The 57671-nt window shown below is 62.9% G+C and carries 50 protein-coding genes and 1 pseudogene (1 of these 51 running past the window's edge); 26 read left to right on the top strand and 25 right to left on the bottom strand.

What is annotated here, in order from left to right; genetic code table 11:
• The 4 genes in view from ftsH to dacB are tightly spaced (at most 50 nt apart) and all read right to left on the bottom strand, a layout consistent with a single transcriptional unit that may run on beyond the window.
• On the bottom strand, positions 1–481 hold the 5' portion of the coding sequence (gene ftsH / locus HMPREF2526_RS05425; RefSeq protein ID WP_070546268.1) for an ATP-dependent zinc metalloprotease FtsH. It extends 1967 nt beyond the left edge of the window; only the first 481 of its 2448 coding nucleotides appear in the window; it begins with the start codon at positions 479–481; its stop codon lies beyond the left edge, outside the window.
• 50 nt (positions 482–531) lie between these two features.
• Positions 532–1119 (bottom strand): hypoxanthine phosphoribosyltransferase, encoded by a 588-nt coding sequence (hpt, locus tag HMPREF2526_RS05420; protein WP_070546265.1) that lies wholly within the window; start codon positions 1117–1119, stop codon positions 532–534.
• Positions 1103–2062: a tRNA lysidine(34) synthetase TilS gene (gene tilS, locus HMPREF2526_RS05415; protein ID WP_083295524.1), complete on the bottom strand. Its 960-nt coding sequence runs from the start codon at positions 2060–2062 to the stop codon at positions 1103–1105. The genes hpt and tilS overlap by 17 nt, the downstream gene beginning before the upstream one ends.
• Complete coding sequence (gene dacB, locus HMPREF2526_RS05410; RefSeq protein WP_070511124.1) at positions 2052–3338, bottom strand: D-alanyl-D-alanine carboxypeptidase/D-alanyl-D-alanine endopeptidase; 1287 nt, start codon at positions 3336–3338, stop codon at positions 2052–2054. The genes tilS and dacB overlap by 11 nt, the downstream gene beginning before the upstream one ends.
• Positions 3339–3407: 69 nt before the next feature.
• Here dacB and HMPREF2526_RS05405 point away from each other — a divergent pair, with 69 nt between their 5' ends.
• Positions 3408–3881 carry an inorganic diphosphatase gene (locus HMPREF2526_RS05405; RefSeq protein WP_070546309.1) on the top strand — a complete coding sequence of 158 codons (474 nt, stop codon included), beginning with the start codon at positions 3408–3410 and terminating at the stop codon, positions 3879–3881.
• A 484-nt stretch (positions 3882–4365) separates the two neighbouring features.
• A complete protein-coding gene (locus HMPREF2526_RS05400; protein ID WP_232745242.1) occupies positions 4366–4923 on the top strand; it encodes an endonuclease domain-containing protein in 558 nt (185 codons plus the stop codon).
• A 78-nt stretch (positions 4924–5001) separates the two neighbouring features.
• Here HMPREF2526_RS05400 and HMPREF2526_RS05395 read toward each other — a convergent pair whose 3' ends face one another.
• Genes HMPREF2526_RS05395 through HMPREF2526_RS05385 form a run of 3 tightly spaced genes read right to left on the bottom strand, consistent with a single transcriptional unit; the run spans position 5002 to position 8011 of the window.
• A complete protein-coding gene (locus tag HMPREF2526_RS05395) occupies positions 5002–5931 on the bottom strand; it encodes a S41 family peptidase (RefSeq protein ID WP_070546261.1) in 930 nt (309 codons plus the stop codon).
• Complete coding sequence (locus HMPREF2526_RS05390; RefSeq protein WP_070546259.1) at positions 5928–7328, bottom strand: FtsX-like permease family protein; 1401 nt, start codon at positions 7326–7328, stop codon at positions 5928–5930. Before HMPREF2526_RS05390 ends, HMPREF2526_RS05395 begins: the two co-directional genes overlap by 4 nt.
• A complete protein-coding gene (locus HMPREF2526_RS05385; RefSeq protein ID WP_049154705.1) occupies positions 7325–8011 on the bottom strand; it encodes an ABC transporter ATP-binding protein in 687 nt (228 codons plus the stop codon). The genes HMPREF2526_RS05390 and HMPREF2526_RS05385 overlap by 4 nt, the downstream gene beginning before the upstream one ends.
• Before the next feature lie 98 nt (positions 8012–8109).
• Here HMPREF2526_RS05385 and HMPREF2526_RS05380 point away from each other — a divergent pair, with 98 nt between their 5' ends.
• Both HMPREF2526_RS05380 and HMPREF2526_RS05375 read left to right on the top strand, forming a co-directional pair.
• Positions 8110–8814 carry a sensor histidine kinase gene (locus tag HMPREF2526_RS05380; RefSeq protein WP_070516199.1) on the top strand — a complete coding sequence of 235 codons (705 nt, stop codon included), beginning with the start codon at positions 8110–8112 and terminating at the stop codon, positions 8812–8814.
• 3 nt (positions 8815–8817) lie between these two features.
• Positions 8818–9474 carry a LuxR C-terminal-related transcriptional regulator gene (locus HMPREF2526_RS05375; protein ID WP_012715319.1) on the top strand — a complete coding sequence of 219 codons (657 nt, stop codon included), beginning with the start codon at positions 8818–8820 and terminating at the stop codon, positions 9472–9474.
• A 57-nt stretch (positions 9475–9531) separates the two neighbouring features.
• Here HMPREF2526_RS05375 and pabB read toward each other — a convergent pair whose 3' ends face one another.
• Positions 9532–12168 carry an aminodeoxychorismate synthase component I gene (gene pabB / locus HMPREF2526_RS05370; protein WP_070546257.1) on the bottom strand — a complete coding sequence of 879 codons (2637 nt, stop codon included), beginning with the start codon at positions 12166–12168 and terminating at the stop codon, positions 9532–9534.
• 102 nt (positions 12169–12270) lie between these two features.
• On the opposite strand from pabB, the gene HMPREF2526_RS05365 reads away from it, so the two are divergent.
• The 5 genes from HMPREF2526_RS05365 to HMPREF2526_RS05345 are packed head-to-tail and all read left to right on the top strand — an operon-like array spanning position 12271 to position 17724.
• Positions 12271–12573, top strand: coding sequence for a rhodanese-like domain-containing protein (locus tag HMPREF2526_RS05365; RefSeq protein WP_049154702.1), 303 nt, complete (start codon positions 12271–12273; stop codon positions 12571–12573).
• A gap of 27 nt (positions 12574–12600) precedes the next feature.
• Positions 12601–12861 (top strand): toxin HicA, encoded by a 261-nt coding sequence (locus tag HMPREF2526_RS05360; protein ID WP_246819862.1) that lies wholly within the window; start codon positions 12601–12603, stop codon positions 12859–12861.
• Between the two features lie 9 nt (positions 12862–12870).
• Entirely contained in the window at positions 12871–13200 is a 330-nt protein-coding gene (locus tag HMPREF2526_RS05355; protein WP_070546253.1) for a type II toxin-antitoxin system HicB family antitoxin, read from the top strand.
• 60 nt (positions 13201–13260) lie between these two features.
• Entirely contained in the window at positions 13261–13737 is a 477-nt protein-coding gene (locus HMPREF2526_RS05350) for a MarR family winged helix-turn-helix transcriptional regulator (RefSeq protein WP_070546251.1), read from the top strand.
• The gene (locus HMPREF2526_RS05345) at positions 13738–17724 is read left to right on the top strand and encodes a Pls/PosA family non-ribosomal peptide synthetase (RefSeq protein WP_070546249.1); all 3987 of its coding nucleotides are present in this window, start codon (positions 13738–13740) and stop codon (positions 17722–17724) included.
• A gap of 98 nt (positions 17725–17822) precedes the next feature.
• Here the strand turns inward: HMPREF2526_RS05345 and ppk2 are convergent, their stop codons facing one another.
• The 4 genes from ppk2 to HMPREF2526_RS05325 all read right to left on the bottom strand — a co-directional run bounded on the left by ppk2 (position 17823) and on the right by HMPREF2526_RS05325 (position 23820).
• On the bottom strand, positions 17823–18722 hold the full coding sequence (gene ppk2, locus HMPREF2526_RS05340; protein ID WP_049154699.1) for a polyphosphate kinase 2: 900 nt from the start codon (positions 18720–18722) through the stop codon (positions 17823–17825).
• A gap of 524 nt (positions 18723–19246) precedes the next feature.
• Positions 19247–19426 carry a PorH family porin gene (locus HMPREF2526_RS05335; protein ID WP_046647186.1) on the bottom strand — a complete coding sequence of 60 codons (180 nt, stop codon included), beginning with the start codon at positions 19424–19426 and terminating at the stop codon, positions 19247–19249.
• A gap of 494 nt (positions 19427–19920) precedes the next feature.
• Positions 19921–21567 (bottom strand): chaperonin GroEL, encoded by a 1647-nt coding sequence (gene groL, locus HMPREF2526_RS05330; RefSeq protein ID WP_046647185.1) that lies wholly within the window; start codon positions 21565–21567, stop codon positions 19921–19923.
• Positions 21568–21846: 279 nt separating this feature from the next.
• Positions 21847–23820: an OPT family oligopeptide transporter gene (locus HMPREF2526_RS05325; RefSeq protein WP_049154698.1), complete on the bottom strand. Its 1974-nt coding sequence runs from the start codon at positions 23818–23820 to the stop codon at positions 21847–21849.
• Between the two features lie 109 nt (positions 23821–23929).
• Between HMPREF2526_RS05325 and HMPREF2526_RS05320 the strand changes: the two genes are divergently transcribed.
• The 8 genes from HMPREF2526_RS05320 to HMPREF2526_RS05285 all read left to right on the top strand — a co-directional run bounded on the left by HMPREF2526_RS05320 (position 23930) and on the right by HMPREF2526_RS05285 (position 33213).
• Complete coding sequence (locus HMPREF2526_RS05320; protein ID WP_046647184.1) at positions 23930–25297, top strand: dipeptidase; 1368 nt, start codon at positions 23930–23932, stop codon at positions 25295–25297.
• 235 nt (positions 25298–25532) lie between these two features.
• The gene (locus HMPREF2526_RS05315) at positions 25533–28448 is read left to right on the top strand and encodes a Na+/H+ antiporter subunit A (protein WP_070546247.1); all 2916 of its coding nucleotides are present in this window, start codon (positions 25533–25535) and stop codon (positions 28446–28448) included.
• Positions 28448–28948, top strand: a complete 501-nt coding sequence (locus tag HMPREF2526_RS05310) for a Na(+)/H(+) antiporter subunit C (RefSeq protein ID WP_070546244.1) — start codon at positions 28448–28450, stop codon at positions 28946–28948. The genes HMPREF2526_RS05315 and HMPREF2526_RS05310 overlap by 1 nt, the downstream gene beginning before the upstream one ends.
• Positions 28941–30737 (top strand): Na+/H+ antiporter subunit D, encoded by a 1797-nt coding sequence (locus HMPREF2526_RS05305; RefSeq protein WP_070546242.1) that lies wholly within the window; start codon positions 28941–28943, stop codon positions 30735–30737. The genes HMPREF2526_RS05310 and HMPREF2526_RS05305 overlap by 8 nt, the downstream gene beginning before the upstream one ends.
• Positions 30734–31252: a Na+/H+ antiporter subunit E gene (locus HMPREF2526_RS05300; RefSeq protein WP_070546240.1), complete on the top strand. Its 519-nt coding sequence runs from the start codon at positions 30734–30736 to the stop codon at positions 31250–31252. The genes HMPREF2526_RS05305 and HMPREF2526_RS05300 overlap by 4 nt, the downstream gene beginning before the upstream one ends.
• Positions 31252–31524 carry a monovalent cation/H+ antiporter complex subunit F gene (locus HMPREF2526_RS05295; protein WP_046647179.1) on the top strand — a complete coding sequence of 91 codons (273 nt, stop codon included), beginning with the start codon at positions 31252–31254 and terminating at the stop codon, positions 31522–31524. Before HMPREF2526_RS05300 ends, HMPREF2526_RS05295 begins: the two co-directional genes overlap by 1 nt.
• Entirely contained in the window at positions 31521–31901 is a 381-nt protein-coding gene (locus HMPREF2526_RS05290) for a monovalent cation/H(+) antiporter subunit G (RefSeq protein WP_070516178.1), read from the top strand. Before HMPREF2526_RS05295 ends, HMPREF2526_RS05290 begins: the two co-directional genes overlap by 4 nt.
• A gap of 88 nt (positions 31902–31989) precedes the next feature.
• A complete protein-coding gene (locus HMPREF2526_RS05285) occupies positions 31990–33213 on the top strand; it encodes a glycosyltransferase 87 family protein (RefSeq protein ID WP_070511152.1) in 1224 nt (407 codons plus the stop codon).
• A gap of 72 nt (positions 33214–33285) precedes the next feature.
• Here HMPREF2526_RS05285 and HMPREF2526_RS05280 read toward each other — a convergent pair whose 3' ends face one another.
• From HMPREF2526_RS05280 to HMPREF2526_RS05270, 3 genes are read right to left on the bottom strand one after another with little or no spacing between them, the layout of a single operon-like run.
• Positions 33286–34422 (bottom strand): glutamate--cysteine ligase, encoded by a 1137-nt coding sequence (locus tag HMPREF2526_RS05280; RefSeq protein WP_070546239.1) that lies wholly within the window; start codon positions 34420–34422, stop codon positions 33286–33288.
• A gap of 48 nt (positions 34423–34470) precedes the next feature.
• A complete protein-coding gene (locus tag HMPREF2526_RS05275) occupies positions 34471–35241 on the bottom strand; it encodes a LytR C-terminal domain-containing protein (RefSeq protein ID WP_118779488.1) in 771 nt (256 codons plus the stop codon).
• A 26-nt stretch (positions 35242–35267) separates the two neighbouring features.
• A complete protein-coding gene (locus tag HMPREF2526_RS05270) occupies positions 35268–35522 on the bottom strand; it encodes a DUF3263 domain-containing protein (protein WP_070511158.1) in 255 nt (84 codons plus the stop codon).
• A 16-nt stretch (positions 35523–35538) separates the two neighbouring features.
• Between HMPREF2526_RS05270 and HMPREF2526_RS05265 the strand changes: the two genes are divergently transcribed.
• The 4 genes from HMPREF2526_RS05265 to HMPREF2526_RS05250 are packed head-to-tail and all read left to right on the top strand — an operon-like array spanning position 35539 to position 39436.
• Positions 35539–36153: a peptide deformylase gene (locus tag HMPREF2526_RS05265; RefSeq protein WP_070516170.1), complete on the top strand. Its 615-nt coding sequence runs from the start codon at positions 35539–35541 to the stop codon at positions 36151–36153.
• Positions 36153–37151 carry an N-acetylglutamate synthase, CG3035 family gene (locus HMPREF2526_RS05260; protein ID WP_070546236.1) on the top strand — a complete coding sequence of 333 codons (999 nt, stop codon included), beginning with the start codon at positions 36153–36155 and terminating at the stop codon, positions 37149–37151. The genes HMPREF2526_RS05265 and HMPREF2526_RS05260 overlap by 1 nt, the downstream gene beginning before the upstream one ends.
• Positions 37152–37156: 5 nt before the next feature.
• On the top strand, positions 37157–37966 hold the full coding sequence (locus tag HMPREF2526_RS05255; RefSeq protein WP_070511166.1) for an exodeoxyribonuclease III: 810 nt from the start codon (positions 37157–37159) through the stop codon (positions 37964–37966).
• Positions 37967–37972: 6 nt separating this feature from the next.
• Positions 37973–39436 (top strand): phospholipase D-like domain-containing protein, encoded by a 1464-nt coding sequence (locus HMPREF2526_RS05250; RefSeq protein WP_049154686.1) that lies wholly within the window; start codon positions 37973–37975, stop codon positions 39434–39436.
• Between the two features lie 47 nt (positions 39437–39483).
• On the opposite strand, the gene HMPREF2526_RS05245 is transcribed toward HMPREF2526_RS05250, so the two are convergent.
• The 6 genes from HMPREF2526_RS05245 to HMPREF2526_RS05220 are packed head-to-tail and all read right to left on the bottom strand — an operon-like array spanning position 39484 to position 44752.
• Entirely contained in the window at positions 39484–39948 is a 465-nt protein-coding gene (locus tag HMPREF2526_RS05245; RefSeq protein ID WP_070511170.1) for a hypothetical protein, read from the bottom strand.
• Complete coding sequence (locus HMPREF2526_RS05240) at positions 39948–41315, bottom strand: AAA family ATPase (RefSeq protein WP_168163150.1); 1368 nt, start codon at positions 41313–41315, stop codon at positions 39948–39950. Before HMPREF2526_RS05240 ends, HMPREF2526_RS05245 begins: the two co-directional genes overlap by 1 nt.
• A gap of 34 nt (positions 41316–41349) precedes the next feature.
• A complete protein-coding gene (locus tag HMPREF2526_RS05235; RefSeq protein WP_070511172.1) occupies positions 41350–42525 on the bottom strand; it encodes a multidrug effflux MFS transporter in 1176 nt (391 codons plus the stop codon).
• Entirely contained in the window at positions 42522–43286 is a 765-nt protein-coding gene (locus HMPREF2526_RS05230) for an ABC transporter permease (RefSeq protein WP_070511174.1), read from the bottom strand. The genes HMPREF2526_RS05235 and HMPREF2526_RS05230 overlap by 4 nt, the downstream gene beginning before the upstream one ends.
• Entirely contained in the window at positions 43286–44224 is a 939-nt protein-coding gene (locus HMPREF2526_RS05225; RefSeq protein ID WP_070511176.1) for an ABC transporter ATP-binding protein, read from the bottom strand. Before HMPREF2526_RS05225 ends, HMPREF2526_RS05230 begins: the two co-directional genes overlap by 1 nt.
• 39 nt (positions 44225–44263) lie before the next feature.
• The gene (locus HMPREF2526_RS05220) at positions 44264–44752 is read right to left on the bottom strand and encodes an NUDIX domain-containing protein (protein WP_070511178.1); all 489 of its coding nucleotides are present in this window, start codon (positions 44750–44752) and stop codon (positions 44264–44266) included.
• 84 nt (positions 44753–44836) lie between these two features.
• On the opposite strand from HMPREF2526_RS05220, the gene HMPREF2526_RS05215 reads away from it, so the two are divergent.
• From HMPREF2526_RS05215 to HMPREF2526_RS05205, 3 genes are read left to right on the top strand one after another with little or no spacing between them, the layout of a single operon-like run.
• Positions 44837–46273: a hypothetical protein gene (locus tag HMPREF2526_RS05215; protein ID WP_070546233.1), complete on the top strand. Its 1437-nt coding sequence runs from the start codon at positions 44837–44839 to the stop codon at positions 46271–46273.
• Positions 46273–47364, top strand: coding sequence for a glutamate ABC transporter substrate-binding protein (locus HMPREF2526_RS05210; RefSeq protein WP_070546231.1), 1092 nt, complete (start codon positions 46273–46275; stop codon positions 47362–47364). The genes HMPREF2526_RS05215 and HMPREF2526_RS05210 overlap by 1 nt, the downstream gene beginning before the upstream one ends.
• Entirely contained in the window at positions 47364–49997 is a 2634-nt protein-coding gene (locus HMPREF2526_RS05205; protein ID WP_070546229.1) for a serine/threonine protein kinase, read from the top strand. Before HMPREF2526_RS05210 ends, HMPREF2526_RS05205 begins: the two co-directional genes overlap by 1 nt.
• 40 nt (positions 49998–50037) lie before the next feature.
• Here HMPREF2526_RS05205 and HMPREF2526_RS05200 read toward each other — a convergent pair whose 3' ends face one another.
• Both HMPREF2526_RS05200 and pta read right to left on the bottom strand, forming a co-directional pair.
• Complete coding sequence (locus HMPREF2526_RS05200; protein WP_070546227.1) at positions 50038–51258, bottom strand: acetate kinase; 1221 nt, start codon at positions 51256–51258, stop codon at positions 50038–50040.
• Positions 51259–52623: a phosphate acetyltransferase gene (gene pta / locus HMPREF2526_RS05195; RefSeq protein WP_070546225.1), complete on the bottom strand. Its 1365-nt coding sequence runs from the start codon at positions 52621–52623 to the stop codon at positions 51259–51261. It lies immediately after the preceding gene.
• A 353-nt stretch (positions 52624–52976) separates the two neighbouring features.
• Between pta and HMPREF2526_RS05190 the strand changes: the two genes are divergently transcribed.
• Together HMPREF2526_RS05190 and HMPREF2526_RS05185 are read left to right on the top strand one after the other, a co-directional pair.
• Positions 52977–55091, top strand: a complete 2115-nt coding sequence (locus HMPREF2526_RS05190) for a glucose PTS transporter subunit IIA (protein ID WP_070546223.1) — start codon at positions 52977–52979, stop codon at positions 55089–55091.
• 115 nt (positions 55092–55206) lie between these two features.
• Complete coding sequence (locus tag HMPREF2526_RS05185; protein ID WP_070511192.1) at positions 55207–56034, top strand: PRD domain-containing protein; 828 nt, start codon at positions 55207–55209, stop codon at positions 56032–56034.
• 47 nt (positions 56035–56081) lie between these two features.
• On the opposite strand, the gene HMPREF2526_RS05180 is transcribed toward HMPREF2526_RS05185, so the two are convergent.
• Positions 56082–56942 (bottom strand): class F sortase, encoded by an 861-nt coding sequence (locus tag HMPREF2526_RS05180; protein WP_070546221.1) that lies wholly within the window; start codon positions 56940–56942, stop codon positions 56082–56084.
• A 208-nt stretch (positions 56943–57150) separates the two neighbouring features.
• Positions 57151–57671, bottom strand: a pseudogene (locus HMPREF2526_RS13365) (hypothetical protein); the annotation flags it as partial.

The raw sequence follows: 57671 nt of genomic DNA, 5'->3' as shown, positions 1-57671 counted from the left end.
TGTCCTTGGTCAGCTCCTTCGCCTTGGAACCACCAATGCCGAACATGCCGCCCGCGCCCTGCTGCATGCGGGTCATCATCCAGAACAGCAGCGCGAAGAGAATCAGCATCGGCAGCAGGAAGCTGATCATGGAGCCAATGAAGGAATCCTGTGTGACCTTGGTCTGGTACTTATCCGCACCAGAATCCTTCACCGCGTTGAAGACCTGCTCGGAGGCGCGTGCCGGGTACTTGGCAATGACCTCCTCGATGCCCTCCTGCTCTTCGACCGTTACTGGTTCCTTGAGCTTGAGGCGCAGCTGCTGCTCGCGGTCATCGATCTGCGCTTCCTCAACGTTCTGATCCGCCAGCTGCTGCATGGCCACCGAGGTGTCAACCTGCTTGAAGCTGCGGGCATCGTTGCTAAAGAACGTAAAGGCGTACAGCAGAATGAGAACCAGGCCCGCGATCGAGCCATAGCGAATGATGTTCTTGTTTTTCATTAATTACCTTGCAAATTCGAGGCCTCATGCAAAAAGAGGGCAAGAAAAGACTAGTCGTTGCTGTATACCGCAGGATCCAGTGTGCCCACATACGGCAGGTCACGGTAGCGCTCCGCAAAATCCAGGCCATAGCCCACGACGAACTCGTTGGGGATATCAAAGCCGACGTCGAAGAGATCCAGCTCCGCCTTGACCACCTCAGGCTTGCGCAGCAGCGTCACCACTTCCAGGGAACGCGGCTGGCGGCCCTGCAGGTTGCGGATGAGCCAGGACAAGGTCAGGCCGGAATCAATGATGTCTTCCACGATGACCACATCGCGGCCCTCAATATCGCGGTCCAGGTCCTTCAGAATCCGCACCACGCCCGAGGAGGAAGCTGAGTTGCCGTAGGAGGAGACCGCCATGAACTCCAGCTGGGACGGAATGGTGAGTTTGCGGGCAAAGTCCGTTAGGAAGAAGACCGCACCCTTAAGCACGCAGACCAGGATGAGGTCATCATCGGTGTTGCTGTATTTCTCGGACACGCGATCCGCCATCTCTTGGATGCGCGCCTGAAGATCGTCTTCGGCGACGAGAACGTTTTTGATGTCCTCTCCATAAGGATGGGCGGGGACGGCTGAATCATAGGTGTCGTGCACGTGAGCGCTCCTTTGCTGACCGAGGCAATAGTGACAGTTTGCCACCAACGCGTGCGACTTCCAACCTTGTACCTTTCTTTTCGCTGCGGACGGCGACAGGGCCTTGGCCATGCCACTGTGTGCACAGGGCATCGATGCCGCGCACCGCCTCGCGCGTCACCTCTACCCCTTCTTCGCGCAGCCACGCGGCGATCGCCCGGCGGCGCTTCGGTTCCGGGAGGGCTGCCAGCTCGGCGCAGTCGGAGGTGGGGGGTGGGCTCAGGAGGGCGTCGTCAAGCGCGGCGTCGTGGGCTGCCTGGGCTAGGGCCGGGACTGGGTCTCCGCCCACGATCTCCTGCAGGCGCGGGAGAATCTCGCGGCGCAGCGCCACGCGCCGGAAAGACGCATCCTGGTTCTGGGGGTCCTGCCAGACCTCCAGCCCCAGCTCCGCGCAGGCGGCCTCGGTCTGGGCGCGGCGCACGCTCAGCAGGGGGCGCACAACGCGCACGCCCTCCACCTCGGAACGCTCGCGCATGCCCGCGACCTTCCCCCGCAGAGCGCCTAGCAGCAGGGTTTCGGCCTGGTCATCGGCGGTATGCGCCACCGCCACCTCTTCCCAGGGCGCGAAGGCACGATACCGGGCGGCGCGGGCTTCGGCCTCCACGGAGCCTTGCTTGCCGACGTCCACCCGCAACACCTCCGCCCCCGCTCCCAAGGCGTGGGCCTGCTCGGCAGCCCGGCGCGCCTGCGCGGCCGAGCCTTCCTGTAAGCCGTGGTCGACGCAGAGCGCTGTCACCTCGTGTCCTTCGGCCACGAGAGCGGCGGTCAGCGCCAAGGAATCGGCCCCGCCGGACAAGCCCACGGCGATGGCGCGTGGCTGCTCACCGACCACGGCGCGGGCGGCGACGCGGCACGCCAAAAAGTTGGGGCTTCTGCGCGGCCAAAAAGGTTTCTTAGAAGTCATGGAGGGCAGCGGCGAGAGCATCTTGGGCTTGGCGGGCGGAGGTGACTTCGCCGTCGTTGACTAAGAAGGCGAAGGCGTACACGCGACCCGACTGGCCCTGGGCGGTGCCGGTCAGCGCGGAGGTTCCCGTGAGGGTGCCGGTTTTGGCGCGAACGTACCCGCGGGCCGGCGAATCGGGGTAGCGCTGGTAGAGCGTGCCCTCACCGCCGGCGAGGGGCAGGTAGCCCAACAGCGGGCGCAGCTCCTCGGTGGCTACGGCCTGGTCCATGATGTGGGCGAGTACGTCGGCGGGGATGCGGTTATCGCGGGACAGGCCGGAACCGTCTTTGAGGGTGATGTCGCTGATGTCGATGCCGTGGCCTTTAAGCACGTCGAGCATGGTTTTCGTGGCGCCCTCGAAACTTGCTTCCGCGCCCTGGCTGACGGCCAGCTCGCGGGCGATGGCCTCCGCCATGACGTTATCGGAATCCTTCACCGCTTCCTGGGCGCGCAAAGCCAACGGCTCAGATTCTGTAGCTGCGATGACCTCGGTGTTCTCGGGCGCTGAGCTCGTGTCCGCCTTGTCGGTTCCCAGGCGGGAGGCCAACGCGCGGGCGACGTCGAGGGCCGGCTCGTGGGAGCGCGGAACGTCGCCGGTCTTCTCCCCAATGCGCCCACCGTAGAGCATGGCCGGCTGGATGGGGGCGACGAAACCGCCGTCAATATTGTCATCATCCCAGCCCGGTGCCTGGTCGGGCCCGGCCCAGATGGACGTGTCGATGGAGACCCGCGTGACGGTATCCATCTTCTGCTGAATCTGTTCCGCCAGCTCATCGAGGCGCTCGTCCGTCAGCCAGACATCGCCGGCGGCCTTGATAACGATCTCGCCCTCGTGCTCACCTGCGACCACTTCGGTGGTCAGGCGCTCTTCTTCGTCGAGCTTGAGCGTAGCCGCGGCGAGGGTGAGGACCTTGGTGGCGGAGGCCGGGGTCAGCGGCTTTGCGGGCTCGCGCTCCCACAGCACGTCCTGGGTGGTGGTGTCGATGATCTGCCCGCCGAAAGTGGCTAGAGCCTTGTCCTTGCCTAGCTCATCCAACCTGGCTTTGAGCGCGGCGGCGTCGATATCACCGGGCTCGACGGGCTGGACCAGTGTTGTGGGTTCTTCCTGTTTATAGGGCTGGCCGTGGTCCAGGTGATCGTAGGTGCGCTGGATTTCTACGCCCAAGGCGGCCGTCGCCGCCACGGCTCCCGCCGTGACGAGGGCCGCAGTACTCCACCAGACATGCTTCGCTTTCATCGCCCTTTAGACTAGCGCGGTAGACTAAGCGGAGCACATGCCAACCTATTAGTTATGGAGGATTCAGCCGTGAGCGTTGAAGTAACCATCGAGATCCCTAAGGGCTCCCGCAACAAGTACGAGATCGACCACGAGACCGGCAAGGTCCACCTCGACCGCTACCTGTTCACCCCGATGGCCTACCCGGCTGACTACGGCTTCATCGACCACACCCTGGGTGAGGACGGCGACCCGCTGGACGCACTGGTCATCCTCCCGGAGCCGGTCTTCCCCGGCGTTGTCGTGGAGGCTCGTGTCCTCGGCGTGTTCAAGATGACCGACGAGGCCGGTGGCGACGACAAGCTGCTCGCCGTCATCGATGACCCACGCTGGGAGCGCTACCAGGACATCGACGATGTGGAGCAGCACATCAAGGATGAGATCGAGCACTTCTTCACCCGCTACAAGGACCTGGAGCCGAACAAGGAAGTTACTGGCTCCGGCTGGGGCGACAAGGCTGAGGCAGAGAAGATCCTCGAAGAGGCTAAGGCTCGCTTCAAGTAAGCCGCCACGGTCCGCACGTTGAGGGACGTTTCGATCAAATAGGGGCCCAAAACCAAGGGTTTGAGAGGCCTTAGTTGATCGAAACGTCCTTTTTCTTTGTCACCGCGACAACTCCTCATTCGTGACGTACGATTCGATCAAATAGGGGGCCGAAAACAGCGGTTTCTGGGGGCTTAATTGTTAGAACCGTACTCATCGGGGGCACATGGAGATTTTCGAGGGACGCGCGGGGACTCGCCGCGCTGCTAACGGCCGAGCAATCAAGATTTGTCGCGGTCTGTACTTATCTGCGGTGCCAACGCCGCGCGAGCTCGCTGAAGTCGTCTCACGGCGTTGGCCGGACTCAGCCTTGGACGGCTATTCCGCAGCTCAGCAATATCTTGGCCAAGAGCTGACCTACCCACTTTATTTTCTGCGCGCAGGAACGATGGCATCGAGCACGTATTTTCGCAGCCGGCGGGCACGGCCTAAGGCGCTGGGCAGCATGAACGGGGTGAACGTCTGCAGCCCGCTGCAATGTATTGAGGCGATGGCGCAGGAGGATGCCGTGGCCTTCATCGAGGCCTTCTTCGCCGGGCCGCACGGGCGCTCGCGCATCGAGACCGAACAGCTGGACTTTCGCCGCCTGCCCAAGCACACGCGTGAGGTGTTGGAAAAGGCCATCGTCGGGGCGGATAGCAAGCCGGAGCGCGACCTCACCCGGGGCCTTGAGCCCCACGCCAAAGTCCGCAACAACGTGCGGATTGGGCCCTACCGCTGGGACTTGGTGCTCGAGGAGCACAAGGTGGCCATCGAGGTGGACGGCTACGCCTATCACAAAGGCGAGAACCGACAACGTTTCGAAATCGACCGCCAAAAGCTGAACGACGCCGTCCAGCGCGGCTATCGGCCCCTCCACTTCACCGCCGCCACGATTGAGCACCACCTTGACGTCGCTGTTCACCAGGTCCTCGCAGTTATCAAAGGGCGGGGCGAGTTCGTCGCCCCGCCCTGGAAGTGGCACCACTACTGGCGGTGGGAGCGCGAGCGTTGGGCAGGCTAGCGTTGCGGCTGAACAGCAGCAACGTGCCGACAACGAACCGGGCTGGCTAACGCTGCGGCTTACTAACACTGCAGCTAACTAACTGCAGCGGGAAGCAAGCCATCCGTCGAGCTCGGATTCGGGTGCATCGGGAGCGATGGGATCCTCGGCGAACTCCTCGCCCGTGCGCGCCTTGTCCTTGGCCGTGGTGAGCATGAGCGAGCGGCCGTCCGGATAGTCCAGGACCACGTTGGCGGAGGCGTAGCCGGCGGTCGGCTTGCCAAAGGTCCGTGTGTTGTCCAGCCCGCGGAAGGCCAGGAGGGTGGCTTCGGCGGAGGAGGCGGTCTCGTCGTCGGTGAGCACGGCGACGGGAATGTTCAGCTTGCCGCCCGACGTGGTGGTGGGCGTGCCACCGCCGGTAACGGAATTACCGTCGATGACCACGTCAGAAGTAGTCATTCGGCTGACGAAGGAGAGGGCGGTGCCATCCGGCAGAAGGGGGCTTAAGCCCGCGTACATCGGGCCCATGTCCCCGCCGTCATTGCCGCGCAGATCCACCACGGCAGCACAGGCCTCCGGGTGAGAGGTCAGACCGTGGGCCAAAGTGTCGGCGTAGGCTTGGCCGTCATCGTGGCGGCCGATGGAGGGCACGGTAGCGCGCAAGACGCCATCGTTGAAGTCAACCGAAGGCTCAGCGCTTTCGGCGGCCTTTTCCTTTTCGGTGCTAAAGACTTTGGAGTGCTTGCCACCGGCAGCGTTGATGGCGGCATCGAGGAGCTCAGCGTTCGTGGGGTCCGCTTTGAAGGCCTCGCGGGCGCGCTGGAATTCTTCGCTCTCGCCATAGATTCCGGAGATCGCGGCAGTATCCACCATCGCAGTGTTGATGCGCTTCTCGCTGGCATTGAAGAGGAAGTAGGGCTTGCCCAGCAGCGCCCCGCCATAGGAGGGGCCGAAGAAATACACGGCCGCGGCCACAGCAACAAGAGCAACGAGAAAGAGTCCGCCGAAGATTTTCAGTACCGTTTTCATTCTTTTCGACCTCCAGTCCGCAGCACGTAGCCGCGCAGGGGTTCAACAAGGACAATGGCAAGCAGCGTGACCAGCCAGCCTATGGCCAAGAAACCGAAGGCCATGAGCAGACGGCCAAGAACGTCGACATCGCTTTGCTCGACACTGGAGAAGAACATCAGTGAGGCGATCCCACCGCCGAAAAGGAAGCCGAAGAAGCTCAATCCCACCACAGGCCCCATGATGGTCAGGGCACCGGAGCGGAACTGGAAACCGCGCGGCACACCCATGAGATCCAGAGAGCGGATGAGTTCCTTGTCTTCGAAGATGCCGGAGACCTGCCCCAGGATGATGGACATGGTGGTCAGCGTGAAGCCGAAGATGAGGGTTAATAAGACGCCTGTGGAGATGTCCTTGAACACCACGTTCATCCCCGGGTCCTCATTGAGAACCATGGCCAAGGCATCAGAGCCTAGGGGCGCGGCAACGAGGAATCCGGCTAGGTAGCCGAAGAAGCCGATGGCAGCACTCCGCTTCCATGCCGGGCGCGCATTGCCCGCTACTCGCTGGCAGGCCACGAAGTGCGCGTTTCCAGGGAAGAGGGACATGATGTACGCGCCGAGCTGCAGGATGAAGGGAGAAATGAGGTTGATGCTCATCACCATGCCGAACATGACCACGATGACCATGGCGGTCGGCGGGCCCGCCTTGCCGGAAAGCAGCACACCACCGATACCCGCGATGATGAGGAAGGCGATGACGCGCCACCAGCGGTAGGCCGCGGGCATCTGGCGCTTGGCGACGCCCAGCGGGCTCACGCGCACGCGCTGCATGCCGACGAGTGCGGCGCCGATGGCCAGCAGGAAGAGCACGCCGGCCACAGCGAGGTAGCCCCACCACGGGAGGAGAATCTCGGATACAGCAATAGAACGCATCTGGAAATCCACCTGCGTAAAGACCGGCGCGATGAGCAGGCTGATAAGCCCACCGAGCACGATGCCGAGGATGGCTTGCAGACCGGTCTCCACGATGGCCATGCGCTCCACCTGGCGGGAGCTCAATCCCAGAAGGCGCAGGGTCGCCAGGCGCTGCTCCCGGCCGGAGGCACCGAGGACGGCGGCTTGGGCTGTGAGGTTAAACAACGCCGGAAGAATGAAGGCGCAGGCCAGCAGAGCCAGGGCAAACCACGGGTAGAGGAAGGCCTCCATCTCGTCGCCGAAAGCCTCCTGCAGAGCGGGTGCAGCCTCCTCAACGTGCTGGGCACGCTCCCAGAACATCCAGGTACCGCCCGCAACCAGGAAGGCGATGGCGGAACCAATGGTCAGGCTCACAATAGCCAGCAAGGAAACAATTCCCGTGCCCGAGCGCGCGCGAATCGATTCGCGCTGCAGGTCAAAGACTAAAGTCGTGGTGTTCATCGGATCACCTCGAGGCGGCGGTCGTCGTGGATGATGCCATCGCGAATCTCCACGCGGCGCTGCATCCAGTCGGCCACCTTCGGGTCGTGCGTGACCATGACCAGGCTGGCGCCCGACTGTCGCACGATGGTGGTCAGCATCTGCATGACCTCGTGGCCCGTGGACTGATCCAGCGCACCGGTCGGCTCATCGGCGAAGACCACGCCCGGGGAAGCCACCAGCGCACGCGCAATGGTCACGCGCTGCGCCTGACCACCAGAAACCTGCGCCGGGCGGCGCTCCGCCAAACCACCCAAGCCCAGCTGGTCCAGCAGCTGCATCGCGCGCTTGCGCGCAGCACCGCGCGAGACCCCGTTGAGCATCGCGGGCAGCGCCACGTTGTCCACGTTGCTCAGCTCCGGAAGCAACTGGCCATCTTGGAAGACGAAGCCGAAGTTGCGCAGGCGGAGGCGGGAGCGGGGGCCGTCGCCAAGCGCGGAGAGCTCGTCATCCCCGTAGCGCACGCTGCCGTGCGTGGGGGTCAGCACGCCGGACATGCAGTGCAACAGCGTGGACTTGCCGGAACCAGACGGCCCCATGACCGCCACGAGCTCGCCCGGTTCAATGTCGAGGGAGATTCCGGCGAGCACCGGGCCGCCGCCGAAATCCTTGGTGATGTCTGTCAGGGAAAGTGTCTGTGCCATGTCTCTCATTTCACCGTCTCGGGCCCTCATAAAGAACAGTCCTAGCGTTGCTCTTTAAGGTAGTGCCAGCACTACCCCTGTAGTCGGTAGCGCCCGTTATGCTGAAAGCCGTGTTCCGAAGAAAACCCCAGCCCACCAACCATGAGCAACAGCAGGCGCAGAAGATTGCACAGCTCACGGCCTCGCGCCGCGCCATCGCGGACGCCTATGAGGTGGAGCGCGCCCGCATCGAGCGCGACTTGCACGACGGCGCGCAGCAATACCTCGTGGCCGCGAGCATGAAGTTGGGGGAGGCTCTTCTCGACGCCCCCTCTGAAATTGCCGAGCTTCTCACCGCTGCCAAGCAGGACGTGGACCGCGGCCTGCACTCCCTGCGCGCCACGGTGCACGGCATCCACCCACAGGTGCTGCAGGATCACGGTTTGGTCGCCGCGCTTGCCGACGTCTCCTCCTCCCACGGCCCCCACGTCAGCGTCTTCGCCCCGCATCCTTTGCCCAAGCTTTCCGCCTCCGTGCTGGCCTGCGGCTACTTCTTCGGCACGGAGGCTTTGACCAACGCGGCCAAGCACGCGCCCGGCGCGCCGGTGTCTGTTTTAGTGATCGCGGATGATTCGCTGCGCATCACCGTGGTGGATGAGGGCCCGGGTGGCGCGCAGGTTGTACAAGGTCACGGCTTGGCGGGGATGGCCGAGCGCCTCGCCGCCTTTGGCGGGGAGATGACGCTGAGCTCTCCCCCGGGCGGGCCCACGAGGCTGGCATGCTCGATTCCACTTCTTCTCGATCGCGGACAGTCAGGAGTTTAAGAAATGAGTTTGAGAATCGTGGTGGCGGATGACTCCGCCATTCTGCGCGAGGGCCTCGCCGGCCTTCTGGAGCGCCGCGGGCATTCAATTGTGGGCCAGGCGGATTCTGCTCCAGCTTTGGAGGCCGTGGTGGATAAGCTGCGCGATGAGCTTCCGGACATCGTCATCACGGACGTGCGCATGCCGCCAGGTATGGGCGATGACGGCTTGAAAGCCGCCGTAAACTTGAGAAATGCATACCCGGGTCTGCCCGTCATGGTGCTCTCCCAGTATGTGGCCCCCGCATATGCGGTGGAACTCTTCGACTCCCCCGATGCCGGCACCGGCTACCTGTTGAAGGACCGCGTCTCCGAGGTACGGGACTTCCTCTCGAGCCTGGACGTGGTGGCCCAGGGCGGCACCGTCATCGACCCCACCGTGGCGCAGGCTCTCATGAGCTCTGGGCGCAGCGGCCTGGGCGAGCTCACCCCGCGCGAGCGCGAGGTCCTCGAGTTGATGTCCCGCGGAAAGTCCAACAAGGACATCGCCGCCGAGCTCGTTTTGTCTTCCGCCGCGGTGGCCAAGCACGTTTCCAACATCTTCACCAAGCTGCGCTTGGACCCCAGCGAAGACAACCGCCGCGTGAAAGCCATTCTGGAGTACCTCTCAGCGCACCGCTAAAGCCCAAGGCAAGCATCAAATGCTGTTGTGAGGCAGCGAAACAGAGCAGACTGCTGTTCATTTGACGCGCGCAATCGTAGCGCGCATGCCGTCTAGCACGCTTCGCCAGTGCTCGAGGCGTGAGTCTTCGGGTGCCGGCCGTGGCTTTCCGTCGAGTTCCACCACCGGGGTAATCCCGTGCAAGGCGTTGAGGGTCCACAACTCCAGCCCCGCAAGATCGGACAGTCCGAGCGTTCTCTTTTCGACGCTCACTTCCTTTCTCACCGCGGCAACCAGCAGAGACTCAGTGACTGACCGCAACCGAGGTGCGTCCATCGTGAGCATCGTGTCTCCATCCCAAGCGATGAGCGCGGCCGTGGTGGTTTCGCAGACGACGCCCTCGTCGGAGATGAGCAAGGTATCGTCCGGCTCACGAAGCTCTGAGAACAGCGCCAGATTCGGCCCCTTGACATGCGGATTTTCCACTGTTGCCGTAGCGCTGTGCAAACGGGTGGTTTTCCGCTGAGTAGGAAGAGGGCGCAACCGAAGTGCGAAACCGCTGGGGCCAGCCTCCAGGCGCGGGAACCACCGGCCTCGGTTGGGCAGGTGTTCCTGGACTGCGTGGAGGAAGGATCGAGGGGAGTCCATCCCCAAGGCCTCTGCACCCGCGGTAAAGCGCTCGCAGTGTAGCTCAAAGCCGCGCACCTGGCCCTCTTCAAGGCGGAAGGAGTCGATGAGCAAGGGCTCGGGAATCGATGGGACGGGAAGAAGGCCACCGGCTTCGAAGCGGTAGCAGTGCTCCCCGGGGAAGGCCTGCCCGCAAAGTTTGAGGAGCGGGGCGGACTTATCCACGATCTCCTGCCACTCGGCATCCGGGTCCGAAAGAGCCAGCACCGCTCCACCAACGCCATAATGCAGTCTCCCGGAATGCAGGACGATGCTGCGGATAGTCATAGCGAAATCAGCGCTGCCATCGCAACCGAGATAGCCGATCGCACCGGAGTACACCCCACGCGGCGCGGCCTCGAGCTCACGGATGATCTCCATGGTGCGGACTTTCGGCGCACCGGTCATAGAGCCACCGGGAAAGGTGGAGCGGAGGACGTCGATAAGCGAGGCATCCGGGCACAACCGAGCAGAAACGGTGGAGACCAACTGGTGCACGGTGGCAAAGCTGCGAACCGCGAAGAGTTCTTCGGCATGCACGGTGCCTGGAATCCCCACACGGGTGAGATCGTTGCGCACTAGGTCAACGATCATGAGGTTTTCCGCGTGATCCTTCGGGTTACTGGCCAGGTCCGCCCGCAGCTGTTCATCGGCGGTGGGGTTGTGGCCACGTGGGCGGGTGCCTTTGATCGGCTCCGAGCAGACGACGCCGCCAGACACTTTAAGGAAGCGTTCCGGGGAGGCGCTAGCCACTGCGAGCTCAGGGAGCACCAACAACGAACGCATCGGCGCGGGCACCTGCTGCCGAAGGCGCTGGTAGAGGGCCAGCGGATCGAGTTCGGCTGCCGCCTCGAGGCTGGTAGTGAGGCAGACTTCGTAGGTCTCACCCGCACTGATGAGCTCTTGAGCGCGGCGGATCTTTTCCTTATAACTGGAGGCGGTATCACGACAGTTCAGCGGGCCAATCGTGCTGGCATCGAGGCGCCGTTGTTGAACAGGTCTGTCGGCGAGTCCTTCAATGAGCCGCCAGGTCTGTGCCAGCCAGGAGGCCGAGGATTTCTCGCAAATCAGTTGCACTCGTTGCCCTTGGATGGCCACCACGCCTGGCGCGCGGAAGAGACCATGAGGGTGGCGTGTGGACAAGCCGCCGAGGGCCTCGTAACCCAGATAGCCGAACACACCTGGAACGCCGAGGCACCCCGCGGGGCGGGAAAAGCGAGGGGGCTCCGCTAGTGCTTCCATTCCCACCATTTCTCCCAACGGTGCAATGATCGAAGTGCCCTCGAACTCTAGCAGCGCCCCTTTGCCGCCTAGGACATCGAAGACGTCGAGGGGGTCGATGGCGAGTAGGCGCTCCTCCACGTGCAGTGGTGGCAGGGGCGCAACTGAGGGGGTGTCGATTTTGACGTCAGGAGATGCCACCTCGTTTGCTTCGGGACAAGCGATAGCCAGGAAGTTCTCGAAGAGCCGGAGACCGTGTTCGCTACAAATCGACTCCGGGTGGTACTGCACGCCCCACCAGCGGCGTTCTTCGCTGCGGCCAGCCATGATGAGGCCATCTGTCGTATGCGCGAGTTCCTTCATACCGGAAGGCAGCTTATCTACCACCAATGAGTGATAGCGCACCACATCGTGACAGGTGGGAATCCCGACATAGAGCGGATCCTCGGAGCAATGTATGGTGCTCACCCGCCCGTGCACAGGCTCTGGGGCCGGAGCGATCCGTGCGCCGAGGTGCTGGGCCATCGCCTGGAAGCCCAGACACACCCCCAGCACCGGCACCGCAGCACGTTTCAACACCTCAGCACAAAAGCCAATGTCCGCTGCACGCTCAGGGGTTCCCGGCCCCGGTGAGAGAACCACCGCGTGGTAGCCAGTCAGCGGCACGGGCTCGGTGTTAGGGGTGACCGTCACCTCAGCACCTAATCGCACCAGGTAGTCCACGATGTTGAAGGTGAAGGAGTCAAAATTATCCACCACGAGCACTCGAGAACCAAAGAAGCGACCCGTGGGGTCTCCGGGGATAAGCGCGACAGCGCTGGAGTTCATCACCTGAATAAGTGTGGCATAAGGGCGCGCCGGGGACGAAAGTGCTGCTCACGCTACGGTGCCCCACCAGCCTCACAACCGCGCCCGCGTAAGCTGGTGCGCATGCAGAACGTACAACCCACCGAAGTACCCGAGAACGCCCAGCTCATCGACGTCCGCGAGGACCACGAGTGGAACACCGAACACGCCCAGGGCGCCACGCACATCCCGATGGGCGAACTAGTTGATCGCATCGACGAGATTGACCCGGACCGCGATATCTACGTCATCTGCCACCTAGGCGGGCGCAGCATGCAGGTCTGCCAGTACCTCGAGCAGGCAAAGGGCTGGGACGTCATCAACGTCGAGGGCGGCACGGATGGTTGGAAAGCACAAGGCTGCCCTATGGTTTACCCAAACCACTAGTGGTACCATTTGCGGTACCATCCAGGTGTGGTTTCAAAGATAGAAAAGATCCTCATCAAGATGCGGACTTCTCGGAATAATGTTCGCTTCTCCGAGCTGCAACTTGTGTGCGATTTCTACTTCGAACGCCAAGAAAGCGCCGGAAAGAAACGGCGCGGAACATCGCACATTGTCTATAAAACCCCATGGCAGGGAGACCCCCGGGTCAATATCCAAGAGGGGCGCAACGGGAAAGCAAAACCCTTCCAGATTCGCCAAGTTTTAGACGCCATCGACCGCCTCAATTAGGAGCAGACCATGAACCTCGCAGACAAATACACCTACCAAACCGCGTGGTCCGAAGAGGATGGAGAGTTCGTTGCCACCGTCCTAGAGTTCCCCTCCTTGTCATGGCTCGACTCCACTGCAGCCACCGCTGAGTCCGAGTTGCGCAGCGTCGTCGAAGAAACCCTAGAAGATATGCAACGCAACAATGAACACATCCCGGAACCATTCGGACAGCGAAGCTACTCGGGGAAGTTCAACCTCCGCATACCTCAGTCACTTCACCGAGACCTGGCCATCGAAGCAGAACGGGAAGGCGTTTCTCTCAACACACTTATTGTGCAGAAGCTAGCCTCAGCCTGAAACTAATGGGCCATAACCCATGATTTAAGTTTGCTACGGTAGGCGCGTAGTATCGTCGGCATGCCTACCTTTAACTCCGTATCGATTCCCACCTCGCTCCTAGAGTCCCCCTCCTTCCAGCTGGAGCGCCTCCGCCGCCGCACCCGCGAGGGCGTCGAGGCCGCACTACAAACGCAGAAGACCACCCTGCGCGAGTACTGGGTTCTCACCTGCCTGGTTGCGGAAGCCGCGTCCTCCCAGTCCGCACTATCGGAAACCTTGGCCATTGACGCTTCCGACATGGTGCGCCTGCTGGATTCACTGGAGTCTCGCAATTGGGTTAAGCGTGAGCGTGACTCCAAGGACCGCCGCCGCCAAATCATTGCCTCCACCAAGAAAGGCGTGAAGGCGCACAAAGAGCTCACCGTTTTGGTAGCGAAGGCCGAGGACGAAGCCCTCGACGCGTCCACCAACAAGCAGCTCAAGCACCTGCGCAAACTGGCCACCGCCATCATCGCGGCGGACACACCTGCCGATACAGAAAGCAGTGATGCTTAAATGACGGAACCCGATAATCTTCCCAGTACAGGGGGCCGCCACGCCCTACACACAGACGAGCCCGAGATCCCAGTAATGCCCGAGGTCCCCGAGCACTATCTCCTTGGTGATGAGGCCGCACCGGCGCGCACCCTCTGGGACATCGTTAAGACCACAGCCGAGCACTTCCCCGAGGCCGCGGCCCTCGACGACGGTGAGATCCTCACCTACGCCGAGCTGCTTGCCGACGTCTCCGCATGGGCCACCGAACTCTACGCCAGCGGTGTGCGTCGCGGCGACCGCATCGGCATCCGCATGACCTCGGGCAAGCGCGAGCTCTACCTGGCTATCCTGGCCACGCTCGCCGCCGGCGCGGCCTACGTGCCCGTCGATGCCGACGACCCCGATGAGCGCGCCGAGATGGTCTTCGGCGAGGCCGATATCGATGGTGTGTTCACCGACGAAGGTTTCCGCATGTTGCGGGAGGGCGGGGCGCGGATGGCGCGCCCCGCGTTCGACGAAAAGGATGGCGGTGGAGATGGCGTCCCCTTCGAGGAACCGCGACCCGAAGACACCGCGTGGATCATCTTCACCTCCGGCTCAACGGGTAAGCCCAAGGGCGTGGCCGTAAGCCACCGCTCCGCGGCCGCCTTCGTTGATGCCGAGGCTGCCCTCTTTTTGGTGGATAGCCCGCACGGTCCGCTCGGTCCGGAGGACCGCGTCCTGGCTGGCCTCTCCGTAGCCTTCGATGCCTCCTGCGAGGAAATGTGGCTGGCCTGGGGCCACGGCGCCTGCTTGGTCCCGGCCCCGCGCTCCCTGGTGCGCTCCGGCATGGACTTAGGTCCCTGGCTGATCCGCCGCGACATCACGGTGGTCTCCACTGTGCCGACCTTGGCCGGCCTCTGGCCCGCCGAGGCCCTGGACAACATCCGCCTCCTCATCGTCGGCGGCGAAGCCTGCTCCCAGGAGCTCACGGACCGCCTGGCCACCGAGGACCGCGAGATGTGGAATACCTACGGCCCCACCGAAGCCACGGTCGTGGCCTGCGCGCAGCGCATGCTGCCGGGCAAGCCCGTGTCGATTGGGCTGCCGCTGAAGGGCTGGGACCTGGTGGTCGTCGACAAGCACGGCGTCCCCGTAAACATCGGTGAGGTAGGCGAACTCGTCATCGGTGGTGTGGGCCTGGCTGCTTACCTGGACCCAGTGAAGGATGCGGAGAAGTACGCGCCGCTGGAGTCCCTGGGCTGGGAGCGCGCCTACCGCACCGGTGACCACGTGCGCCTGGAAGAGGACGGCCTGTATTTTGTGGGCCGCGTCGATGACCAGGTCAAGATTGGTGGCCGCCGCATCGAGCTCGGTGAGGTGGAGGCCAACGTCGCCGCTTTGCCGAACGTGTACAACTCCGCCGTGGCCGTACAGAAGACACCGGGCGGCGAATCCGTACTCGTCGGCTACGTCTCCCTGGATGACCCGGATGCCGGGTTCGACCACGAAGCGGCACACGCCCGCCTAGCGGAGACCATGCCGGCAGCGCTCGTCCCGCGCATCTGCGTCATGGATGAGCTGCCGATTCGAACCTCCGGCAAGGTGGATAAGAAAGCCCTGCCGTGGCCGCTGCCGGGAGTGGGCGTGGAGGCAGACGACCTCAACCCCACCGAGCAGTGGCTGGCGGAGCTGTGGGTGGACACCCTGGGTGTTTCCGTCGAGGACGTCAACGCAGACTTCTTCTCCCTCGGCGGCACCTCGCTGGCCGCGGCGACCTTGGTCGGCCGCATCCGCGAGCGCTTCCCCACCGTGGCCGTACGCGATCTCTACGACCACCCGCGCCTAGGCTCCCTGGCGGAGCAGCTTGCCGGTGCCGAGTCCGTGGAGGACGCCGGGCCCGCACGCGAGGTAAAACCCGTCGGCGCTGGTACACGCGTGGCCCAGACGCTCATCCAAATCCCCGTTATGACGCTGGCTGCCACGACGTGGCTGGCCTGGCTGCTACTGGGCTCCAACCTGGCGAACCTGCTGGGCGTGGAGTGGGCCATGACCACCCCGTGGTGGCTGGTCATCCTTCTCCTCATCATCTTTGTCACCCCCATCGGCCGTATCCCCATCGGTGGTTTCGGCGCGCGACTGATCACCGCCGGCATTAAGCCCGGCGAGTACCCGCGCGGGGGCTCCACGCACCTGCGTATTTGGGCAGCGGAGCGCTGGGCGGATGCTTCTGGTTCGCGCTCGATCGCGGGCGCTACGTGGGTCAACAACTATGCCCGCGCGCTGGGAGTGAAGATGGGCCGCGGAGTGGACCTGCACTCGCTGCCGCCTGTGACGGGTCTGCTGACCTTGGGAAAGCACGCCGCGATTGAGCCCGAGGTCGATCTCTCCGGCTACTGGCTCGACGGCGATATCCTGCACGTCGGCGCCATTGAGGTCAAGGAAGGTGCCCGCGTGGGCGCGCGCTCGACGCTGCTTCCGGGCACCGTCGTGGGCAAAGATGCCCACGTCGAGGCTGGCTCCACCGTCACTGGGCGCAAGAAGATCAAGGACGGCCAGCGCTGGTCCGGCTCGCCTGCCAAGAAGGTGGGCCGCTCCAAGCACCGCTTCCCGTCGCATGCCCCGAAGCGCCGCCCGTGGTGGGTAGCCATCTACGGCGCTACCTCTATCTTGCTGGCCTTCCAGCCCATCGTGGCGCTGGCCGTGGGCGCTGCGGTGGTCGTGGGACTCATTGCGGTGACCGACGGTTCCCCTTACGTCGGCTCTATCTTCTTCGCTCCGCTCGGTGCCCTGGCGGCGTTTGCCACCTTCATGCTGCAAACCTGGCTGGGCGTGCGCATCCTCTCGCTGGGTATCAAGCCCGGTGTGGCACCGGTGCGCTCCGCCAAGGGCTGGCGCCTGTGGGCCATCGAGCGCCTCATGGACGAGGCCCGCACGCAGCTCTTCCCCATCTACGCCTCGCAGCTCACCCCGGCGTGGCTGCGTTCGCTGGGTGCAACGATTGGCAAGGACGTGGAGATTTCCACGGCCGTCATGGTGCCCAAGCTCACCGAGGTCAAGGACGGCGCCTTCTTGGCGGATGACACCATGATCGGCGGCTATGAGCTCGGCGGCGGCTGGATGCTCACGGGTGAGACCAAGGTGGGCAAGCGTTCCTTCGTGGGCAACTCCGGAATCACCGGTCCGGGCCGCAAGCTGTCGAAGAACTCGCTGGTGGCTGTGCTGTCCTCGACGCCAAAGAAGACCAAGTCCGGTGCCAACTGGTGGGGTTCCCCGCCGGAGCGCATGCGCCGCGTGGAGGCCCACGTGGACGGTGTGGAGGGCGAGTCTCTCACCTATAACCCGGGCTTTGGGGTCAAGGCCGCGCGTGGCGCGATTGAGACCATGCGCCTACTGGCGCCGATGACCTCGGCCATGCTGCTGGCGGGCACGTTGGCAACGCTTTACGCGCTTGCCGACGCCCTCGGCATCGCCGCCGCCTGGGCCCTCGGCGGTGTCATCCTCATGGTGGCCGGTGCTATCGCGATGGCGATCACCGTGGCGGTCAAGTGGATCTGCGTGGGCACGCAGACCGCCGGCGACCACCCGCTGTGGTCCGCCTTCGTGTGGCTCAACGAGCTGCAGGACACCTTCGTAGAGGCGGTCGCCGCCCCGTGGTTCTTCACCCACACCTATGGCATGGGTGAGATCAACCAGGGCCTGCGCGCGCTGGGCGTGACGATTGGCCGCGGCGCGTGGATCGATTCTTATTGGTTCCCGGAAACGGACCTGTGCTTCGTGGGCGAAGGCGCGTCCGTCGGCCCCGGCACCGTGGTGCAAACGCACCTCTTCCAGGACCGCGTCATGAGCCTAGATACCGTCACCATCAAGGCCGGCGCCACCCTGGGCTCGCATTCGGTGGCGCTGCCTGCCTCGGTCATCGGCAGCGTGGCCACCGTCGGCCCCGGCTCGCTGGTCATGCGCGGCGACCAAGTCCCGAGCAACTCCGAGTGGCAGGGCAACCCGATTGAGCCCTGGAAACACTAGGTAGGCAAAGAAAGGAGGCGGCAGGATTTCCTGCCGCCTCTTCTCTTTATGCCTGGCGCAAATTCGCGAGCCGCTAATGAGCGGTCAATGTGACGTGACTAGTCACCGATCTGGTCGCGACCACGCTTGACGATCTTGTCGTCCACCTGGTCAACGAGCTCGTGGTCCTTGTTGGTGTACTCAAACTTGGAGAGCACGTAGCGCATCGCGTTAATGCGGGCGCGCTTCTTGTCGTTGGACTTGATGGTGATCCACGGAGACTCTTCAGTGTCGGTGTAACGGAACTGCTCCTCCTTGGCGCGGGTGTAATCATCCCACTTATCCAGAGAGGCCAAGTCCATGGGCGAAAGCTTCCACTGACGGACCGGGTCGATCTGGCGGATGGCGAAGCGGGTGCGCTGCTCCTTACGGGTCACGGAGAACCACAGCTTTGTCAGCGAAATGCCGGAGCCGAGAATCATGTTCTCCAGCATCGGAACCTCGCGCAGGAACTCTGCGTGCTGGGATTCCGTACAGAAGCCCATGACGCGCTCCACGCCGGAACGGTTGTACCAGGAGCGGTCAAAGAAGACGATTTCACCGCCGCACGGGAAGTGCTGAATATAGCGCTGGAAGTACCACGACGTGGATTCGCGCGGGGACGGCTTCTCCAGCGCTACGGTGCGGGCACCACGCGGGTTGAGGTGCTCGTTGAAACGCTTGATAGTGCCGCCCTTACCTGCAGCATCGCGGCCCTCAAAGAGGATAATGTGGCGCTGGCCGGTTTCCTTGGTCCAGTTCTGCCACTTCAACAGCTCGATCTGCAGGGAGCGCTTGATGGACTCGTACTCATCGCGCGTCATGCGCTCTTCGTATGGGTAGTTCTCGCGCCAAGTCTCAACCGGCGAGCCATCCGGCATGATGAGCGAGGGATCGTCTTCATCGGAGTCATCGACGACGTAGCCGTCGGTCTGCGCAAGGTCGATCTCGGGGAGTTCGTCGTCTTTAATGTCAGCCATGCCAATAATTCTATCTATGAAACAGGCATCCGGCGCGATAAAACTGGTTGCCGCCGCCCAATTTACCCCCGTAGTGGCAAACGGGCGGCAGCAGCCGCCCAGAATGTACGTTTCTCACAAATAGTGCCCCCAAAACTCGAAGATCTGGGGCCTTAATTGATCGATCCGTACCCGCCCTGCTTACGCGACGGTACGTTTTCGCATTCAAGGCTCGGAAAGCGCATGATCCTAAGAGCATGTTTGCGAAAACGTACCGCGTCGCTGCACTAGCCGGTCAGGGTTATAGAAATGAGAAACCCCGCTGCCCAAAGTGGGTCAGCGGGGTTAACGCTTAGTTCTGCGTGAACAGCGTGCTGCTTAGAGCAGGCCGATCAGCTTCTTGGCGCCGGAAGCAGCGTCGCCCAGAGCGTAGAGAAGCGGCAGGATGAGGCCGAAGATGCCGGTGGAAGACAGGGTTTCCATTTTAAAATCTCCTTGGGATTGAAAGTGTGTGTATTAAGTGCGCCCTTCAGAAGGGCACAAGATTACTTCGTGGAGGACAGGGCGTCCAGCTTGGAGGTGTCCGGGGTTACCTCAACGGAGTCAGCGGTAGCAGCACCAGCGATGATGTCGAAAGCCTTAGCGAAGCCCTGGAAGAGGTTCTTGATGCCGGAAGCGAAGTCAGCGAAGTTGCCCAGCTGATCAGCAACGAAAGAAAGATCCATTATGGTCTCCTTTTGTGAAGTCCGGACTCAGAAGTGCCCGGAGGGGTTTGCGGTTTTGCAGACACCCTCAGCGGGCGTCACAAGAAACTATTTTGGCACACCTCCCCAACTTTGCAAGCGTTTAGGCGAGTTAATTTTTCGAATGAAGAGTATTGCGGTTCAAGCATGCAACGAGCGTTATTTATTCACTCGACCTTAACCTAACCAGCAACAACGCCCCTAACTGCGGAAATAAACAGCATCAGGCGCGAGGCTCCAAGAAATTTTCCACAGAACGTAACGCTAGCCCCTCCACTAGCGATTCATAGGCCTGACAAACAAAGTAAAAGCGAGAAATATTTTCCGCAAGAACATGCTCGCCTACCCCCATCCGGGGTAGTGCAAGGACACAAAAAGGTCTCAGAACAGAGAACGCTCCCCACGGTTGACCGTGGGGAGCGTTCGTTTTGCTACTGGCTGCGGCCGCGAGACGCCTCAGTCCGGGGAGCTAAGCATTAGAAGCCCATGCCGCCCATTGCGTCGGGGTCCGGCATGCCAGCGCCTGCACCGGCCGGCTCCGGCTTATCAGCCACAACTGCCTCGGTGGTCAGGAACAGGGCCGCGATGGACGCAGCGTTCTGCAGTGCGGAACGGGTGACCTTGACCGGGTCATTGATGCCAGCGGCCATGAGGTCCACGTACTCGCCAGTAGCAGCGTTAAGGCCCTGACCAGCCGGCAGGGACGCAACCTTGTCCGCAACAACGCCCGGCTCCAGGCCAGCGTTCTGAGCAATCTGCTTCAGCGGAGCAGACAGTGCCTCACGGACGATCTTGACGCCGGTTGCCTCGTCACCGGTGAGGTCAGAGAGGGAATCCAGGACATCAGCTGCCTGCAGCAGGGCCACGCCACCGCCGGCGACGATGCCCTCTTCGACGGCTGCCTTAGCGTTGCGCACGGCGTCCTCGATGCGGTGCTTGCGCTCCTTGAGCTCAACCTCCGTAGCGGCACCGACCTTGAGGACTGCCACGCCGCCGGCCAGCTTGGCCAAGCGCTCCTGCAGCTTCTCGCGGTCGTAGTCGGAATCGGAATTCTCGATCTCGGCGCGGATCTGCTTGATGCGGCCGTCGATCTGCTCCTGGGAGCCAGCGCCCTGAACGATGGTGGTCTCGTCCTTGGTCACGACAACCTTGCGTGCCTGGCCGAGGTACTCGATCTCAGCGGTCTCCAGGGACAGGCCGACCTCCTCGGAGATGACCTGGCCGCCGGTGAGGATAGCCATGTCCTGCAGGGTGGCCTTGCGGCGGTCGCCGAAGCCCGGAGCCTTCACGGCAACGGACTTGAAGGTGCCGCGGATCTTGTTGACCACGAGGGTGGACAGGGCCTCGCCCTCAACATCCTCAGCGATAATCAGCAGCGGCTTGCCGGTCTGCATGACCTTCTCCAGCAGCGGAACGAGGTCCTTGATGTTGGAGACCTTGGAGGAAACCAGCAGGATGTACGGATCCTCGAGGACAGCCTCCTGGCGCTCCATGTCGGTAGCGAAGTAGCCAGAGATGTAGCCCTTATCGAAGCGCATGCCTTCGGTGACCTCAAGGTCGACGCCGAAGGTGTTGGACTCCTCAACGGTAATAACGGAGTCCTTGTTTACGGAGCCGTTGCCCACGGTGTACATAGCCTCGGCGATCTTCTCGCCGATTGCCGGGTCAGCAGCGGAGATACCAGCGGTGGTGGCGATCTCTTCCTGGGTCTCTACTTCCTTCGCGGAGGAGAGCAGGGAGTCAACAACCTTCTTGGTAGCGGCCTCGATGCCGCGCTTAATGCCCATCGGGTTAGAACCAGCGGCTACGTTGCGCAGACCCTCACGCACGAGAGCCTGTGCCAGAACGGTAGCGGTGGTGGTGCCGTCACCGGCAACGTCATCAGTCTTCTTAGCTACTTCCTTGACCAGCTCTGCACCGATCTTCTCGTACGGGTCCTCGAGCTCGATCTCGCGCGCGATGGAGACACCGTCGTTGGTAATGGTCGGGGCGCCCCAGGACTTCTCCAGGACGACGTTGCGGCCCTTGGGGCCGAGGGTGACCTTGACGGCGTCGGCAAGCGTGTTGAGACCACGCTCGAGGCCGCGACGTGCCTCTTCATCGAAGGCAATGATCTTTGCCATGTGTTTGTGCTCCTTAAGCTTTGTTGAGGACGACACTCACGTCTGGATCTATGACGGACGCCCGCGACGGCACGGCTGGCGAGTGTTCTCCAGCCCCAACCACATAGATGATTTTGATTCATTTCTGGCACTTGCCATGTGGAAGTGCTAGCGACCATTCTGGCACTCAGACCTACCGACTGCAAGATTCAACACGAACGGGCGGTGCGAAAGCACCGCCCATCAAAGTAAACTGCCCGCTAGATCGAACCGCCCGTCACAACGAAGTCCCTGTCGCTCTTAGGACGCAGCCTTCTTCGCCGTCCACTTATACGCCGCGGCAATGCCGGCAACGAAGAGGATGACGCCCACGAACTTGGCTGCCGTGCCGCCCTCGAAGATCTCCAGCGGGGAATCGCCGCCCGACGCCGCGATGATGCCCGCATTGACCACGCCGAAGAGCGACTCACCCACGATGAGGCCGGTGGCCAACAGCGTGCCCATGCGCTTGGCAAAGTCCGGCTTGGACTGGCGGGCCGCCCACCGGTTGTAGAAGTAGCCCAAGAACGCACCGATCGGCACCACAATGGTGATGGCTGCCGGCAGGTACATGCCCATGCCCACGGCCAGCGGGGACAGGGAGTACTTGTCGGTGAAGTGGCGCAGGCACTCGTCCACGATGATGATGACGGCACCAATCGCCGCGCCCAGACCGATGAGATCCCACGGCAGCGAGTTATCAAAAATGCCAGATGCCACCGAGGACATCAGAGCAGCCTGCGGGGCAGCCAGCGCGTCCTCACCGGCGCCCTCCATGCCCTGGAAGCCGAAGCCGGTGAGCATGACCTGCAGAATCGGCGGAATCACCAGGGAGCCGAAGAGGACACCGATAATGAGCGCTACCTGCTGCTTCCACGGCGTCGCACCGACCAGCTGACCGGTCTTGAGGTCCTGCAGGTTGTCATTGGAAATAGTCGCGATACCGAAAACAATGGCCGCAGTAAACAGCGTGTAGGCCACCAGCGACAGCGGCTCCGCGTCCGTCCCGCGGGTCACGGCGGCAATAATCAGCGCGGCAGCGATGACCGCGATGATGCCGATGGAGGAAATCGGCGAGTTGGAGGCACCGATGAGGCCAGCCATGTAGCCACACACCGACGCGATGATCAGGCCCACGAGCAAGGTGAAGAGTACGGAGACCGTGATGAGGACGGCCATGTGGTCGTGAATATCGGTGCCGCGCACGAAGTTCCACAGCAGCAGACCAATCGGAATCATCAGGACCAGGATGGTGCCAATGACATAGGGCGCCGGAATATCGCGCTCCTCCACCGCTACCTGCTGCCCGCCCTTGCGGTCACGGGAGGAGGCGAAGGACTCAGCCATGCCCTTGGCAATCGGGCCGGTGATCTTGATCAGCGTCCAGATCGCGGCGATAGCCATGGTGCCCACGCCGATGAAACGAATCCGGCCGGAGAAGACGGAATCAACAGTGTCCATGAGCGTGGCCGGATCACCCAGCCCCTCACCACCGGTGAGGATGGGCAGCAGGATGAGGTAGGAGATGACCACGCCGACGAGCATCGCAATACCCACGGCCAAGCCCACGAGGTGGCCCACGCCGACCAGCGCCAGCGAGAGGGAGCTACCCAGCGTCGTCGCGCCCGGGCCCAGCTTGAAGTAGGTGGCCACCTCGGAGGCGGCTGCCTTCATAGCCGCCAGCAGTGCCATGACGGCAGAAAGGATGCCGCCAAAAAGGATGACGTGCAGGCCCTTCGTGTTCTCTTCGTGGGCGGCCTCGCCCTCCTCACCGGTGCTATCGCCCACCTTGAGGACCTCCGCCGCGGCCACGCCTTCCGGATAGGGCAGGTCCGAGCCCGTCACCAGCGCACGGCGCAACGGAATGGAGTACATCACGCCGAGCACACCGCCGATGGCGCAGACCGCGGCGGTATCGATAAAGGAAAAGCCCTGCCAGTAGCCCACCATGACCAAGCCCGGGAGCACGAAGATGATCGCGGACAACGTGCCGGCCGCAGAGGCGATGGTCTGCACGATGTTGTTTTCCTTGATGTTGTGCCCGGCAAAACGGCGCAGCACCGCCATGGAGATCACGGCGGCGGGAATGGACGTAGCGAACGTCAGGCCCACCTTGAGGCCCAGATACACGTTGGCGGCGGTAAAGATAAGAGTGATGAGCCCACCAATGATGATGCCGCGCAGCGTGAGCTCGCGGAGCGTGGACTGGGAACCTTCGGCGGTGGTAGACGCCATGTCAGGTCCTTTCTAAAAAGAACTTATAAACAATATGGACTAGAACCGTGCATATGTTACTACCTAGCGGCCGGTAGGCCGAGTTGAGGATCCGAGTAGGTTGGAGTGCATGACCAAGATTTCTGAGTTTGTGAACAATGACCGCGACACTATTTTCAACCAGCTCAAGGAGCTCGTCTCCTTCAATTCCGTCCACAATGAGCCGGGTCTAGAGGACCAGACCGCGAAGGCGGCGGAGTGGGTCCACGCCGCGCTTGTCGACGCCAACTTCACCCCCGAGGCCATCACTACCGCTGACGGTTCCACGGCGATCGTCGCCAAGCGCCCCGGCAAGGAGGGCGCGAAGACGGTGCTGCTGTACTCGCACTACGACGTGGTTCCTGCCGGAAACCCCGACGCGTGGGAGTCGGATCCCTTCACCCTGACTGAGCGCGATGGCCGCTGGTACGGCCGCGGTGCGGCTGACTGCAAGGGCAACGTCGCCATGCACCTGGCAGCCCTGCGCGCGCTCGACGCCAACGGTGGAACCGACCTCAACCTCACCGTGCTTATTGAGGGCTCCGAGGAACGCGGCGGCGAGGGCCTGTCCGCACTCATCGAGGAGCGCCCTGAGCTCTTCGCGGCCGACGCGATTCTCATCGCCGATGCCGGCAACGCCAAGGTAGGTGTCCCGACGCTGACGACCTCCCTGCGCGGCGGCTCGCAGATCAACGTCAAGGTCTCCACCCTCCACTCGGCCGTGCACTCCGGCCAGTTCGGCGGCGCGGCTCCCGACGCCGTCAAGGCGCTCATGCGCACGCTAGATTCCCTGACGGATGAGTATGGCCGCACGACTATCGACGGCGTCGATTGCGAGGGCACCTGGCCGCTGGCTGAGGGGCAGGACACCGCCTACAGCGAGGAGAACTTCCGCGCTGATGCCCAGATGCTCGAGGGCACCGAGGTCATGGGCGCGCAGGACCCGGCCGGTGCCACCGCTATCGCGGATATGATTTGGGCCCGCCCGGCAGTGACCATCACCGGCTTTACTTCCACCCCGGTGGCCGAGGCCGTCAACGCTGTGCCCGCCACCGCAGAAGCCAACATCAACCTGCGCACGCCCGCCACCATGGATCCCCGCGCCACCGCGGAGGCCGTGGCCGAGCACCTGAAGAAGCACGTCCCGTGGGGCGCACACATCGAGGTCACCATCTTGGAGGCCAACCTGGGATTCGAGACCGACCCGGCAAAGCCCGCGGTGGCTCTGCTCGGCGAGTGCCTCGGCGAGGCATTCGGTGGGGAGACCATCACCCAGGGCATGGGCGGATCCATCCCGCTGACCGTGGAGTTGCAGGAGAAGCACCCAAACGCGGAGATCGCACTCTTCGGCGTCGAGGAGCCGCAGTGCACTATCCACTCTGCTAACGAGTCGGTCGACCCGACCGAGATTGAAAAGATCGCCATCGCCGAGGCGCTCTTCCTCCAGCGCTTCGCCTAAGCGCACCACAGCGCCGCCCCCGTGGCCCGGGCATCCCGGGCGGGCGGCGCAGTACCCCTCCAACCTGGGCCGCTGACGACGTGGAAGAACGCCAACAGGAGACGCATATATGACTGTATGAAATGAAAAAGTGAAAATTGGGATTTCAGACTGTATCGTGAGCACTAGTAGACGCCCGCCAGTGCGGTGGGTTTAGCCCAGTCCCCCGACAAGGAAAGGACGCCACCGCAACCTCGTGCTCACTCTCTTTTGCGCCTTGGTTCTAACCACCATCGCCGCTCCCTTCCTGATTTTCTATCTCGGCCGCCGTGCCTTCGGCCTCTTGGCAATAGTGCCCGCGGTTGGGTTCTTCTGGGTGCTCCAACGGCTGACCGATGGCACGCTGCGCGACGGCAACCAGCTGGCCTATGACCTCAACTGGATGCCAGCAGCGCACCTCAATGTCAGCTTCCGCATGGATGCGCTTTCCGCGTTATTCAGCCTCATCATCTTGGGCGTAGGCGCGCTGGTCCTGCTCTATTGCTGGGGCTATTTCGACCACTCCCGGCGGCGCCTCGCCCTCTTCAGCAGCCAAATGGTGGGCTTTGCCACGGCCATGTATGGCCTGGTGATTTCCGATAATTTCCTGCTGCTCTACGTCTTCTGGGAAATCACCTCCCTGCTGTCTTTCCTCTTGGTGAGCTATTACGGCGAGCGAGCCTCGTCGCGTCGATCAGCGCAGCAGGCGCTCATGGTCACCGTCCTGGGCGGTCTCGCCATGCTGGTGGGTATTACCCTCCTCGGCCGCCAGACCGGCGCGTGGTCCTTCAGCGGTATCGCCGCCACCGAGGACCTCGCCAACACGCCCTACCTCACCGTGGCTATCGTGCTGATTCTCTGTGGTGCGCTCTCCAAGTCCGCCATCGCCCCAGCCCACTTCTGGCTGCCCGGCGCCATGGCCGCACCGACCCCGGTCTCGGCCTACCTGCACTCCGCGGCCATGGTGAAGGCCGGCATCTACCTCGTCGCGCGCCTTGCCCCCTCGGTGCATGACATTCCGACCTGGCACCTCGTGGTCATCCCCCTGGGTGCTTTCACCATGCTGCTCGGCGGCTGGATGGCGCTGAAGCAGCGTGACTTGAAGCTGGTTCTGGCGTATGGCACCGTCTCGCAGCTGGGCTTTATCACCACCATTATCGCCATCGGCTCCCGTGAGGCCATGCAGGCGGGACTGGCGCTGACCTTCGCGCACTCCCTCTTCAAGGCCGCGCTCTTCATGATCGTCGGCGCTATCGACCATTCGACGGGAACCAGGGACATCGACAAGCTTGCGGGCCTGGGCAAGAAGAACCCCGCGCTGTACGTCCTGGCCATCCTCCCCGCGATGTCCATGGCCGGTATCCCGCCCCTGCTGGGCTTCGTGTCCAAGGAAGCCACGCTCGAGGCCATCATGGGCGAGGAGCTTCTGGTCGGCATGCCGCGCAACATGCTGCTTGTCACCGTCGTCGTCGGTTCCGCGCTGACGATGGCCTACGCGCTGCGCTTCTTGTGGGGAGCCTTCTCCTCCAAGGGCCAGGACGAGCCCTCTGAGGCGGTAGCAAACATGCACCACATTGGCCCCTTCCTGTGGATCCCGCCGACGGTACTGACCTTGCTCACCATCTTCTTCGGTCTGCTGCCGCTGCCGCTCTCCCACGGCATCACGCAGCACTTAGACAACACCTTTGGGGCGCAGGACGCCTCCGAGCTCGCCCTGTGGCATGGCTGGACCATCCCGCTGCTGCTCTCCGTGATCATTATCGCTGCGGGTTCCCTTCTCCATTGGCAGCGCCAGGCGCTCACCAAGGCCCAATTCACCTACCCCGCATTGGGCTCTGCCGACGATGCTTACGACGCCATTATCAACGCCCTGCGCCAGCTCTCCCTGCGCATTACCGCCTCCACGCAGCGCGGCTCGCTGCAGTACAACCTCACGGTCATCTTCGCCACGCTCATGGTGCTGCCCATCGTCATGCTCATCCGCGGCGATCTCACCAACGTGCGCATGATCGTGGCCGAAAACCCCTGGCAGGCCATCGCCGCGGTGATCATCATCATCGCCGCCGTGGCCGCCACGGTGCTGGATAACCGCCTCTCCGGGGTCATCCTGGTGGGCGTGACCGGCTACGCCTTGTCCTTCATCTTTGCGCTGCAGGGCGCTCCGGACTTGGCGCTGACGCAGCTCCTCGTGGAAACCATCATCATGGTGCTCTTCATGCTGGTGCTGCGCCGTATGCCGGCTAATACCGAGTGGAAGCAAGATCCCAAGACCGGCCGCCTGCGCGCCTGGCTCGCGGTAGGCGTAGGCCTCGCCGTCACCGTGGTGGGTATGTTTGCCATCAACGCTCGGCGCGAGGAGCCCATCTCGCAGTACATGCCGGAATTGGCCAAGGAGATCGGCCACGGCGCCAACACGGTCAACGTCCTGCTCGTGGACCTGCGTGCGTGGGATACCTTCGGCGAGATCACGGTGCTCGTCATTGCCGCAACAGGTATTGCCTCGCTGATTTTCCGCACGCAGAGCTTCACCCGTGCCTCCCGCCGCCCGACCTTGAAGGTCACCGGCCGCCGCTGGCTGGCCGCGGGCGTGGAATCCGAAAAGGCGCTCAACCGCTCGCTCATGGTGGACGTGAGCACCCGCATCCTCTTCCCCTCGATGATGGTGCTGTCCCTGTACTTCTTCTTCGGTGGCCACAACGCCCCTGGCGGCGGTTTTGCCGGTGGCCTCGTCGCCGCTCTCGCGCTGATCCTGCGCTACCTGGCTGGCGGCCGCGAGGAGCTCGAAGAGGCGCTGCCTCTCGACGGCGGCCGCACCATGGCGGTAGGCCTGCTGCTCTCCCTCAGCGCCGTTATTACCCCGATGCTCTTGGGCTACCCGCCGCTGACCTCTGGGTACACGAAGGTAGGTATACCGCTCATCGGTGATGTGTCGCTGCCGTCCGCGCTGATTTTCGACGCCGGCGTCTACCTCATCGTCATTGGCCTCACGCTCTACGTGCTGTCCTCCTTGGGCGCGAAGCTCGATGAGGAAGAAGAGATGCGTAAGCAACGCGCCCGCGATCGCGCACGCTCCCTGGCGCGCCGCACACAAGCAAAAGAAACCGCTGCCACGGCAGAGAAAGGACACGCCTAATGGATGCCAATCTCGTGCTCCTGCTCGCTGCGGGCGTGCTCTGCGGCACCGGAGTCTACCTGTTGCTCGACCGCGCGATGACCAAAATGCTGCTCGGCATCTTGCTGCTGGGCAACGGCGCGAACCTCTTCATGCTCATGGCTGGCGGCCAAGCCGGCTCGCCGCCTATCGACGGCCGGAACTCCCTCCCCTACGGCGATCAGATCGCCGATCCGCTGGCCCAGGCGATGATCCTCACGGCCATCGTCATTTCGATGGCGCTGACCGGCTTCATCCTCACCTTGGCTTACCGCCAATACCGCTACCGCTCCGCGGACGTGATTGAGGACGACACCGAGGACGCCGCTATCGCGGCGATTGCCTCGCGCCCGGGCAATGCTTCAGCCGCACCTGACCACGACGCGTCTAATGACCCGACCACCGGCCGCACCACCAAGGAAGGCGATAAGTTTGGCCCCGAGTTCTTCGAGGCTCCCGTGAAGGAGGCGACCGATGAGTGAGACCATCTCGCCCCTCGTGGATCTGTTGCTGCCGTATATCAGCTACCTGATCCCCCTGCCGATCATCATCCCGGCCTTGGCTGCTGCGCTGGCGATGCTCTTTGCGCGCAATACCAATGCGCAGCGCCGCATCGCTTTCTTCTCGCTGCTCACGCTCGCCGTGGTGAATGCCGCTCTGATTGCCATCGCGGATACCACCGGCATTCAAACCCTGCAGGTGGGCGGCTGGGACGCGCCGGTGGGCATCACGTTGGTGGCGGACCGTTTGTCCACGGTCATGCTCTTTACCTCCTCCATCGTCCTCTTCTCCGTCATGTGGTACGCGATCGCACAGGGCGTGCGCGACGGCACGAAGGACGAGCCGGTGGCGGCTTTCCTGCCCACCTACATGCTGCTGACCATGGGCGTGAACGTGTCCTTCCTGGCCGGTGACTTGTTCAACCTCTACGTGGGCTTCGAGATCTTCCTCGTAGCTTCCTACGTTTTGCTCACCCTCGGCGCCTCACCGGCGCGCGTGCGGGCCGGCGTGGGCTACGTCATGGTCTCCATGGCGTCCTCGCTCATCTTCGTGCTGGCTTTGGCCTATGTCTACGCCACGGTGGGCACGATGAACATGGCCCAGATTGGCATCCGGATGGAGGATATCCCCGCGGGTACCCGCACCGCGGTGTTCTCCGTGCTGCTCATCGCCTTCGGAATTAAGGCGGCCGTCTTCCCGCTGGATGCCTGGCTACCGGACTCCTACCCCACCGCCCCCTCGCTGGTCACCGCCGTCTTCGCGGGCCTGCTCACCAAGGTTGGTGTCTACGCCATCATCCGCGCGCGCACCTCGATCTTTACTGATGGCGGGCTGGACGTCCTTCTCATGTGGGTCGCACTGGCCACGATGCTCGTGGGTATTTTGGGCGCTATCGCCCAATCGGATATCAAGCGATTGCTGTCCTTCACACTGGTCAGCCACATCGGCTATATGATCTTCGGCGTTGCCCTCGGAACCGCGCAGGGCCTGTCCGGCGCCATCTTCTACGCGGTGCACCACATTCTGGTGCAGACCGCACTGTTCCTGGTGGTGGGCCTCATCGAGCGCCAAGCCGGCACCTCCTCGCTGCGGCGCTTGGGCTCCCTGATCTACACCGCGCCGCTCATCGCCATCTTGTACTTCATCCCGGCCATGAACCTGGGCGGTATCCCGCCCTTCTCCGGCTTCCTGGGCAAGATCATGCTGCTCCAAGCCGGCGCGAATGAAGGTTCCTGGCTGTCCTGGGTCCTCATCGGCGGCGCGGTGGTCACCTCCCTGCTGACCCTCTACGTCATGATCCTCGTGTGGGCCAAGGGTTTCCTGCGCGACCGCGGCGATGCGCCCGAGGGCAACCTCGCCATGGTGCGGCCTTCCCCACTGGGAGAAGTCACCGAGTACGTCGAATTGGAGGAGCGCGATGACGTCGGCCGCGTGCCCTTCGGCATGCTGGCGTCGACCTCCCTGCTCGTCATCGCCTCGGTATCGATGTCCTTCCTGGCGGGCCCCATCTCTGGTGTCACCACCCGCGCGGCCACCTCGGCGCAGGATGATTCCATCTACCGCTATGCCGTCCTGGGTGACTCCGCCGAGGACCCGACGCGTCACTTAGACCCCGCTGAGCGCTACGAGGAGGGCGCGGATTCGCGAAAGAACCGCAGCGAGCCCCTCCCGGATCCGGAACCGGTGGCGCCGACCACGAGGACGTCGCCAAGCACGACGGCTACACTCCCCACGACCGTGGACGATGATGAAAAGGAGGTGACGCGATGAGATTCTCCGGTATTAAGCACCGCTTCCGGCCATGGTTCATGGTGTGGATCGTCGTCATGTGGTGCATGCTCATGGGCGAAGTTACCGTAGCGAACCTGGTGGGTGGCCTGCTCGTCAGCCTCGTCATCGTCTTTGCGCTGCCGCTGCCGGCCATGCCCGTGGCGGGGATTTCGGTGAGCTGGGGCAAACTGCTCGTCTTCATGGCGCAGTGGTTTATAGAGCTCATGGAGGCCTCCATCATGGTCGGCTGGCTGGCGGTGCGCCCGCAGCCGGTGCCGAAGACGGCGATTGTGAAGCTGCCGATGCGAGTGGAGAACGAGTTCATTCTCTCGCTGGCGGTCAGCCTGTATAACCTGCAGCCCGGCGGCACGGTCTCCGATATCGACATTGCCAACCGCATGTTGACCATCCACCTGCTGAACGCCGATTCCGAAGAGGACCTGGAACGCGAAATCGCGGCCGTACGCAAGCTCGAGGCCGATATGATTGCCATCTTTGAAAGGAGCCACCCCTGATGGATACGGACCTGTATAACATCCTGCTCACCGTGGCCGCCGGCTTCCTCGTGGTGGCATTCCTCATCACCACGTGGCGCATCGTCATCGGCCCGAACTCGCTCGACCGGCTCATCGCTATGGACGGACTCGTGGCCATGTTCCAATGCGCCCTGGCCACCTATATCTGCTGGACGCTGGACACGACGGTCTCCAACGCGATGATCGTCGTGGCGCTCCTCGGCTTCATCTCCACGGTCTCTGTCACCCGATTTAGGAAGAGGGATTCATGAGTTACGCACTGATTGCCGATATCCTCTCCATCATCCTCATCCTCGTCGGCTCCATCCTCATCTTGGCGGCCGCGATTGGCGTGGCGCGCTTTAAGGACACGATGGCGCGTGTGCATGCCATCGCCAAACCACAGACCACAGGGCTCATCTTCACCATCGTGGGCGCGATCATCAAGGTGACGGGCTCCGAGGACTTCAGCGTGGCCGAGAGGGGCGACCTGGGAATCCTCGTCTTGCTCGTCCTCTTCGCCATGATCACCAGCCCGGTGACCGCGCAGAGAACCACGCGTATCGCCCGCCGCGAGGGCCTGTACGGTCCCCCGGAATCGATGACACGCAACGAGAGCCCGGCCGCGCGTTCGATGCGCCGAAAGTAAGGACACGGTGCCTTTCTGCCGGGAAATGCGGGGACAATAATATAGGCTGCAAAAGGCACTAATAGGTGGTCAGACGAGGAGAGTCGACGTGAAGAAGCTGCAAGGCGTACCAACGATGTGTGCTGTCCTCGCACTGGGCATCGCGGTGATGGTGTACAAGATCATCCAGTTCGATGGCCACAAGGCCTTCACCTTCATCCTCCCCTTTGACCTCGCCATCTATCGCATGGCTGGCGAGGATCTCAACGCCGGTGGCCTGCTGTACGACGCCCCCTATATCTTTGAATTCCCTTTCACTTACCCACCCTTTGCGGGCCTGTTGTTCAAGGTCTTGCCGTTCTTCAGCAAGGACGCGCTGACCATTATCTGGCCTTCGCTCATGTTCTTGGCTGTGCTGGCCATCATCGTCATGATCTTCCGCGAGCGGGGCGTGAAGATGACCCCGGCGGCCGTCCTCATCGCGGTGCTGCTTACCGCGCTGACCCCGGCGAATGAGACCATGCACGGGTCGCTGTACTACGGGCAGGTCAACGTCTTCCTCATGTTGCTCGTGGCCTTTGACTTCCTGCCTATCAAGCGCCGCCTGCCGGGCGTGGGCATTGGCCTGGCGGCCGGAATCAAGCTGACCCCGGCGTACATGGGCCTAGCTCTGCTCTTTGAGAAGCGCTGGTGGGCTGCCGCGGGCGCGGTGATCACCTTCCTCGTCACGGTGGTGCTCGGATTCCTCTTCGTTCCTGATGCGATGGTGTTCTGGACCGATGCCATGTTCAACTCATCGCGTGTGGGCGAGCATGCAAACCCCGGGGCGAAGTCGCTGCGCTCGCTCATGTTCCGCGAGCTCGGCATCGACGGCGGCATCTGGTGGATCCTGGCGGTCATCGTGGTCTTCGCGCTGACCTGCCTGGCGCTGCGCACCGCCTACCTGCGCGGCAACCGCTCGGCGGCCTTCGCTCTGACGGGCCTGAGCACCTGCTTGGTCTCCCCCTTCTCGTGGTACCACCACTTCGTGTGGACCATCCCCTTCATCGTCATGGTCTTCGTCTCGGTTAACCAGGCGGTGAGCTCGCGTGTGTCCGGCAAGGGCGGTGAGCAGCTCGCGGGGCTTGCCTCCGTGGCGGCCTTGTTCGTGCTCTCGCTGCCCTTCATGTCAGTGCCCGTGTGGTTCACCATGTCCTCAGCCAACCTCGATGCGATCGAATCCTTCCAGCCGTGGGCAACCTCGCTGTGGACACTGTCCTGCCTAGCTTTCATCGTGGTCTACGCCGTGTGGGGCTTCATCGCGCCGCGCAAGCGCGCAGCGGAAAAGAGCTAAGGGTCGGTTCGATCAATTAAGGCCCTGAAAACCACCAATTTTCTGGCCTTAATTGATCGTTCGGCACTTACTCTAAAGCGGCAAGAGCCGCTCCATCTCATCCGCAGTGGCCTCAACCACCTTCTGCCAGCTGCCGGTCTCCTGGTACAAACGGCGCTGGCGCTCATAGCCCGCCCCGCCATCGATGATCTCCTGCACCAGCTGCAGCTCCCGGGCGCAGCCCAGCTCTTCCGAGAGCGGAGCCAGCTCCACCAAGAGATCCGCCAGCTCATCCTTGATCCAGCGTTCATCGGTCTCGCGCGAGGTGATGACCAGCGCGTCCATGCCATAGCGCGCGCCGCGCCACTTGTTCTCCGCCACGTGCCACGGCTGCAGCGTGGGCAGCGTTTCGCCGGCGTCGATCATGCGGTCATAGTGCACCACGAGGCAGTGTGTCAGCGCCACGATGGCGGAGAGCTCGCGGAGGTTGGAGGCGGCGTCGGAAATCCGCACCTCCACCGTGCCCCACTTGGAGGCCGGGCGGACGTCGAAGTGCATCGAGCCAGTGTGGTTGATGACTCCCGAAATAGCCTGGTCCCGCATATAGGACTTCCACTGCTCCCAGTTCTCAAACTGGTAGGGCATGCCCGCGGTGGGCAGCTGCTGGTAGAGCATCGTGCGGTTGGAGGCATAGCCGGTATCGAGCCCCTCCCACCCCGGCGAGCAGGCGGAAATTGCCAGCAGGTGGGGGTACTTGGTCATCAGCGCATTAATGATGGGCCACACGCGGTCCTCGTGGCTGATGCCGACGTGCACGTGCGTGCCCCACAACAGCATCTGCTGCCCCCAATACTGGGTGCGGTTGATAATTTCGGAGTAGCTCTCCTTGTTGGAGACGGGGTTCTTCCGAAAGTCCGTGAAGGGGTGCCCGCCCGAGGCCCACAGGCGCACACCCAAGGAGTCGGCCGCCTCACGCACGGCGCTGAGCGACGCCCGCAGGTCCCCCATCGCCTCCGGCACCGTCCGGCACACCCCGGTTACCAGCTCCACCGTGTTTTGGAGGAATTCCTTTTCCAGGTGGATGTCGGGATGAGCAGCGCGCACGCGGTCGATGAGTTCAGCGCCGCGTGGCACGAGATCCCAGGTCGCTGGATCAACGAGGGCAACTTCCCACTCAACACCCAGCGTGGGCTCGGGCGAGCGGGCGAAGTTCTCTTCCGGAATATTCACCCATTCATCCTATCCGTCGGGCGGATGAATTTAATAAGATTTTATTCCCTAGGCTTGGGGAACCGCGAGGACAACCACGACGGCATCGCCCTTGGTGTAGTCCCCGGTCAGCTCGGCCGGGTACGGGGCAATCGCTTCCGCCGGTACGTTGGCACCGTAGTACTGGGCGGCAACTTCCTTGGCGAGGCTCTCGGCGGCCGCATCCCCCTCCGGGAAGTAGACGGTGGTCTTCGGAGCCACGAGGACGTCGCCGCTGATATTGCCCACCTCGGCGATGTGGAAGTGCTGGGACTTCAGGCGCTCGGCCTCATCGGCAGCGAAGTTGGCGCGACCGGAGTTGTTGTAGACGTTGACGGGGATCTCCGCCTGGGCTCGGTCGGGGCTACCTGCGGCAGCGCCTTCCTCAGCGTTGTCGTCGCGGGCAGCGTCACGCTCGGCTTCAGCATCGCCGTCTGCGCCAGCCTCGGCGTCAGCACCGGCAGCATCCGACTCCTCGCGGTTCTTGTCCGCCTCTCCTTCCGCGCCACCGGCGGCAGCACCGTCACCCTCGGCGCCGCCAGTCGCGGGGCCGGATACGACAGCATCGTTGCCTGCCGGCGCGTTCTGCGCGGTGTCCTCCGAATCATCAGAGGTCATGGCATAAAGCGCCCACATGCCGAGCATGACGGCAACGGCGATGAGCACCATGGCGAGCCCGCGCAGGGGGAGCTTGCTCGCAGGAGCGGCAGCGGCGGCCGGGGCGGCAGCCGCGTCAGAATCGGCGGCGTGGCGCGCGTGGTCAGCGGACGAGGCAGAGTTTTCCGGATTCACATTAGTCACATTGGCAACTTTAGTATCTGATTCGCTCAGTCTGGGGCATTATCGCGTGCGGCGCGCCGGACGTCGTCGCGGACGTCGCGAAGCCGGCGCAGGCGGGTGACCAACAGCGGGTAGGAGGCGTGCGCCGCGGGGTCATCCAGGAGCACGTTGAGGCGCTGGTGATAGCGCACCGGAGTGATGTCCAGCTGCGTGCGGATGGCCTCCTCCTTGGCGCCGATATCGCGCGGGGCGTGGGACTCGAACTCCAAAATCGCGGCGTCTAGGTCTGACAGGGAGTGCATGCTTAGACTGTATGCCATGACTATTCGTCCCATCGTTATCCACGGCGACCCGGTCCTCCACAATCCCACCGAGCCGGTCACCGAAGCCATCGACTCTCCTGAGCTACAGGAGCTCATCGCGGACATGCACGAAACCATGGACGCCGCGCACGGAGTTGGCCTGGCCGCTAACCAGATCGGCGTGAACAAGCGCCTCTTTGTCTACCACTGCCCCGACACCGACGGCCCCAATGGCACCGAGCTTCCCGACGGCGGCATGCGCCGCGGCTGCGTCATCAACCCGGTGCTGGAAACCTCCGAGATCCCGGAGACCATGCCGGCTGACGACGGCTCCGAGGACGAAGGCTGCCTCTCCGTCCCCGGCGAGGGTTTCCCCACCGGCCGCGCCGACTGGGCCCGCGTGACCGGCAAGAACGAGAAGGGCGAGGACATCTCCATCGAGGGCTACGGCTTCTTCGCGCGCATGCTGCAGCACGAAACCGGCCACCTCGACGGCTTTGTCTACACCGACGTGCTCACCGGCCGCTACAAGCGCCAGGCCAAGAAGGTCATCAAGCGCAACGGGTGGACCGAAGCCGGGCTTACCTGGCTGCCGGGCGAGGACGAGGACCCCTTCGGGCACGACGACTAATGTCCCGCATCTTCCGCTCCGATGACGTCTCCGTGGGCGAGCGCGTCGTGGCCCGGCGCGATTTCGACGGCGTGTACAGCGATGTCATCGGCCATGTGCTCAGCCTGGATCCGCTGCTCATCCGGCCACAAGAGGTCGGCGGCTACCCGTCTTCGCTCGACGCGGTGGAGATTCCGCCGGAGCAGCTCAAGATTATTAAGCGCCTCTCGCCGCGCACGGTCCGCAACTCCGATATCCGGGCCGTCGAGGTGGCCACCGCGGCGGCCTTTCCCGGCAAGGAGCACACGTGGACCTCGGATGGCCAGTGGCTCATGCGCGCTGGCGACGGCGTGACCGGCCGCTCCAATTCGGCGATCCCGCTGGGACCTTCCGCGGGTTTCCTCCCGGTGCCGATGGAGGAGATCGAAGCGTTTTATGCCCGCCACGATCTGCCCGTGTGCCTGGCCATTCCGGAGCGCATCGGTGCCTCCGCGGAGAAGCTGCTGGCGGCCGAACCCGAAGCCTGGCAGCTCGAACCGGAGATCCTCGTGATGGTGCGCGATTTGGCAGATCTCCCTGCCCCGGGGGACGTCAGCTTCCGTATCGACAAGCAGCCCGATTCCGAGTGGCTCGACCTCTACCACTTCCGCGGTCAGGCCCTGCCGCCGTTGGCCCTGGAGTACCTGCGCAGCCGCATCGACGGGACGATGGGCTTTGGGCGCCTGCTCGCCCCGACGGGTGAGACCATCGCGATTACGCGGGGCACGCTGACCGAATCCGGTGACGGCACCGTGTGGCTGGGCTATTCCGCCGTGGAGGTCGCCGAAGGTTGGCGCCGCAAGGGACTGGGAACCGCGCTGGGCGCGCACATGCTGGCCTGGGGCAAAGCCCAGGGTGCTGAGAAGGCCTATCTGCAGGTCGTGGCAGGTAACACGGCCGGGATTCGGCTCTATGAGAAGCTCGGCTTCCTCGAGCAGCACCGCCACCGTTACGCCCGTCGCCTGCCTCAAGTACCCTAAACCACATGCGCATCGCTACCTGGAACATCAACTCCGTCCGCACCCGCGCCCAGCGCGCGGTGGACTTGCTGGCCAAACACGACATCGACGTGCTCTGCCTGCAAGAAACCAAGGTGGCGGATGCGAAGTTCCCCCGCGAGCCTTTCGAGGAGGCCGGCTACCACGTCACCTGCCACGGCCTGAACCAGTGGAATGGCGTGGCCATCCTCTCCAAGGAAGAACCGGAGGAGGTCCAGACCTTCTTCCCCGCTCAGCCGGGTTTCCACAAGGACCCCGCCAAGGAGCAAAAGCGCGAGGCCCGGGCGGTCTCAGCCCGCATCCGCGGGATTGAGATCTGGTCCCTCTATGTTCCCAACGGGCGCGAGATTACGGACCGGCACTTCGATTACAAGCTGGACTTTCTCTACTCCTTGGCGCGCTATGTGGAAACCCGCGCGCAATCGAAACTACTGCTCACGGGCGATTTCAACATTGCTCCACGGGATGAGGACGTCTGGGACATCTCTCTTTTCCGCGGCAAGACGCACGTTACCGAGCCCGAGCGCGCGGCTTTCCAGATGCTTCAGGAGGCCGGGCTGCAGGAGGTTACGCGCCGTTTCACCGAAGAGGAGCGCTGGACTTACTTTGATTACAAGTCCCTGCGCTTCCAGAAGAACGAGGGCATGCGCATCGACTTCCAGCTAGCCAGCGAGCCACTAGCGCGCCTCGTCCAGGGCGCCCAGGTGGACATGGTGGAGCGCGCCGGTGACAAGACTTCCGACCACGTGCCGCTGATCGCAGATTTCGATGTCCCCGATTTCGCGTCGGTGCGCTAGCCTGCCATGAACGTGAACGTCGATCTCTCCGTCTGGCAGCTCGTGCTGCTGGTTATTGACTACGGCATCAAGATCATCGCCATCGGCGTGGTCCCCGAGGGCCGCCGCCCCTCCAGCTCTACCGCCTGGCTGCTGGCCATTCTGGTGCTGCCGATCGTGGGGCTGCCGCTGTTCTTGCTCATGGGCTCGCCCTACATCAACCGCCGCCGTCACCGCATCCAACAAGAGGCCAACGCGCTTCTCAACGACGTCACCGCCTCCACCCCCAACCATCCCTCCGGCCGGCTTTCCCCGGAGGTGGAATCCCTCATCCAGCTCAACCGCAACCTCACCGGGCACCCGGCCCTCATCGGGCACAACAAGGGCCTCCACGCCTCCTATGAGGAGGCCATCTTGGCCATGGCGCGGGCCGTGGACCGGGCTGAGAAATACGTGCTCATTGAGATCTACATCCAGTCTTGGGATGAGGTGACCGATGTTTTCTTCCAGTCCTTGGCGCGCGCCCGCGAACGCGGCGTGGAGGTTAAACTGCTGCTGGACCAGATCGGCAGCCTGAAATACAAGGGCTACTTCACGCTGGGCAAGCGCCTCACCGAGATTGACGTCGACTGGCGGCTCATGCTTCCGCTGCAGCTGCATAAGGGACGTTTCCGCCGCCCGGATTTGCGCAACCACCGCAAGATCGTGGTCATTGACGGCCACACGGGCTTCTTGGGCTCGATGAACATGATCAAGCGTGAATACAAGACCAAGGACCGCGCATGGATCGACTACATGGTCGAAATGACCGGACCGGTGGTCACTTCGCTCGCCGCGGTGTTCGCGGTGGATTGGTATCTGGAATCAGAGGAGCAGCTGTCCTTGGACATGCAGCCCTATGACGACGCCATGACGGCGGACTCCAACCACCTCCAGCTGGTCCCCTCCGGCCCCGGCTACACCACGGAACCCAACCTGCGCATGTTCAACTCGGTGGTGCACCACGCAAAGGAAAAGCTCATCCTCTGCTCGCCCTACTTCATCCCGGATGAGTCCCTCTTGGAGGCGGTGACCACCGCCTGCTACCGTGACGTCGAAGTGGAGCTCCTAGTGTCCGCGAAGGCGGACCAGTTCATGGTCCACCACGCGCAGTCCTCCTACTACCAGGCGCTCCTGGAGGCCGGCGTACGGATCTTCCAATTCCCCGAGCCCTTCGTGCTGCACTCCAAGTTCATCCTGGCGGACCCGGGCCTGCCGGAGCGCGAACCGCTGTGCATGTTCGGGTCTTCCAACATGGATATGCGCTCCTTCGGCCTCAACTATGAATCGACCATGCTGGTGGCCAAGGGCGACCTCATCGAGGATTTCACCCAGCTGGCCACCAATTACAAGAAGGTCTGCCACGAGCTCACCCTCGAAGAGTGGAACGAGCGCGGCGTGCTGCGCCGCTACGTGGACAACGTCATGCGCCTGACTTCAGCGCTGCAGTAGGAGCACGCCCGCGAGCTCGATTTGCCTCGCCCTTGATTGGGCATGACCTATCCAGAATATGCACCCAGCGCCGCATCGTATGTCCACACTTCTGCGGTAATTCCGGTGGCGCGCTTATACAGCTCGCGCTCAGTCAGAATACAAAGGTCGCCGCCACCAACCTGCTGAGTCATCATATCCACCATTGATAGACCCGCACGGTGCCTTGAGACGAGCTCGGTGATGAACTCCTTGTTCCACTGAAAGTCATGCAGGATCCATGGGGCTTGTTGATGGGCGGTCAGCTCTAGCATCTGGGAAAATTTTTCCGCAATATTGCGCCTCACGTCGCCCTGCGGAAGCTGCGCAATGTGATTTCCGGTTTCAATCACCGCGGTAATCGGCAGGATGAACTTCGCGTTCTCACTTTGGCGTTCCGCAAAATCGATTTTGGCTTGTTCTTTAGCTTGGCATTTGTGAGGGATCGCAAGCAGGTTATCCAACACAGAGGTATCGATGAAGTAAACGCGCATCAGCCGATCCCAAAAAGCCGATTCATGTTCTCGAAACTAGTCTGCGTTTCGGTGTCATCGACTAATTCACCAGCGGTGACCGCAGCACCCAAGCTGTGCTTGGAAATGGATTCCACGAAATCCGGTAACTCCACCAAAGGCGAGAGCTCGCTTTGCCCGGTTCTGCTATCCCGGTAGCACACTGCTACCTGACCGTTTTTCTCCCCAGAAATCTGGTCCAAGATGGCAGGACTGTGGGTCGTGACAAGAACCTGCGAGTCATGTTTGCGTGCGGATTCGCTAAGCATCTGCATAACTCTTTGCGCCTGCGAAGGGTGGAGCCCGTTTTCCATTTCTTCGACGACAATTTGAGCTACTGGGTTCTCTACGTCATCACCAAGTTCAAGTGGCTGTTCGATATCCAAGTCCTTGGGCGCAGTTTTAAGCGCCGTTGCAATTGCGAGGAATCGGAGGAGACCATCGCTCATTTCACGAGCAGGCGTTCTTTCTTGCTTTCCATCTTCGAAGTGTTCCACGAGGGTCAGCATGACTTCGTCCAACGGGGAGTCAATAAAGTCCAGTGTGGAATCCACTCCAGTCACGTGAGCGGCCAGCTGCCCTAGCTCTTGGAAAGTCTTGGGGGAATCCTTGTGCAACTGCCACAGCACCGCCGAGAGGTTCTCACCGCTACGCTTCAGCTGCGTGCTCTTCCTTGGAACGTAATCCCGCATAAGGCTGGGGACTGGATCGAGGTGAAACACTGATCGAAGCGCCATGGACACAATCGACGCCCCTTTCAACACTGAATTCTCTGCACGGTTCTTTCCCGCAAGCACCGCTTTAATCTGTCCCAAGATAAGGCGAGAGTCACGCAAGAGTGTGGTGGGGTTTGCCCCACGCTTTCCGCTAAAAATTAACGTGTAGATCCCAGCTCGGTTGTCTGCTGCCGGCTGGGTCTTAAACAACTCTGCATCGCTAGTGCGGGTGCCGCTCTTTACGGAATATCCGGTACCCACGAGGCTTTCTTTGACAACACGCAACTCCGGATATACCTGAACCTCGACGTCATAGCGGTACGTATCTGTCCCAGATTCAACGGTACAGCCCAGTTCAAAGCTCTCGGTGCCATGCGGGGCGCAACCACGAGAGCCACCTCGGATCGGGCCGGTTTGGGTCATGCGCCCATCAAGTGCGTCTCCTAGTTCTGCCCCCGATGCCAAGCGGGACAAAACCTCCAGCCCATCCAAAGCATTCGACTTTCCAGAACTGTTTAGGCCAGTCAGAAAAGTGACTGGATGCAGAGTCAATACAGCATCTTGGAAGGACTTGAACTTGCTCAGGCGAAGCTCAGCGAGACGTGGGGTAGCCATGCGGCCAATAATACGCATGAACGCTCTCTGCGTTGTGCACATCTGTTGAACTTCACGCAGCTCCACGAGCCAGACGCGTGGACACCACGAGGCCGCACAGCGAGATGAAGCTGCAGCACACCATGCCGATGGCCATGGTCAGCGCGGCGTTCGAGCCCCAGCCCATGAGCGGGCTGATGGCACTGGCTAGCATGGACTGCCCAAAGCCCATGATCGCGGACACGCTGCCCGCCCGCGGGCGCATCAAACCCGTGGCCAAGGCGGTGGCGTTGCCCATAATGAAGCCGGTCGGTGCCACGCAAGCAAAAAGCACAATGAGGCAGACCCACACCGGGGCGCCGAGCAGTACCGCCAGCAGGAGGAGCACCCCGCAGACAAAGACACCGGTCACGCCGATGCGCAACATGACCGCCGGGGAGACCGAATCCATCGCCCGCGAATTCACCAGCGTGGCCGCAAAGAGGCCCACGGAGTTGATGCCGAAGATCAGCGAATAGCCCAGCGGTGAAAAGCCCCACTGTTCTTGCACCACGAAGGCCGAGGCGGAGATGTAACAAAACATCGAGCAGAAGCCGAAGGCCATGGTCACCAGGTAGCCCCAGACCCGGGCGTTAGTCAGCACCGCCCAGTAATTGCCCGCCACCGTGCGCAGCAACCCATCGCGAGAGCGGCCGCCCGCAGTTTCCGGGACGATAGCGATGGCCAGGACCAACTGCACCGCATGCAGCCCGGCAAGCACCCAAAAAATGCCGCGCCAGCCCAGCGGCTCCGCCAGGATGCCGCCCAGTACCGGGGCTACCGCAGGAGCGATACCTTGGAGCGCCATGAGCAGTGAATAGGCTTTCGCCGCCGCGGCACCATGCACGAGGTCCGGGACCACCGCGCGGGAGAGCACCACGCACGCACCGCCGCCGAGGCCCTGCAGCACGCGGGCCACGACGAGCACCGAGGCCGTCGGGGCCATCGCCGCTAACACGGAAGCCAGCAGAGCGAGAAAGGCGCCGGCGACAAGGAGGCGCTTGCGCCCGATGGCATCAGACAGCGGGCCCATGACGAGTTGGCCCATGCCCATGCCGACGAAGAAGCCCGAAATGGTCAGCTGCACCATGGCCCGGGTGGTGCCCAGATCGGCGACGATCTCCGGCATCACCGGCAGGTACATATCAGTAGCGAAGGGCGCTGTTGCGGACAACAGCGCCAACGTCGCCAGAAGCGGAAAAGGGATCACGCGTCGCGCTGCTCCAGCACGATAACGCCCAGGATCCACAGCACACCAGCCCAGCCGAAGAAGACGAGGGCCTCAAAGCCAATCGAGCTCCACGGGGCGTTCTCATCCACGTAGTCCAACGCCCAGTTCTGGAAAGCAGTAAACGGCATGAAGTGGATGATCTTATCTCCCACTACCGGGAGCAAACGCACCAAGTTTTCCAGGCCCATGTACAAGATGAGGGAAATCGCCACCGTGCCGGCGGTCTGCCGTAGCAGCAGACCCAGCCCCTGCACGAAGAGCACCGCGCCAAAGGCCGCGATGGGGAAGGCCCACAGCATGTGCTTGCCGTCGTCGCTGGAGAAAGGCTGGAAGGCCTCCGCCGCGGATTCGTTTGCCGTGAGATCCGCCAACACGAAGATGTACACCAATCCCAAGAAGGCGATGACAGCCGCAATCACGCCGTACACCACCAGTTTGGCGCAGGCCACGCTCCAGCGATTCGGGTTGGCCAAGAAGGTGAGGGATTGCGTCTTGTAGCGGTACTCCGTGGTCACCATCATCGCGCCCTGGATCATCATGATCGGCACGCCCATGAGCAGGAGGACGGAGGCCAGGCTCATCGGCTGCAGCGGGCTAATGCCGAGCACCGCCTCCCCCGCGTTGAGCGAGTTCAGCAGCGTCCAGCCGGTCACGATGAGGAAGATGAGCGCGGTGGTCCACCAGAAGGACTTCGTCGTGCGCAGCTTCGTCCACTCCGCGTGAACAGTGTTGAAAAACATTAGAACTGGGCCCCTTTCTGCGGTGCCTCCGCTTGGTACTGCACCGCGCGATCCGTCATGGCCACATAAGCCTCCTCCAGTGAGGCGCGGTGGAGGGTCAATTCCGTCAGCGGCACTCCCGTGGAATAGGCCAGCTTGCCCACGTAGTCTGTGGTCTGGTGAGGGATCACCAGCGTCGGGCGCTGCTCTTCATCGACCGACTCGCGGAAGGTCACTCCAGCCTCCTTGAGCGCCGAGCCGAACTCGCGCAGGTGCTCCGAACGCACCACAACCGAAGCGCTGGAGTTTTCCTTCACAAAGTCATAGGTGCGCTGATTGGCCAAGAGCCTGCCGCGGCCAATGACCACCAAGTGGTCCGCCGTCTGCGCCATCTCCGCCAGCAGGTGGGAGGAGATGAGCACCGTGCGGCCTTCTGCCGCCAGCGCCCGCACGAGCGAGCGCACCCAGCGAATACCTTCCGGATCCAAGCCGTTGACCGGCTCGTCCAGGATCAGCACGCCCGGATCCCCCAGCAGTGCGGCAGCCAGGCCGAGGCGCTGGCCCATACCGAGGGAGAAGCCGCCGGCCTTCTTGCCAGCAACATCAGCCAGCCCCACCAGGCCCAGCACCTCATCGACGCGGGAGGTAGGGATACCGTTGGCCTGCGCCATCCACAACAGGTGGTTGGCAGCGGTGCGGTTGGCGTGGACCGCTTTGGCGTCGAGAAGCGCGCCCACCTCACGCAGCGGGTTCTTCAGCTCGCGGTAGCGCTTGCCGTGCACCAGAGCGGTGCCAGCGGTGGGCTTGTCCAAGCCCAGGATCATGCGCATCGTCGTTGATTTTCCAGCGCCGTTGGGCCCCAGAAAGCCGGTCACTTGGCCCGGCTCCACCTGGAAGGTGAGGTCATCGACGGCGCGGACAGACTTGTACTGTTTGGTCAGTCCGGCTACTTCAATCATGTCCTACAGCGTGCCACAGGTTCCTGCCGCGCGCCTGTATCACCTGGTGATGTCTTCCCAGTACTTCAACAACCGCGGCAGCGCTTCCCGGAAGGGCGCTAAGAGTTCTAGCTCTTCTACCTGGTTAAACGGGACCCAGCGCAGCTCGGCGGATTCTTCGTTAGCGGTCGTGGCCAAGCGCTGCCCCGAGACCGTCCGCGCCAACACCGTGGTATAGGTCCAGCCTTCCTCGAAGGGCCCGGCAGTGACGATGGCATCCAGCACCTCAACGTCTGCCGGCGAGATTCCGGTTTCCTCCTCCGTCTCCCGCAGCGCGGCCTGCTCCGGCGACTCCGGTTTATCCCGCGCACCGCCCGGGATTCCCCAGGTCCCACCGTTATTCGTCCACGTCGCGCGATGCTGGAGCAGTACCTCATCCCCCGCCACGAGGAAGAGGCCAGCAGCTCCAAACTTGCCCCACACCGGCACCCCGCCCGGGCCCTTCGACCAGCCATCACCGGAAAGTTCTGGGTTAACGCGTGCACACATGCCTTACACGATACGCGACAAACTCCCCGCGCCAACGCCCCCGAAATCATCGCGCGAGGCGCACGAGAGCGCTATCCTAAGGGAATGACCGGCCCGGCCACCGAACTGCGCGAGCACTCCCCCGAATCATGGGGCGATCATTGGCTCGATGACGTCACCGAGCCCTCCGCGCCGGTTTTTAGCCGCCCCGCGCAGCTGGCGATGAGCTCCTTCGCCGGCCCCGCGCGCGTCATCCGGCGCCTCTATAGCTTCGCCATCACCACTCCGGGCAAGCTGTTTACGGTTACCGTCATCCTCACCGCAGCGCTCGCGGCGGCCGGCTTTTCCATGTCCTCCTCCTCGGCCGCGCGCCACGATGATCTGGACACGCTGCTAGCCTCCACCGAACCGATGTCCAACGCGGCGCACCACCTCTACACCAACCTGTCTTTGGCCGATACTGTCGCCACCTCCGGCTTTGTCCAGGCGGGCGTGGAGCCGGAGGATAACCGCGACCGCTATAACGAGGCCATCGACGCCGCCTCCGTCGCCGCCACACAGGCCATCGTCGGTACCTCAGCCGAGGATGAACGCGTGCGCGAGCTCGTCACTTTTATCCAGCGCAAGCTGCCGGTCTACACCGCCCTGGTGGAAAAAGCCCGCGTCAATCACCGTGCGGGCAACGCCGTGGCGAACTCTTATATGTCCAACGCCTCGGCGCTCATGCGCACCCAGATTCTTCCCGCCGCCGCGGAGCTGTTCACCCTGACCTCGGCGAAGGTGACCCAGCAACAGCAGCGCCTAACCCGCCCGCAGTGGGTGCCGCTTTCGGGCCTGGTCGCGGCGATCATTTTCCTCGGCTTGGCGCAGTGGTGGCTGTGGCGGCTGACTCGCCGCCGCTTCAACCGCGGTTTCGTGGTGGCCACGGGGCTGTTGTTCCTGGCACTGGTGTGGGCCGCTGGCTCCAACTTCGCCACGTGGGCCTCCGGCCACCAAGGCTTCGAGACGGTCTCGCGCCCCTGGGATTCGCTGACCGCCTCGCGCATTGAGGCCCAGCAGATGCGCACCTCCGAGACCCTGGCGCTGGTCCTGCGCTCCTCCCAACAGGACATGTCCGTGCACTTTAACTCCACGGTGTACTCCGTGGACCAGGCCCTGCGGGACTATGAGCAGGCGCTTGACGACGACGACTTCCCCTCCTCCGATCCTTCCTTGATTCCTCGCGCCAAGGAGGCCTTGGAGGATTGGGAAACTACGCACGATGCTTTCATGGAGGATCTCTCCATGGGCCACTACGATGCCGCGCTCTACCAAGCCACCGCCATCGATCCGGACGGCGACCCGACCGCCGCCAGCGCCTTCAATGCCGTGGACAACTCCCTGGCCGCGCTCATCGACCAAGCCCGCGACGCCATGCGCACCTACCTGGTTCAGGGGCTCAATGCCATGACCATGGTGTCTACCGGCGTCCTCCTAGCCACGTTCGGCGCGATTATCGCCGTGTGGCTGGGTATCCGCCCCCGCCTGCAGGAGTACCTGTGATGCGCCGCCGAACCGACCACCGCCAGCACGCCACTGCGGCCGTGCTGCTGCTCAGCGCCGCCGTGGCACTCAGCGCCTGCGAGCCAGAGCCACCCAGCACGCCGGATCCGATCCTGCCCTCCAGCGCGGATCTCAACTCCACCCCGGGGCCGCCGCTGCCGGAGGACGCCATCATCGAACCCGCCGGCACGGGAGAGGTGTCCAAGCAAAGCACCGCGGACGTTTACGGCTCCTACCGCCCGGACGATAAGAAGCCGGAGGAGCGCGTGCCCAACATCCTGGCGCGCGGCCGGCTCATCGTGGGCGTGGACCGCTCTAATAACCTGCTCAGCTACCGCGATACCGCCAGCGGCGAGGTCCGCGGATTCGAGGTCGATATCGCCCGCGAAATCGCCCGCGATATCTTCGGGGATCCCGACAAGGTGGACTTCCGCTTCGTGGAGGCCTCCGACCGCGCTCGTGCACTGAATGACCGCACGGTGGACATGGTCATCCGCACCATGACGATTAGCCCCGAGCGCCAACGCGAAGTGGCCTTCTCCATTCCGTATATGCAGACGGATGCGCGGTTGCTGGTGCTGAAGAATTCGGGCATCCATTCCATCGCGGAGGCCGCCGGGCTAACGTTGTGCGCGGCGAAAGGATCCACCATGGTGGACGCGATACGCAAACACTCGCCGTCTTCCGATATTTTGGAGACCCGCGCCTGGGGCGATTGCCTCATGGCGCTGCAGCTGGGCCAGACGGATGGCATCGTCGTGGATGACGCCCTGCTATCCGGCATGCTGGCGCAGGATAAATACACCGAGATCGTCGGCGAACCCTTGGAAAGCCAGAGCTACGGCGTGGCCGTGCGCAAACCCGATGCCTCCTATGACTCGCGCCCGCTCATCCGCCAGATCAACTCCACGCTGGAGCGCATCCGCCGCGACGGCACCTGGCAGGAGCTCTTTAATACCTGGCTGGGGAATTACATGGAGCAGCCCGTGCTCCCGGAACCGAAGTACCTCAACGAGACTCCGCCTGCCGAGGAATCACAGCCGAGCTCCGCAGCCAAGGACCAGCCCGGCGAGAAGAAGGAGGGACAATAATGTCGCACCGCTTCACCGAGGATGAGCTCGATCACCTCACGCCTGAAGAGCACGAGGACACTAACGACGCCGCCACTACCGCTGACCGCCCCGCCTCCAACGACGCCTCTAACGACGCCACCATCGACGCCACCCAAGCCGTGCGCTTTGATCCCTTCGCGGATGAGGATGACGACTATTCGGAGGACCACCACCTCAGCGTCTCCCCTACAGATTCGCACAGCGCGGGAACAGCAGCTGCCGGCGCCGCCGACGCCGAAGCCTCTGACCGCACCGCCGCCGTGCCTTTTGATCCCTTCGCGGATGACGATGACGAGGACTACGATGCCACCACCGGCAACCGCCTCTCCCCCGCGAACCGCATGGGCACGAGCGGCACGGCGACGGGCCAACCCGACGATGGCGAATACGTCGACTCGGACAATATCGCCGCGCTCATCGAGGAGCTGGGACAGCTGCGTGATCGCCGCAAGTCCGAGGACCCATCGCAGGCCTCGCGGCGCCGCGCACTCGATACCTTCCGCCAGCGCCGCAGCACCAAGCGCACCGACCGCGAAGTGGCCGATGGCATGGCCACCTTGCCCTTCGTTGTCCCGGGCAACCCGCGCGACGCGCTCATCGATCCCAAGGATGCGCCTCGCGCCGCCCCACCGCAGCTCAAGCCGGGTGACATGGTGGCCGGCCAGTACGAGATCTTGGGCGTGCTCGCGCATGGCGGGCTGGGCTGGATTTACCTGGCCAACGATCACTTCGTCTCCGGGCGCATCGTGGTGCTCAAAGGTATGCAATCCACCAACTCCGCCGAGGAGACGGCGACTGCGGAGGCGGAGCGCGAGTTCCTCGCGGACATCACGCACCCGAATATCGTGAAGATTTTCAACTTCATCGATGACCCTCGCGTGCCCGGTGGCTTCATCGTCATGGAGTACGTCGGCGGCCCCTCACTGAAGCAGCGCCGCAACGACCAAGCCACGGACCGCTTCCCCGTCGACACGGCGATTGCCTATATCCTCGAAATCCTGCCCGCCTTGGATTACCTCCATGCCCGCGGCGTGGTCTACAACGACTTAAAGCCCTCCAACATCATCGTCACCGAGGACCAGGTCAAGCTCATCGATCTGGGCGCGGTCTCCGGCATCGGCGCCTTCGGCCACATCTACGGCACGCAGGGTTTCCAGGCCCCCGAGATCGCCACGCAGGGCCCCTCGGTCGCCAGCGATATTTACACCATCGGCCGCACCCTGGCCTGCCTGACGCTGAAGCTGCCGGTGGAGGATGGCGTCTACAAGCCCGGCCTGCCCTCCCCCACGGAGGAGCCGCTGCTGCGCCGCTACCTCTCCTTCTACCGCCTGCTCTTGCGCGCCACGGATCCGGACCCACAGCAGCGCTTCGCCTCCGTCTCCGAGCTGCGCGACCAGCTCTTCGGCGTCCTGCGCGAGGTCATCGCGCTGCGCGATGGCATCCAGCACCCGGCCCAGCACTCCGTCTTCTCCCCGCAGCGTACGACCTTCGGCACAAAGCACCTGGTCTTCCGCACCGACCAGCTCATCGACGGCATCGACCGCACCGTGCGCATCACCGCCCCCGAAGTAGTCTCCGCGCTGCCCATCCCGCTCATCGTCCGCTCCGACATCGGCGCCCCGCTGCTGCAGGGTTCCTCCTACACGGAGCCGCAGGAAGCGCTGGAAACACTTCGCCAGGCCATGGAGGCCCCGGAGTATGAGGAGTCCGCGGAGATTCCGCTCGGCGTGGTGCGCTCCATGATTGACTTGGGCTACATCGGCCAGGCCCGCGAGTGGCTGAACTCCATCGAGGACCGCCTGGGGAGGGACTGGCGTTTCCACTGGTACTCCGGCGTGACCGAGCTGCTTTTGGATAAGTACCGCGAGGCCCAAGCCCACTTCGCCCACGTCCTCGACGTGCTGCCTGGTGAGGCTGCCCCGAAGCTGGCCATCGGCGCGGTCAATGAACTCATCTTGCAGCAGCTGGGTTTTTCGGAGGCCGCGCTGATCGACGCGGCCGTTGCCCGCGCCTGCGCCAACCTCACCACCTCGCTCGCGGATCTGCCCAACGATGCTTTTGAGGATCAGCCCGGCATCTGGGACCACGTCACCGATGATCCGGCCCACCTGCGCTTCAACTCGCTGCGCCTCTACGGCATCGTGTGGGCGACGAACCCGACGACGGTCTCCTCCGCCTTCGGCTTGGCCCGCCAGCTGCGCGCCGAGCACCAAGTTGAGCTCGCCGTGGCCACCTTGGATAAAGTCCCCAACGCCTCGCGCCACCACCGCATGGCCCGCTTGACCACGGTTCTGCAGCTCATCGTCCACGATCTCTCCGAGTCCCGCATCCGGCGTGCCGCCCGCCGTTTGGAGGAGATTCCGCAGAACGAGCCGCGCTTCTTGCAGATCAAGATCGCGGTCATCTCCGCCGGGCTGACCTTCCTGCGCGAATCAGACCTCGATGCTGCGGCCTCCCCCAACGATCTTTTCGAGTTCCCCTTTACCCAGCGCGGCCTGCGCTACGGCCTGGCGGATACCCTGCGGGCACTGGCGCGCCAGGCGCCGTTCGCCCGCCACCGCTACGCGCTGGTGGACTTGGCCAACAAGGTCCGCCCAGTCACGATGTTCTAGCCGCCAGCGCTACCGGCCGGCGGCATAGCCGACGCCCGGCTTAGTACAGCCCCGCCTCCCGAGCCATGGCGGCCACCTCCGCGGACTTCTGCGCGATGGCCAGCTCCTCGTTGGTCGGCACCACGAAGACCTTGACCTGGGAATCCGCGGTCGAAATCATGCGCGGCTCCTTCGAGCGCACGAGGTTGGCTTCCTTATCGAAGTCAATGCCGTACATGTCCAGGTTGTACAGCGAATCCTGGCGGACCTCAGTATCGTTCTCACCCACGCCGGCGGTAAACGTGATCGCATCCACGCGGCCCAGCGCAATCATGTAGGCACCAATGAAGCGGCGCAGCTGGTGAATGTAGATGTTGTAGGCCAGCCAGGCGTCCTGGTCCTCGTTGTTAATGCGCTCGCGCAGCACGCGGAAATCGTTGACACCCGCAATGCCCTTCACGCCGGAGCGCTTGTTCAGCAAGTCATCAATCTCATCGATGGACATCCCTGCCTCACGCGAGAGGTGGAAGATGATACCCGGGTCAATATCGCCCGAGCGCGTGCCCATGGCCAAACCTGCCAACGGGGTCAGGCCCATCGAGGTATCAATCGGGCGGCCGTTGCGAATCGCCGCCGCCGAAGCACCGTTGCCCAGGTGCAGCGTGATCTGGTGGACGTGGCCCGGGTCGCGGTCCAAGAGCTTCGGCACCTGCTGCGAGACGAACTCGTGGGAGGTTCCGTGAAAGCCGTAGCGGCGGATATCGTACTGCGAGGCCACATCGTTATTGATGGCATAGAGCGCGGCCGCCGGCGGCATGTGGTTGAAGAAGGCCGTATCGAAGACCGCCACGTGCGGGATCTCCGGCAGCAGCTTGCGCGCCACGCGGATGCCATCCAGGTTCGCCGGGTTGTGCAGCGGCGCGAGCGGGATGAGGTCCTCGATCATGGACTCGATCTGGTCCACGATGAGCTGCGGCTCGCTAAATAGGCGCCCGCCGTGCACCACGCGGTGGCCCACGGCGATGACCTCGACATCCGTCGGGCCCACACCGTGCTCGTGCATGATGCTAAACGCGCGGTCCAAGCCGAAGGAGTGGGTGGGAATCTCCAGCTCTTCCTTGAACTCCTCACCGCCCGTCTTGACGGTCACCGCGCCCTGCGGCTCGCCGACCTGCTCCACCAAACCGGAGACCAACGGCGTATCCGTGGCCGAGCTTTCCGGGTCCACCAACTGGAATTTAACCGAGGAGGACCCCGAGTTGAGAACGAGTACGTACGCCATCTACTTCACCCCTGCCTGAATTGCGGTAATAGCCACCGTGTTGATGATGTCCGGAACGGTCGCGCCACGCGAAAGATCATTGACCGGCTTGTTCAGGCCCTGCAGAATCGGGCCCACCGCCAATGCACCACCGGTGCGCTGCGCCGTCTTATAACCAATGTTGCCGGCCTCCAGATCCGGGAAGACGAAGACCGTGGCCTTACCCGCAACGTCAGAGTCAGGCGCCTTCTTGGCGGCCACGCCGGGGTCGCACGCAGCGTCGAACTGCAGCGGACCGTCCACGGCCACAGAAGAGTCGATACCGCGGGCCGTTTCCACGGCCTGCGCCACCTTCTCGACGTCCGGGCCCGCGCCCGAGGTGCCCGTGGAGTAGGACAGCAGCGCCACGCGCGGGTCCAGCCCAAACTGCGCGGCGGTCTGCGCGGAGACAATAGCGATCTCGCCGAGCTGCTCCGGGGTGGGGTTCGGGTTCACCGCGCAGTCGCCGAAGGCCCACAGGCGGCCCGGCATCACCATGAGGAAGATGGAGGAAACCACGGAGGCTTCCGGCTTGGTCTTAATAATCTGGAAGGAAGGCTTAATGGTGTGCGCCGTGGTGTGCGCCGCGCCGGAGACCATGCCATCAGCCAAGCCCTTGTGCACCATCATCGTGGCGAAGTAGGACACGTCCTGCATGGTCTCGCGCGCCTGCTCCAGCGTCACCCCCTTCTTCTTGCGCAGCTCCGCGAAGTCCGCGGCGAACTCCTCCACCAGTGGGGATTCCAGGTGGTTGATGATCTCCACACCGGACAGGTCGATCCCGAGCTCCTGGGCGCGCTTCTCGACGTTCCCGTCACCCAGAATCGTCAGCTTCGCCACCTTGCCCTTGATGAGCTCACCCGCAGCCTGAAGGATGCGGTCATCCTCACCCTCCGGCAGCACGATGTGGGCCCCAACCTCGCGGGCCTGGTCCAGCAGCTGCTTCTGGAAGAGCTCGGCGGACATATAGGGCTCGATCTCCTCCAGGGAAGAAATCGCACCGGGAACCGAGGAGACGTCGGTCAACGCGCCGACCACCGTAGCACCCACAGAGCGCGCGTGGCCCAGCGCCAACTCCGCGGCGCGGGCAGGCGCGTTAGAAATCAGCACGAAGGGCAGACCCAGTGCGGCCGCGGCCTTGGCGTCAAAGTCCATGACGCCGGTGCCCTGGAGGACCAGATTGCCCGCGGGGGCATTTTCCAGGACCTCGCTGAGCGTGGTTCCCAGGTCATCTACCTGGGCGAAGGTGGCCCCCAGTTCCTGAGCCACAGCAGCAACGTCCAATCCGTCGAAGCCGCGCCCGATGACGCTAATAAAGGCGGAATTCCGTGAGGACTTGGCGGTCATGAGAAACCTTTCTCTGCTTAGAAAGCGTGTACCCGGGCTCACAAACTGGGCACACAGTGACACTACGACACTTTCACAGTACGGGAACGCACCCCTTCGCGCCGCCAAAGCGAGGCTTCATATCCCCAACGTTGCAGGCCACCAGCGCCTCACACCGCCATAGAGTGCGGTATCCCACAGAAACTTGCCCCTCGTGACCACTTCGGAGTAGGGTCCTAACCAGGATTGTTACTTCGGGCAAGACCTAGGCTCCCCGCTCTTAGCCGTGTGGGGATGGTTCGCTATGGACCATTGTGGCCTAGGTCTTTTGTGGTTTTTAGCCACAGTGCCTGCCTACTCTCGAAAGGATTCTCATGTCGACAGAGACTCGCTCGGCAGCCGAAGCCATCTTGGATGGCATCGGCGGAGCGGAGAACATCACCTCTTTCACGCACTGTGCCACGCGCTTGCGCTTCGAGCTGGCTGATGCCTCCAAAGCCGATAAGGAAGCACTCGAATCTATCCCCAAGGTCATGGGCGCTGTGCCCCAAGGCGGGCGCAACTACCAGGTCGTCATCGGCGGCGACGTGGCCACGGTCTATGACGAGATCAACGCTCTCCCCCAGATGAAGAACGCCGGCGCGTCTACCGGCCGCTCCAATGACGATGTCAAGGCTGCTGCCCGTTCCAAGGCTAAGGGCAAACTGCCGTGGATGGATACCTTCTTCGAGTACCTCTCGGATTCCTTCCGCCCCATCCTGGGCGTGCTGCTGGGCGCCTCCCTGGTTATTGCCTTCGCCGCAGTGCTGGATGCGCTAGGCATCGTCGACTTCCGCGCTGAGGATAAGCCAGCATCCTGGCTTTTCGTCGACGCCATGTGGCGTTCCGTCTTCTTCTTCCTGCCCGTCATGGTGGCCTATAACGCCGGCAAGAAGCTGCGCATCGACCCCTGGGTCCCCGCTGCGGTCATGTTCGCGATGTTCACCCCAGAGTTCACCGGCCTCGCCGACAACCCAGCCGTCCAATGCGTGACCAACGAGACGCTGTCTGCTGAGCAGTGCTCCATCGATATCTTCGGCCTGCCAATGCAGCTGCAGGACTACGGCGGAAATGTCTTCGTCCCGCTCATCATGGCCGCCGTCGCAGCGCTCTTCTACAAGGGTTTCCAGAAGCTCATCCCGTCCGCAGTCCACATGGTCTTCGTTCCCTTCCTGACCCTGATTTTCCTCATCCCGCTAACGGCCTTCATCATTGGACCCTTCGGTGTATGGGCCGGTAACGGCATTGGCGCTGGCCTGTCCTGGCTCAATGACAACGCACCGTTCGTCTTCGCTCTGGCCATCCCGATGCTCTACCCGTTCCTGGTCCCGCTGGGTCTGCACTGGCCGCTCAACGCCCTCATGCTGGTCAACATCCAGACCTTGGGCTACGACTTCATCCAGGGCCCGATGGGCGCATGGAACTTTGCCTGCTTCGGCGCTACCGCCGGTGTGCTGGCCCTGTCCATCCGTGACCGCGACACCGTAATGCGCCAGACCTCCGGCTCTGCACTTCTGGCTGGCCTGCTGGGCGGTATTTCCGAGCCTTCCCTTTACGGTATCCACCTGCGCTACAAGCGCATCTACCCGCGCATGCTGGTGGGCTGCTTCGCCGGTGGCCTGACCGTGGCCCTGCTGACCCTGGGCTCCAACGGCATCACGACGAATGCCTTCGTCTTCACCTCACTGCTGACCATCCCGGTCTTCACCCCGATGGCCAAGTACGCCATTTCCATCGCAGTGGCTTTCTTCGTGGCCTTCCTGCTCATCCTTTTCACCGACTACCGCACCCCGGAGGAGCGCGCTGAGGCCAAGGCCGCCCGCGAGGCCGCCGAGAAGGCCGAGCTCGACAACGCCAACAACGCCGCGCTTGCCGACGCCCCCGCAACCACCGCAGGCACCGCTACTGCCGGCGCCGGTGCTGGCGCTGGCGCTGCCACCGCAACCGCCACCAAGGCAGACGCACCGGCCCAGGCTGCTGAGCCCGCCGCTGGCACCACCACCGACATCGCCTCGCCGGCCGCCGGCAAGGTCGTCCCGATGGCAGAAATCGATGACCCAGTCTTCTCCGCCGGAACGCTTGGCGATGGCGTCGGTATCGTCCCTGAGGACAACGACGTCTACTCCCCGGTCAGCGGCACGATTGTCAGTGCTATGAAGTCCGGCCACGCCTACGGCATCAAGACTGAGGATGGCGTGGAGGTCCTCGTCCACATCGGCATCAACACCGTGAAGATGAAGGGCGAAGGTTTCGCTCCGGCCGTCAAGAAGGGCGACACCGTCAAGCAGGGTGAGCTGCTGGCCACCGTTGACTTCGACAAGGTCAAGGAAGCTGGCTACGACACCACCATCGTCCTGGCCGTAACCAACACCAAGGCACTGGCCGCCGTCACCCCGGCTGGCCTCAACCACGCCTCCGCCGGCGACACGGTCATCACCACGACCCGCTAAAGCACCCACGAGGGAACCTTTGGCCCCCGTTTAACGCACCCTGACTAAGCTGGCTCGATGTATCCACCATCGTGGCCGGCTTTAGTCGTTTTACCCTCAACCAGAAAGGTGCCTTGTGCAACTGTTGCGAGTGTTCAATAACAACGTCGTGCTCGCACGACGCGGCGCGGAGGACGTCATTGTCACCGGCCGCGGCATCGGCTTCCAGGCAAAGCCGGGCACTGAGGTTGACCCGACCAAGGTGGTGAAGGTCTTCGTTCCTGACTCCGGCCGCGACCCGGATCACCTAGCCGCCATGATCGCCGGCATCCCCGGCGAGTACGTGCAACTGATCATCGACGCCATGCACTCCGTGGACATGTCTGAGGCACTACGCAGCAAGCTCACGCTGGTCGTGGCAATTGCGGACCACATCCACGGCGCGGTCAGCCGCGGCAACACGGTGTCTTATCCCCTCGAGGCTGAGGTCCGCCACCTCTACGCCGAGGACTTTAGCCTCGCGCAGCGGCTCCTCACCGCCATCAACAGTGGCCTACACACACCACTGGCTGCCGACGAAGCCGTGGCCATTACCCTGCATCTGGTCAACGCCGGCTTCGCGGTCGGAGACCTTTCCGGCACCTACCGCATGACGGGGCTGATTCAGCAGATCCTGGCCGTCATCGGCTCCCACAACGGCACGGAACTCAACAGCGAGGACATCTCCGTCGCCCGCTTCATCACGCACCTGCGCTACCTGTTTGTGCGCATGGCGGAGCACCAGCAGCTCGACTCTGACGACCGCCAAGTAGCCACTGCCATCTCCGCGCGCTACCCCGATGCCGTCGAGACCGCCCAGATGGTGGCCAACCTTATTGAGCTGCGCCTCGACAGCGCCCTAACCCCCGATGAGATCTCCTACCTGACGCTGCATATTGCCCGCCTGCAGGAGGCCTCCGCCTAAACAGTCTGCGGCGTAAGCAGTACACCTGCTTAGGCCGCTGCGACGGCTTAAGCCGCCGGTGCCTCAGCACCCTCCTCGACGCCACCATCTACCGGCGCCTCAGCACCCTCCACCGGTGCCACCGGCTCCGCCACGGTGATGATGTTGTCTTCGTAGCCGAGCTGACCACCCACAAACTTGCCGCCACAGGTAATGAGGACCAAGCGGTTGTCTCCCTGCGTGTCATTGACCACGTCCGGGAAACCCGCGCCCTTCTGCAGGCGGTACGGCGCCTCGGTCACGCGGAATCGGCGCTCCTCACCATCGATGAAGACGGTAAATTCCTGGCCCAACTCCATGGTGGTGAACTTCTCTGCGAAGCCCGTGCCCTGACCTTGGTAGTTGATGTGGCCGGTAATAACACTGGAGCCCACCGGACCAGCCTCGCCCGGCACTGCCGACGCGGAGTACCAGCCCAAGCGCTGTACATCGTGCGGGGGAATCAGCATGCCGGTATCAGTGACCTGAATCGGGTCCACGGCCGCGAACTCATCGTTAATGCCTAAGGACATCGCGCCAAAGCCCCGAAACTCACCCGGCGCCGGTTCTACCTCGTGTTCCTGTTCACCCGAGTCATCCACGAAGGGGTCATTGTTCGTTGTCGGCGCTTCAGCTTCAACGCTCTGCGAGGTTGACGTCTGTTCCTCAGCCGCATTCGTCTCCGCGGAATCGTCCTCACTGCGGCCCGCATAGAGCACTAGCTGTACAACAACCAAGATAATCGCGATGAGCGCTGCAATACCGATGAGCAGCTTCTTGTTGCTCTTCTTCTCATCGCCTACCGGCTGCGCTTCGCTGGCGGGGTGTTCAGGTGCAGAGGACTCACCGGGATACTCCGGGATACCGTTCTTTTCGCCATCATCAGTCATTTTCTATTCCTCGCTCCTAACTTCTACGTTCTAACTTCTGAGATTTAGCTTATAAAAATATTGGCTCTAGTTATTCGTTCTAAACAATAGACTAAAAATCAGACGACGAATCCCCTCCAGCGTTTATGCCCTGGAGGGGATTGTCCTCATTGTTCTCTGCCCCTACCAACCCCAACCCGTGAGGGCTGGGATGGTGTTGCGGTCTGGACTACTTGATGAAATCCTTCATGCCCGGGTCAAGCTTCGTCGCACCGGAAGGTACGTGCTTGATCTCCACGCGCTCTGCATTGGACGGCAGCGGCTGACCGGAGTCCTCCGGCGGAGTTGCGTCCAGGACAGTGACCTCGCGGTCATCGCGGCCGGTGTTGTCACCGGTCTCCTCGGACGGTTCACCAGCGTTGTCACCGGTGGACTCACCATGGTCACCGCCACGGCCGTTGTCCTCGATGACCTCAGCGTTGTGGTCGCCATCGTGGCCACCATCATGTCCACCGTCACCGCTATTGCCACCATCAATGATGAGCTTGATGAGGCCCAGACCCGGGATGAGCAGCAGCCACCACGGCAGATCGGACTTCTTCGAGCTGCCATCGTTGTCGTCCTTATCCTTACCGTCGCCGTCATCCGGAGTCTCGGTCGTGGACTCAGACGGCTCGTCACCCGGCTTATTCGGAGTCGTTTCCTCACCCGGGTTATTCGGAGTGGTCTCCTCACCCGGCTGGTTCGGGG

The organism is Corynebacterium sp. HMSC070E08 (assembly GCF_001808895.1).
GTDB classification, from domain to species: domain Bacteria; phylum Actinomycetota; class Actinomycetes; order Mycobacteriales; family Mycobacteriaceae; genus Corynebacterium; species Corynebacterium hiratae.
Note: the sequence above shows the minus strand (reverse complement) of the source record. Positions and strands in the feature narration are given on the sequence as shown.

Bases quoted from the DNA above. Each gene is read 5' to 3' on its own strand.
- tilS (WP_083295524.1), bottom strand. From the start codon at position 2,062: ATGACTTCTAAGAAACCTTTTTGGCCGCGCAGAAGCCCCAACTTTTTG.
- dacB (WP_070511124.1), bottom strand. From the start codon at position 3,338: ATGAAAGCGAAGCATGTCTGGTGGAGTACTGCGGCCCTCGTCACGGCG.
- HMPREF2526_RS05400 (WP_232745242.1), top strand. From the start codon at position 4,366: ATGAACGGGGTGAACGTCTGCAGCCCGCTGCAATGTATTGAGGCGATG.
- HMPREF2526_RS05395 (WP_070546261.1), bottom strand. From the start codon at position 5,931: ATGAAAACGGTACTGAAAATCTTCGGCGGACTCTTTCTCGTTGCTCTT.
- HMPREF2526_RS05390 (WP_070546259.1), bottom strand. From the start codon at position 7,328: ATGAACACCACGACTTTAGTCTTTGACCTGCAGCGCGAATCGATTCGC.
- HMPREF2526_RS05385 (WP_049154705.1), bottom strand. From the start codon at position 8,011: ATGGCACAGACACTTTCCCTGACAGACATCACCAAGGATTTCGGCGGC.
- HMPREF2526_RS05380 (WP_070516199.1), top strand. From the start codon at position 8,110: ATGCTGAAAGCCGTGTTCCGAAGAAAACCCCAGCCCACCAACCATGAG.
- HMPREF2526_RS05375 (WP_012715319.1), top strand. From the start codon at position 8,818: ATGAGTTTGAGAATCGTGGTGGCGGATGACTCCGCCATTCTGCGCGAG.
- pabB (WP_070546257.1), bottom strand. From the start codon at position 12,168: ATGAACTCCAGCGCTGTCGCGCTTATCCCCGGAGACCCCACGGGTCGC.
- HMPREF2526_RS05365 (WP_049154702.1), top strand. From the start codon at position 12,271: ATGCAGAACGTACAACCCACCGAAGTACCCGAGAACGCCCAGCTCATC.
- HMPREF2526_RS05355 (WP_070546253.1), top strand. From the start codon at position 12,871: ATGAACCTCGCAGACAAATACACCTACCAAACCGCGTGGTCCGAAGAG.
- HMPREF2526_RS05350 (WP_070546251.1), top strand. From the start codon at position 13,261: ATGCCTACCTTTAACTCCGTATCGATTCCCACCTCGCTCCTAGAGTCC.
- HMPREF2526_RS05345 (WP_070546249.1), top strand. From the start codon at position 13,738: ATGACGGAACCCGATAATCTTCCCAGTACAGGGGGCCGCCACGCCCTA.
- ppk2 (WP_049154699.1), bottom strand. From the start codon at position 18,722: ATGGCTGACATTAAAGACGACGAACTCCCCGAGATCGACCTTGCGCAG.
- HMPREF2526_RS05335 (WP_046647186.1), bottom strand. From the start codon at position 19,426: ATGGATCTTTCTTTCGTTGCTGATCAGCTGGGCAACTTCGCTGACTTC.
- groL (WP_046647185.1), bottom strand. From the start codon at position 21,567: ATGGCAAAGATCATTGCCTTCGATGAAGAGGCACGTCGCGGCCTCGAG.
- HMPREF2526_RS05325 (WP_049154698.1), bottom strand. From the start codon at position 23,820: ATGGCGTCTACCACCGCCGAAGGTTCCCAGTCCACGCTCCGCGAGCTC.
- HMPREF2526_RS05320 (WP_046647184.1), top strand. From the start codon at position 23,930: ATGACCAAGATTTCTGAGTTTGTGAACAATGACCGCGACACTATTTTC.
- HMPREF2526_RS05310 (WP_070546244.1), top strand. From the start codon at position 28,448: ATGGATGCCAATCTCGTGCTCCTGCTCGCTGCGGGCGTGCTCTGCGGC.
- HMPREF2526_RS05305 (WP_070546242.1), top strand. From the start codon at position 28,941: ATGAGTGAGACCATCTCGCCCCTCGTGGATCTGTTGCTGCCGTATATC.
- HMPREF2526_RS05300 (WP_070546240.1), top strand. From the start codon at position 30,734: ATGAGATTCTCCGGTATTAAGCACCGCTTCCGGCCATGGTTCATGGTG.
- HMPREF2526_RS05295 (WP_046647179.1), top strand. From the start codon at position 31,252: ATGGATACGGACCTGTATAACATCCTGCTCACCGTGGCCGCCGGCTTC.
- HMPREF2526_RS05290 (WP_070516178.1), top strand. From the start codon at position 31,521: ATGAGTTACGCACTGATTGCCGATATCCTCTCCATCATCCTCATCCTC.
- HMPREF2526_RS05270 (WP_070511158.1), bottom strand. From the start codon at position 35,522: ATGCACTCCCTGTCAGACCTAGACGCCGCGATTTTGGAGTTCGAGTCC.
- HMPREF2526_RS05265 (WP_070516170.1), top strand. From the start codon at position 35,539: ATGACTATTCGTCCCATCGTTATCCACGGCGACCCGGTCCTCCACAAT.
- HMPREF2526_RS05260 (WP_070546236.1), top strand. From the start codon at position 36,153: ATGTCCCGCATCTTCCGCTCCGATGACGTCTCCGTGGGCGAGCGCGTC.
- HMPREF2526_RS05255 (WP_070511166.1), top strand. From the start codon at position 37,157: ATGCGCATCGCTACCTGGAACATCAACTCCGTCCGCACCCGCGCCCAG.
- HMPREF2526_RS05250 (WP_049154686.1), top strand. From the start codon at position 37,973: ATGAACGTGAACGTCGATCTCTCCGTCTGGCAGCTCGTGCTGCTGGTT.
- HMPREF2526_RS05245 (WP_070511170.1), bottom strand. From the start codon at position 39,948: ATGCGCGTTTACTTCATCGATACCTCTGTGTTGGATAACCTGCTTGCG.
- HMPREF2526_RS05240 (WP_168163150.1), bottom strand. From the start codon at position 41,315: ATGCGTATTATTGGCCGCATGGCTACCCCACGTCTCGCTGAGCTTCGC.
- HMPREF2526_RS05230 (WP_070511174.1), bottom strand. From the start codon at position 43,286: ATGTTTTTCAACACTGTTCACGCGGAGTGGACGAAGCTGCGCACGACG.
- HMPREF2526_RS05225 (WP_070511176.1), bottom strand. From the start codon at position 44,224: ATGATTGAAGTAGCCGGACTGACCAAACAGTACAAGTCTGTCCGCGCC.
- HMPREF2526_RS05220 (WP_070511178.1), bottom strand. From the start codon at position 44,752: ATGTGTGCACGCGTTAACCCAGAACTTTCCGGTGATGGCTGGTCGAAG.
- HMPREF2526_RS05215 (WP_070546233.1), top strand. From the start codon at position 44,837: ATGACCGGCCCGGCCACCGAACTGCGCGAGCACTCCCCCGAATCATGG.
- HMPREF2526_RS05210 (WP_070546231.1), top strand. From the start codon at position 46,273: ATGCGCCGCCGAACCGACCACCGCCAGCACGCCACTGCGGCCGTGCTG.
- HMPREF2526_RS05205 (WP_070546229.1), top strand. From the start codon at position 47,364: ATGTCGCACCGCTTCACCGAGGATGAGCTCGATCACCTCACGCCTGAA.
- HMPREF2526_RS05200 (WP_070546227.1), bottom strand. From the start codon at position 51,258: ATGGCGTACGTACTCGTTCTCAACTCGGGGTCCTCCTCGGTTAAATTC.
- pta (WP_070546225.1), bottom strand. From the start codon at position 52,623: ATGACCGCCAAGTCCTCACGGAATTCCGCCTTTATTAGCGTCATCGGG.
- HMPREF2526_RS05190 (WP_070546223.1), top strand. From the start codon at position 52,977: ATGTCGACAGAGACTCGCTCGGCAGCCGAAGCCATCTTGGATGGCATC.
- HMPREF2526_RS05180 (WP_070546221.1), bottom strand. From the start codon at position 56,942: ATGACTGATGATGGCGAAAAGAACGGTATCCCGGAGTATCCCGGTGAG.